Origin of the sequence: Nocardioides sp. (assembly GCF_030150155.1) — a bacterium.
Taxonomy (GTDB): Bacteria; Actinomycetota; Actinomycetes; order Propionibacteriales; family Nocardioidaceae; genus Nocardioides.
Window position 1 is genome coordinate 1 of the sequence record NZ_JASLGR010000049.1, and the last position, 56,276, is coordinate 56,276.

At 70.4% G+C, this 56,276-nt stretch carries 52 protein-coding genes; 33 read left to right on the forward strand and 19 right to left on the reverse strand.

Annotated elements, in window-relative coordinates; genetic code table 11:
- On the forward strand, positions 1 to 576 hold a 576-nt coding region (locus tag Q1V88_RS15785; RefSeq protein ID WP_300682250.1), incomplete at its 5' end, for an HNH endonuclease signature motif containing protein.
- 44 nt (positions 577 to 620) lie between these two features.
- On the opposite strand, the gene Q1V88_RS15790 is transcribed toward Q1V88_RS15785, so the two are convergent.
- Positions 621 to 851 (reverse strand): DUF3099 domain-containing protein, encoded by a 231-nt coding sequence (locus tag Q1V88_RS15790; protein WP_300682251.1) that lies wholly within the window; start codon positions 849 to 851, stop codon positions 621 to 623.
- 75 nt (positions 852 to 926) lie between these two features.
- Here Q1V88_RS15790 and Q1V88_RS15795 point away from each other — a divergent pair, with 75 nt between their 5' ends.
- The 4 genes from Q1V88_RS15795 to Q1V88_RS15810 are packed head-to-tail and all read left to right on the forward strand — an operon-like array spanning position 927 to position 4,661.
- Entirely contained in the window at positions 927 to 2,141 is a 1,215-nt protein-coding gene (locus tag Q1V88_RS15795) for an MFS transporter (RefSeq protein ID WP_300682252.1), read from the forward strand.
- A gap of 41 nt (positions 2,142 to 2,182) precedes the next feature.
- Positions 2,183 to 3,217, forward strand: a complete 1,035-nt coding sequence (gene trpS / locus Q1V88_RS15800; RefSeq protein WP_300682253.1) for a tryptophan--tRNA ligase — start codon at positions 2,183 to 2,185, stop codon at positions 3,215 to 3,217.
- 10 nt (positions 3,218 to 3,227) lie between these two features.
- Entirely contained in the window at positions 3,228 to 3,743 is a 516-nt protein-coding gene (locus tag Q1V88_RS15805) for a 2'-5' RNA ligase family protein (RefSeq protein WP_300682254.1), read from the forward strand.
- 3 nt (positions 3,744 to 3,746) lie between these two features.
- On the forward strand, positions 3,747 to 4,661 hold the full coding sequence (locus tag Q1V88_RS15810; RefSeq protein ID WP_300682255.1) for a YihY/virulence factor BrkB family protein: 915 nt from the start codon (positions 3,747 to 3,749) through the stop codon (positions 4,659 to 4,661).
- Here Q1V88_RS15810 and Q1V88_RS15815 read toward each other — a convergent pair.
- Genes Q1V88_RS15815 through Q1V88_RS15830 form a run of 4 tightly spaced genes read right to left on the reverse strand, consistent with a single transcriptional unit; the run spans position 4,636 to position 8,621 of the window.
- Positions 4,636 to 5,742: an FAD-dependent oxidoreductase gene (locus Q1V88_RS15815; RefSeq protein ID WP_300682256.1), complete on the reverse strand. Its 1,107-nt coding sequence runs from the start codon at positions 5,740 to 5,742 to the stop codon at positions 4,636 to 4,638. The genes Q1V88_RS15810 and Q1V88_RS15815 overlap by 26 nt on opposite strands.
- A gap of 13 nt (positions 5,743 to 5,755) precedes the next feature.
- Positions 5,756 to 6,775 (reverse strand): ABC transporter substrate-binding protein, encoded by a 1,020-nt coding sequence (locus Q1V88_RS15820; protein WP_300682257.1) that lies wholly within the window; start codon positions 6,773 to 6,775, stop codon positions 5,756 to 5,758.
- A 56-nt stretch (positions 6,776 to 6,831) separates the two neighbouring features.
- On the reverse strand, positions 6,832 to 7,614 hold the full coding sequence (locus Q1V88_RS15825) for an amino acid ABC transporter ATP-binding protein (RefSeq protein ID WP_300682258.1): 783 nt from the start codon (positions 7,612 to 7,614) through the stop codon (positions 6,832 to 6,834).
- Positions 7,611 to 8,621, reverse strand: coding sequence for an amino acid ABC transporter permease (locus Q1V88_RS15830; protein WP_300682259.1), 1,011 nt, complete (start codon positions 8,619 to 8,621; stop codon positions 7,611 to 7,613). The genes Q1V88_RS15825 and Q1V88_RS15830 overlap by 4 nt, the downstream gene beginning before the upstream one ends.
- Positions 8,622 to 8,752: 131 nt before the next feature.
- On the opposite strand from Q1V88_RS15830, the gene Q1V88_RS15835 reads away from it, so the two are divergent.
- Genes Q1V88_RS15835 through Q1V88_RS15850 form a run of 4 tightly spaced genes read left to right on the forward strand, consistent with a single transcriptional unit; the run spans position 8,753 to position 13,291 of the window.
- Entirely contained in the window at positions 8,753 to 9,490 is a 738-nt protein-coding gene (locus Q1V88_RS15835) for a GNAT family N-acetyltransferase (RefSeq protein ID WP_300682260.1), read from the forward strand.
- Positions 9,487 to 10,701, forward strand: coding sequence for an LLM class flavin-dependent oxidoreductase (locus Q1V88_RS15840; RefSeq protein ID WP_300682261.1), 1,215 nt, complete (start codon positions 9,487 to 9,489; stop codon positions 10,699 to 10,701). The genes Q1V88_RS15835 and Q1V88_RS15840 overlap by 4 nt, the downstream gene beginning before the upstream one ends.
- Positions 10,698 to 12,092, forward strand: coding sequence for an NtaA/DmoA family FMN-dependent monooxygenase (locus tag Q1V88_RS15845; RefSeq protein WP_300682262.1), 1,395 nt, complete (start codon positions 10,698 to 10,700; stop codon positions 12,090 to 12,092). Before Q1V88_RS15840 ends, Q1V88_RS15845 begins: the two co-directional genes overlap by 4 nt.
- Positions 12,092 to 13,291: an LLM class flavin-dependent oxidoreductase gene (locus Q1V88_RS15850; protein WP_300682263.1), complete on the forward strand. Its 1,200-nt coding sequence runs from the start codon at positions 12,092 to 12,094 to the stop codon at positions 13,289 to 13,291. The genes Q1V88_RS15845 and Q1V88_RS15850 overlap by 1 nt, the downstream gene beginning before the upstream one ends.
- Here the strand turns inward: Q1V88_RS15850 and Q1V88_RS15855 are convergent.
- The 5 genes from Q1V88_RS15855 to Q1V88_RS15875 form a co-directional block, all read right to left on the reverse strand.
- Positions 13,183 to 13,956, reverse strand: a complete 774-nt coding sequence (locus Q1V88_RS15855) for a sulfurtransferase (protein WP_300682264.1) — start codon at positions 13,954 to 13,956, stop codon at positions 13,183 to 13,185. The two genes, Q1V88_RS15850 and Q1V88_RS15855, sit on opposite strands and share 109 nt — an antisense overlap.
- 88 nt (positions 13,957 to 14,044) lie before the next feature.
- Positions 14,045 to 14,788 (reverse strand): succinate dehydrogenase/fumarate reductase iron-sulfur subunit, encoded by a 744-nt coding sequence (locus Q1V88_RS15860; protein WP_300682265.1) that lies wholly within the window; start codon positions 14,786 to 14,788, stop codon positions 14,045 to 14,047.
- Positions 14,785 to 16,827 (reverse strand): fumarate reductase/succinate dehydrogenase flavoprotein subunit, encoded by a 2,043-nt coding sequence (locus Q1V88_RS15865; protein WP_300682301.1) that lies wholly within the window; start codon positions 16,825 to 16,827, stop codon positions 14,785 to 14,787. The genes Q1V88_RS15860 and Q1V88_RS15865 overlap by 4 nt, the downstream gene beginning before the upstream one ends.
- Positions 16,828 to 16,852: 25 nt before the next feature.
- On the reverse strand, positions 16,853 to 17,566 hold the full coding sequence (locus tag Q1V88_RS15870) for a succinate dehydrogenase cytochrome b subunit (protein WP_300682266.1): 714 nt from the start codon (positions 17,564 to 17,566) through the stop codon (positions 16,853 to 16,855).
- Between the two features lie 115 nt (positions 17,567 to 17,681).
- A complete protein-coding gene (locus tag Q1V88_RS15875) occupies positions 17,682 to 18,779 on the reverse strand; it encodes a PASTA domain-containing protein (protein WP_300682267.1) in 1,098 nt (365 codons plus the stop codon).
- Positions 18,780 to 18,957: 178 nt separating this feature from the next.
- On the opposite strand from Q1V88_RS15875, the gene Q1V88_RS15880 reads away from it, so the two are divergent.
- The 5 genes from Q1V88_RS15880 to Q1V88_RS15900 all read left to right on the forward strand — a co-directional run bounded on the left by Q1V88_RS15880 (position 18,958) and on the right by Q1V88_RS15900 (position 26,169).
- Positions 18,958 to 20,718, forward strand: coding sequence for a methylmalonyl-CoA mutase family protein (locus Q1V88_RS15880; protein WP_300682268.1), 1,761 nt, complete (start codon positions 18,958 to 18,960; stop codon positions 20,716 to 20,718).
- Complete coding sequence (gene scpA, locus Q1V88_RS15885) at positions 20,715 to 22,868, forward strand: methylmalonyl-CoA mutase (protein WP_300682269.1); 2,154 nt, start codon at positions 20,715 to 20,717, stop codon at positions 22,866 to 22,868. The genes Q1V88_RS15880 and scpA overlap by 4 nt, the downstream gene beginning before the upstream one ends.
- A gap of 101 nt (positions 22,869 to 22,969) precedes the next feature.
- Positions 22,970 to 24,205, forward strand: a complete 1,236-nt coding sequence (locus Q1V88_RS15890; protein ID WP_300682270.1) for a transcriptional regulator — start codon at positions 22,970 to 22,972, stop codon at positions 24,203 to 24,205.
- Between the two features lie 54 nt (positions 24,206 to 24,259).
- Complete coding sequence (adh, locus tag Q1V88_RS15895) at positions 24,260 to 25,783, forward strand: aldehyde dehydrogenase (RefSeq protein WP_300682271.1); 1,524 nt, start codon at positions 24,260 to 24,262, stop codon at positions 25,781 to 25,783.
- A complete protein-coding gene (locus Q1V88_RS15900; protein WP_300682272.1) occupies positions 25,783 to 26,169 on the forward strand; it encodes a DUF779 domain-containing protein in 387 nt (128 codons plus the stop codon). The genes adh and Q1V88_RS15900 overlap by 1 nt, the downstream gene beginning before the upstream one ends.
- Positions 26,170 to 26,182: 13 nt before the next feature.
- Here Q1V88_RS15900 and Q1V88_RS15905 read toward each other — a convergent pair whose 3' ends face one another.
- Together Q1V88_RS15905 and Q1V88_RS15910 are read right to left on the reverse strand one after the other, a co-directional pair.
- On the reverse strand, positions 26,183 to 27,397 hold the full coding sequence (locus Q1V88_RS15905; protein WP_300682273.1) for a hypothetical protein: 1,215 nt from the start codon (positions 27,395 to 27,397) through the stop codon (positions 26,183 to 26,185).
- Between the two features lie 54 nt (positions 27,398 to 27,451).
- Positions 27,452 to 28,096, reverse strand: a complete 645-nt coding sequence (locus tag Q1V88_RS15910; protein ID WP_300682274.1) for a TetR/AcrR family transcriptional regulator — start codon at positions 28,094 to 28,096, stop codon at positions 27,452 to 27,454.
- Between the two features lie 112 nt (positions 28,097 to 28,208).
- Between Q1V88_RS15910 and Q1V88_RS15915 the strand changes: the two genes are divergently transcribed.
- From Q1V88_RS15915 to Q1V88_RS15960, 10 genes are all read left to right on the forward strand, one after another.
- On the forward strand, positions 28,209 to 29,738 hold the full coding sequence (locus Q1V88_RS15915; protein WP_300682275.1) for an MFS transporter: 1,530 nt from the start codon (positions 28,209 to 28,211) through the stop codon (positions 29,736 to 29,738).
- A gap of 59 nt (positions 29,739 to 29,797) precedes the next feature.
- The gene (meaB, locus tag Q1V88_RS15920) at positions 29,798 to 30,790 is read left to right on the forward strand and encodes a methylmalonyl Co-A mutase-associated GTPase MeaB (RefSeq protein ID WP_300682276.1); all 993 of its coding nucleotides are present in this window, start codon (positions 29,798 to 29,800) and stop codon (positions 30,788 to 30,790) included.
- 152 nt (positions 30,791 to 30,942) lie between these two features.
- Positions 30,943 to 32,019: a BMP family ABC transporter substrate-binding protein gene (locus tag Q1V88_RS15925; protein WP_300682277.1), complete on the forward strand. Its 1,077-nt coding sequence runs from the start codon at positions 30,943 to 30,945 to the stop codon at positions 32,017 to 32,019.
- Between the two features lie 127 nt (positions 32,020 to 32,146).
- A complete protein-coding gene (locus Q1V88_RS15930) occupies positions 32,147 to 33,616 on the forward strand; it encodes an ABC transporter ATP-binding protein (RefSeq protein WP_300682278.1) in 1,470 nt (489 codons plus the stop codon).
- A gap of 4 nt (positions 33,617 to 33,620) precedes the next feature.
- Complete coding sequence (locus tag Q1V88_RS15935) at positions 33,621 to 34,706, forward strand: ABC transporter permease (protein ID WP_300682279.1); 1,086 nt, start codon at positions 33,621 to 33,623, stop codon at positions 34,704 to 34,706.
- A complete protein-coding gene (locus tag Q1V88_RS15940) occupies positions 34,703 to 35,941 on the forward strand; it encodes an ABC transporter permease (protein ID WP_300682280.1) in 1,239 nt (412 codons plus the stop codon). Before Q1V88_RS15935 ends, Q1V88_RS15940 begins: the two co-directional genes overlap by 4 nt.
- Complete coding sequence (locus Q1V88_RS15945) at positions 35,941 to 36,336, forward strand: cytidine deaminase (protein ID WP_300682281.1); 396 nt, start codon at positions 35,941 to 35,943, stop codon at positions 36,334 to 36,336. Before Q1V88_RS15940 ends, Q1V88_RS15945 begins: the two co-directional genes overlap by 1 nt.
- Positions 36,308 to 37,456, forward strand: coding sequence for a cytochrome P450 (locus tag Q1V88_RS15950; RefSeq protein WP_300682282.1), 1,149 nt, complete (start codon positions 36,308 to 36,310; stop codon positions 37,454 to 37,456). The genes Q1V88_RS15945 and Q1V88_RS15950 overlap by 29 nt, the downstream gene beginning before the upstream one ends.
- On the forward strand, positions 37,453 to 38,745 hold the full coding sequence (locus Q1V88_RS15955; protein WP_300682283.1) for a thymidine phosphorylase: 1,293 nt from the start codon (positions 37,453 to 37,455) through the stop codon (positions 38,743 to 38,745). The genes Q1V88_RS15950 and Q1V88_RS15955 overlap by 4 nt, the downstream gene beginning before the upstream one ends.
- Complete coding sequence (locus tag Q1V88_RS15960) at positions 38,745 to 39,836, forward strand: adenosine deaminase (RefSeq protein WP_300682284.1); 1,092 nt, start codon at positions 38,745 to 38,747, stop codon at positions 39,834 to 39,836. Before Q1V88_RS15955 ends, Q1V88_RS15960 begins: the two co-directional genes overlap by 1 nt.
- A gap of 3 nt (positions 39,837 to 39,839) precedes the next feature.
- Here the strand turns inward: Q1V88_RS15960 and Q1V88_RS15965 are convergent, their stop codons facing one another.
- Both Q1V88_RS15965 and deoC read right to left on the reverse strand, forming a co-directional pair.
- Positions 39,840 to 40,433 carry an ATP-binding protein gene (locus tag Q1V88_RS15965; protein ID WP_300682285.1) on the reverse strand — a complete coding sequence of 198 codons (594 nt, stop codon included), beginning with the start codon at positions 40,431 to 40,433 and terminating at the stop codon, positions 39,840 to 39,842.
- Positions 40,433 to 41,110 (reverse strand): deoxyribose-phosphate aldolase, encoded by a 678-nt coding sequence (gene deoC, locus Q1V88_RS15970; protein WP_300682286.1) that lies wholly within the window; start codon positions 41,108 to 41,110, stop codon positions 40,433 to 40,435. Before deoC ends, Q1V88_RS15965 begins: the two co-directional genes overlap by 1 nt.
- A gap of 80 nt (positions 41,111 to 41,190) precedes the next feature.
- Between deoC and Q1V88_RS15975 the strand changes: the two genes are divergently transcribed.
- Positions 41,191 to 41,727: a hypothetical protein gene (locus tag Q1V88_RS15975; RefSeq protein WP_300682287.1), complete on the forward strand. Its 537-nt coding sequence runs from the start codon at positions 41,191 to 41,193 to the stop codon at positions 41,725 to 41,727.
- A 41-nt stretch (positions 41,728 to 41,768) separates the two neighbouring features.
- Here the strand turns inward: Q1V88_RS15975 and Q1V88_RS15980 are convergent, their stop codons facing one another.
- The 3 genes from Q1V88_RS15980 to Q1V88_RS15990 are packed head-to-tail and all read right to left on the reverse strand — an operon-like array spanning position 41,769 to position 44,800.
- The gene (locus tag Q1V88_RS15980) at positions 41,769 to 43,439 is read right to left on the reverse strand and encodes a phospho-sugar mutase (protein ID WP_300682288.1); all 1,671 of its coding nucleotides are present in this window, start codon (positions 43,437 to 43,439) and stop codon (positions 41,769 to 41,771) included.
- On the reverse strand, positions 43,375 to 44,091 hold the full coding sequence (locus Q1V88_RS15985; RefSeq protein WP_300682289.1) for a lysoplasmalogenase: 717 nt from the start codon (positions 44,089 to 44,091) through the stop codon (positions 43,375 to 43,377). The genes Q1V88_RS15980 and Q1V88_RS15985 overlap by 65 nt, the downstream gene beginning before the upstream one ends.
- A 40-nt stretch (positions 44,092 to 44,131) precedes the next feature.
- Positions 44,132 to 44,800, reverse strand: coding sequence for a heme oxygenase (biliverdin-producing) (locus Q1V88_RS15990; RefSeq protein ID WP_300682290.1), 669 nt, complete (start codon positions 44,798 to 44,800; stop codon positions 44,132 to 44,134).
- 148 nt (positions 44,801 to 44,948) lie between these two features.
- Between Q1V88_RS15990 and Q1V88_RS15995 the strand changes: the two genes are divergently transcribed.
- The 6 genes from Q1V88_RS15995 to Q1V88_RS16020 are packed head-to-tail and all read left to right on the forward strand — an operon-like array spanning position 44,949 to position 52,075.
- On the forward strand, positions 44,949 to 46,079 hold the full coding sequence (locus tag Q1V88_RS15995; RefSeq protein ID WP_300682291.1) for an ABC transporter substrate-binding protein: 1,131 nt from the start codon (positions 44,949 to 44,951) through the stop codon (positions 46,077 to 46,079).
- The gene (locus Q1V88_RS16000) at positions 46,076 to 47,152 is read left to right on the forward strand and encodes an iron ABC transporter permease (protein ID WP_300682292.1); all 1,077 of its coding nucleotides are present in this window, start codon (positions 46,076 to 46,078) and stop codon (positions 47,150 to 47,152) included. Before Q1V88_RS15995 ends, Q1V88_RS16000 begins: the two co-directional genes overlap by 4 nt.
- The gene (locus Q1V88_RS16005; protein ID WP_300682293.1) at positions 47,152 to 47,961 is read left to right on the forward strand and encodes a heme ABC transporter ATP-binding protein; all 810 of its coding nucleotides are present in this window, start codon (positions 47,152 to 47,154) and stop codon (positions 47,959 to 47,961) included. The genes Q1V88_RS16000 and Q1V88_RS16005 overlap by 1 nt, the downstream gene beginning before the upstream one ends.
- Positions 47,943 to 49,094, forward strand: coding sequence for a hypothetical protein (locus Q1V88_RS16010; RefSeq protein ID WP_300682294.1), 1,152 nt, complete (start codon positions 47,943 to 47,945; stop codon positions 49,092 to 49,094). Before Q1V88_RS16005 ends, Q1V88_RS16010 begins: the two co-directional genes overlap by 19 nt.
- Complete coding sequence (locus Q1V88_RS16015) at positions 49,084 to 50,484, forward strand: hypothetical protein (protein WP_300682295.1); 1,401 nt, start codon at positions 49,084 to 49,086, stop codon at positions 50,482 to 50,484. Before Q1V88_RS16010 ends, Q1V88_RS16015 begins: the two co-directional genes overlap by 11 nt.
- 25 nt (positions 50,485 to 50,509) lie before the next feature.
- Positions 50,510 to 52,075 (forward strand): HtaA domain-containing protein, encoded by a 1,566-nt coding sequence (locus Q1V88_RS16020; RefSeq protein WP_300682296.1) that lies wholly within the window; start codon positions 50,510 to 50,512, stop codon positions 52,073 to 52,075.
- A gap of 100 nt (positions 52,076 to 52,175) precedes the next feature.
- Here Q1V88_RS16020 and Q1V88_RS16025 read toward each other — a convergent pair whose 3' ends face one another.
- Positions 52,176 to 52,742 (reverse strand): TetR/AcrR family transcriptional regulator, encoded by a 567-nt coding sequence (locus tag Q1V88_RS16025; RefSeq protein ID WP_300682297.1) that lies wholly within the window; start codon positions 52,740 to 52,742, stop codon positions 52,176 to 52,178.
- Positions 52,743 to 52,761: 19 nt separating this feature from the next.
- Positions 52,762 to 53,577 carry a purine-nucleoside phosphorylase gene (locus Q1V88_RS16030; RefSeq protein ID WP_300682298.1) on the reverse strand — a complete coding sequence of 272 codons (816 nt, stop codon included), beginning with the start codon at positions 53,575 to 53,577 and terminating at the stop codon, positions 52,762 to 52,764.
- Between the two features lie 148 nt (positions 53,578 to 53,725).
- Here Q1V88_RS16030 and Q1V88_RS16035 point away from each other — a divergent pair, with 148 nt between their 5' ends.
- Both Q1V88_RS16035 and lpdA read left to right on the forward strand, forming a co-directional pair.
- Entirely contained in the window at positions 53,726 to 54,670 is a 945-nt protein-coding gene (locus Q1V88_RS16035) for a nitroreductase family protein (protein ID WP_300682299.1), read from the forward strand.
- Positions 54,671 to 54,719: 49 nt separating this feature from the next.
- The gene (lpdA, locus tag Q1V88_RS16040; RefSeq protein WP_300682300.1) at positions 54,720 to 56,117 is read left to right on the forward strand and encodes a dihydrolipoyl dehydrogenase; all 1,398 of its coding nucleotides are present in this window, start codon (positions 54,720 to 54,722) and stop codon (positions 56,115 to 56,117) included.
- Positions 56,118 to 56,276: the final 159 nt, after the last annotated feature.

Below are 56,276 nucleotides of genomic sequence, written 5' to 3' on the forward strand. Positions count from 1 at the left end.
CCTGAGTCCGGAGAGGCCACCATCTCACCACGGCCGTGGTGGGCGATGCCGGCCCCACACAAACTGGGTCATGCGTTCGTGGAGTTGCTTTCGCGGATCCCGATGGACCGGCTACCGGTCCACGGCACCACTGCGGCGACCTTGTTCATCACCGTCTCCCTGGACCACCTGCGGTCCGGGCTGGGTGCTGCGATCGTGCAGGCCCCCGCGGGCGAAGACCTGATCAGTGCCACCGAGGCACGGCGTCTGGCGTGCACCCACGACCTGATCCCCGCAGTCCTCGGGACACATGGGGAGGTCCTTGACCTGGGTCGTCGCACCCGGCTCTTCAGTCCCGCCCAGGTGCGGGCACTACGGCTACGACATACGTCCTGTCAGGGCCAGGGCTGCACCAGGCCCGCGTCCTACTGCGAAGCCCACCACGACACCGGCTGGATGACCGGCGGGCCTACCGACCTGGCCAACGCCCTCCTGCTCTGCAGCCGGTGTCACCACCACGCCCACGACCCCACCACGACCTACGAGGTCACCGCCGACGGCACCGTCACGTTCGCTCCACGGGAGAGTCCACCGTGACCCAGTGCCGGGGCAGCGGCGGCCCAGCGACGGGGCAGCCAGCCTCAGCGGTGGTCGCCGGAGTTCGCTGCGATGGCCGCGATCGGCGGGATCACCGCGGCGATCAGGGACATCGTCACCGCCGCCGGGGTGGACCACAGTCGGACCAGGGTCCAGGCGACCAGGATCAACAGCAGGCAGACTCCCATCAGCGCGAAGTACAGGCGTTCCCGTTGCTGGAGCTGCTCGCCGTGCGAGCGCGGAACCTGAGTGATCGTGACGTGGTGGCGTGGCATGGTCCTCACCCCTCCTGGGTCTCATTCCAGTGTAGGTCGGAATACTCCTGCCCCCTGCCGACGTTGCCGCACCACGTGACCCAGAGCGCTGCCGCACCCCTCCGCAACCCTGTGTGGGCCATCCTGGCCCTGGCCGTGGGTGGCTTCGCGATCGGGACCACCGAGTTCGCGACGATGGGCGTCCTGCCCGAGATCGCCGACGGCGTCGGCGTGAGCGTGCCCTCGGCGGGGCATCTCATCACGGCGTACGCGCTCGGGGTCGTGGTCGGCGTGCCGATCCTCTCCTTCTTCGCAGCGGCGCTGCCGCGCAAGGAGCTCCTGCTTAGCTTCATGGGCCTGTACGCCGTCTTCAACCTGATCAGCGCGCTGGTGTCGTCCTTCGGGCTGCTGACCCTGGCGCGGTTCCTCGACGGGCTGCCGCACGGCGCCTACTTCGGGGTCGCCTCGCTGGTCGCGGCCAACCTGGTCACCGAGCAGAACCGTGGTCGGGCCGTCGCCGGCGTGATGATGGGGCTCTCGGTGGCGAACGTGATCGGCGTGCCGGCGGCCACCTGGCTCGGGCAGAGTGCCGGCTGGCGTGCGGCGTACCTGACCTGTGCGGCCCTCGCCGTCCTCACCGTCGTCCTGGTGTTCGTCGCCGTACCGCACCAGCCCGGTGACCCGAGTGCGACCGGGCGCTCGGAGGCACGTGAGTTCTTCGGCAGCCTGCAGGTCTGGCTCACGATGGCCGCCGGTGCGATCGGGTTCGGCGGGATGTTCTGCGTGTACTCCTACATCTCCAAGACCGTCACCAACGTCGGCGGCCTGGACAAGGGCGCGGTCCCGTTCTTCACCCTCGCCTTCGGTCTCGGCATGGTGGTCGGGACCTGGGCTGCCGGCGAGCTCGCGCAGTGGTCGGTCTACCGCTCCCTGATCCTGTCCGGCATCGGCGGCGGCCTCGCGCTGCTCGCGTTCTGGGCACTCGCCCCGCACGGCTGGGCGCTGTGGCCGATCGCCTTCTGCGTCTCGGCGATCTCCTCGGTCCTGGTGGTCAACCTCCAGCTGCGGCTGATGGACGTCGCGGGCAACGCCGTCACCCTCGGCGCGGCGATGAACCACGCCGCCCTCAACATCGCCAACGCCCTCGGTGCGTTCCTCGGTGGCGTCGTGATCGACCACGGCTACAGCTACCGGGCGCCCGCCGTGGTCGGCTCGATGCTGTCGGTGCTGGGGGTCGTGATCCTGGTGTGGAGCGCCATGATCCACCGCCGTACGGCGATCACGCCGACCTTCGCGGGGGAGCACGTCTGACCCGGTTGGTGCCAAGCGCGTCGTACGGCGACAATGGAGGCATGCCTGACGCAACCTCCACGACGCCCGCGGCGCGCCCGCGGGTGCTCTCCGGCATCCAGCCCACCTCCGACTCGTATCACCTGGGCAACTACCTCGGTGCCGTGCGGAACTGGGAGGCGCTCCAGGCCGACTACGAGCCGTTCTTCTTCATCGCCAACCAGCACGCGATCACGGTCGAGCAGGACCCGAAGGTGCTCGCCAAGCGCACCATGATCTCCGCCGCCCAGCTGCTGGCCGCCGGTGTCGATCCCGAGCGCAGCTCGATCTTCATCCAGTCCCACGTCCCCGAGCACGCGCAGCTCTCCTGGGTCCTCGAGTGCCTCACCGGCTTCGGCGAGGCCCGCCGGATGACGCAGTTCAAGGACAAGTCCCTCAAGCAGGGCGAGGGCTCGACCTCCGTCGGCCTGTTCACCTACCCGGTGCTGATGGCGGCCGACATCCTGATCTACCGCCCGGCCTACGTCCCGGTCGGCGAGGACCAGCGCCAGCACCTGGAGCTGACCCGCGACCTCGGCCAGCGGTTCAACAGCCGTTACAAGAAGACCTTCCGCATCCCCGAGCCGTACATCGTCAAGGAGACCGCGAAGATCTACGACCTGCAGGACCCGACCGCGAAGATGTCGAAGTCGGCCTCCTCGCCCAACGGCCTGATCGACATGCTCGGCGACCCGTTGGTCTCGGCGAAGAAGATCAGGTCCGCCGTCACCGACTCCGAGGCCGAGGTCCGCTTCGACGAGGAGAACAAGCCGGGGGTGTCGAACCTGCTGCGGATCTACTCCGCGCTGACCGACATCAGCATCGACAAGCTCGTCGACGACTACGCCGGCAAGGGGTACGGCGACTTCAAGAAGGACCTCGCCGACGTCGTGGTCGACTTCGTCACCCCGTTCCGGGAGCGGACCTTCGAGCTGCTCGAGGACCAGACCGAGCTCAAGGCGGTCCTCGCCGCCGGTGCCGAGAAGGCCCGCGCGGTGGCGAGCAAGACCCTCGCCGACGTCTACGACCAGGTGGGCTTCGTCCCGCCGTTCAACTGAGGCCGCACCTGTGGTGCAGACCATCGGCGTCGTCGTTCCGGTCCCGGAACCCTGGGGGAGTGCCCTCCAGGAGTTCCGGGAGCGGATCGGCGACCCGATGGCCGACCTGATCCCGCCCCACGTCACGCTGCTGCCGCCGGTGGGGCTGTCCACCACGATGATCTCCGGCGTCGTCGACCACCTCACCGCCGCCGCGGCACAGGTGCAGCCGTTCGAGATCCGGCTGCGCGGCACCGGCACGTTCAGGCCGATTAACCCGGTGGTCTACGTTGCCCTCACCGAGGGCTCCGAGCAGTGCGACGCCCTGGAGCAGCAGGTGTGCAGCGGCCCGCTCGGCATCGACCTGGCCTGGCCCTACCACCCGCACGTCACGGTGGCCCACCAGCTGCCCGAGGAGAGGCTCGACCAGGCCGAGGCCGAGTTCGCCGACTTCGACGCGACCTTTAGCGTCGAGGACTTCACGCTCTATATCCTCGATCCCGACGGTCGGTGGCATCCGACCCATACCTTCTCGCTCGGAGGATGAGGGATGGCTCTCGCAGTGGTCGAACGCGCAAAGGCGACATTCGAGGACGTGCGAGAGCGGAGCAGAGCACTCGATCTGGTGCTGCGTGTCCAGGAGCACTACTCGCGCACCGGCGCCTCCCAGCAGGCCGGCGCGACGACGTACTTCGGCTTCTTGTCGTTCTTCCCGATCCTCGCGCTCGCCGTCTTCGCGATCAGCGTGATCGAACAGGTCTGGCCCGAGGCCGAGCACGGCCTCACCTCGGCGCTCAACCAGGTCATCCCGGGCCTGATCGGCACCGGTGACGGACAGATCTCGCTGTCGGACCTGGAGCGGTTCAGCGGCTGGGCCGGGGTCGTCGGCGTCCTCGGTGTCGCGTACGCCGGCACCGGCTGGGTCGACGCGCTGCGCACGGCGCTGTACACCGTCTTCGAGATCCCCGAGGACGACAAGCCCGGCTTCCTCAAGGCCAAGGGGCTTGACCTGCTGGCGATGGTCGTGATCGGGGTGGTGCTGCTGGTCTCGGTGGTCGGAGCCCAGACCCTGACCTCGTTCTCCGCCGACGTCGCCGACTGGCTGGGCCTCGGCTCCAGCGTCGCGCTCACGATCCTGGCGCACGTGGCCTCCTGGGCGGTCAGCGTGCTGCTGTTCTTCGTGATCTTCAGGCTGGTCGGCAACCCCGGGCTGCCGCACCGCTCGCTGTGGGAAGCCTCCGCGCTGGCAGCGTTCGGCTTCGAGGTGCTGAAGATCATCTCCTTCCTGGTGCTCGGCTCGGTGCGCGGCTCCCCGGCGTTCCAGGCCTTCGGGGTGGCGCTGGTGCTGCTGGTGTGGATCAACTACTTCAGCAGGGTCACGTTCTATGCGGCGTCGTACGCCTGCGAGGTCCGGCCCCGGGTCACCGAACCGACCGAACCTACCGAACCGACGGAACCGAGCTGAACCGGAACCGCTCCGGTGCCGAGGCCAGTCCCAGCGCCACCTGAGCGGCCAGCTCACCGACCGCGGGGGCGTGCTTGAAGCCGTGCCCCGAGCAGGCGCTGGCCAGCACCACCGGGCCCTCGGCGTCGATCACGAAGTCGCTCGACGGCGTGGTGGAGTACAGGCAGGTCGACGCGGTGACGGTGTGGGTGTCGACCCCGGGCAGCCAGGTCCGGGCGTAGTCGACCAGCGCCTCCACCCGGGCCGGGTCGACGCTGCGGTCACGGTGGTCGGGATCGACCACCGGCCCGATCCCGTGGTGACCGATCTTGACCCCCTCCGGCGCTCCCAGCCCGTAGACCCCGGTCCCGGTCGGCAGGGCGGCTCCCTCGTGGTGGATGAAGCTGGGCCAGGCCAGGGGTGTGGCGGCGGCCAGGTGGATCGGCTGTTCCTGCGTCACCCGCACCGGCGGCGCTGCGGGGAACAGGTCGCCGAACAGCGTCGGAAGCCACCCGCCCGCCGCGACCACCACCCGGTCGGCGGTGATCGTGGTCAGCCCGCTCAACGTCACCAGGACGTGGTCCAGTGACGGTGAGATCCGCTCCACCCGGGTGTGGGTGCGGATCTCCACCCCGAGCGTCGCGGAGGCGGCGTACAGCGCCTGCACGGCGGCATCGGCGTCGACCCGGCCCGCATCGGGATGGACGAGTACCGAGGTGTCGAACCGCAGGCCCGGCCAGCGCCGCGCCGCCTCGGACGGACTCAGCCGCTCGCTGCGGTGACCTGCGGCGCTCAACGTGGCCTCCAGTGCGGAGGTCACCTCGACCGGACCGTGATCGACGCCGCCTGTGAGCGTGAGTACGTCGGCACCCGCGGCCGACTCCAGGGATCGCCACAGCTCCAGCGCCCGTGAGGCCAGCGCGACGTAGTCGGCCTCGGGGTAGGCCAGCCTGAAGATCCGTGAGGAGCCGTGCGAGGAGCCGCGGTCGTGGCCGGGAGCGAACTGCTCCACGAGCACGACCTCGGCACCGAGTCGGGCCAGCTGCCAGGCGGTGGCGGCGCCGACGACGCCGCCACCGACCACGACGACCTTCGAAGTCATCGACCCGACCCGTTCAGGAGTTGTCCAGCGGCAGCCCCGGCGGGTTGATCTGTGAGGACGTCACCGCCTCGTTGGAGATCCCGTAGGTCTTCAGCCAGGTGGCGTACTGGCCGTTCTTGATCAGGTAGTCGATCGCCTTCGCGACCGGCTCGGCCAGGCCAGAGCCCTTCTTCACCGTCGCCGCGATCAGGCCCTGGAGGGTGGAGCCGGCACCGGAGTACGTGCCCGCGATCCGGAATCGGTCCTTGGTCTGAGCGACCTGGTAGGCGTTGGTCGGGTTCGGGCCGAAGTAGGCGTCGATCTGCCCCGACTCCAGTGCCGCCCAGGTCGAGGTGGTGTCGGCGAAGTACTTGATCGTGATCGGCTTCTTACCCTCGGCCTTCAGCTTGTTGCTGAACTCGATCAGGATCTTCTCCTGGTTGGTGCCCGCCGAGACGGCGATCGTCAACCCGGCCAGGGGGGCCGGGTCGCCGCTGAAGGTGAGCGCGCTCTTCGCCGCCACGATGAAACTCAGGTTGTCCTGCCGGTAGGAGGCGAAGTCGTACTTCTCCTTGCGCTTCTCGGTGTCGGTGATGTTCGAGAAGCCGACGTCGGTCCGGCCCGAGTCGATCCCGACGAAGAGGTTGTCCCAGGTGGCGTTGACCACCTCCGGCTTGAGGCCGAGCACGGCTGCGACCAGACGGCCCAGGTCGGGCTCAGCACCGGTCAGGGTGGAGTCGTCGGTGCCGACGTAGGCCAGCGGCGGGAAGCCGGTGGGCAGCGCCCCGATCCCGATGGTCAGCGTGCCGGCCTGGGTGACCGCGGCCGGCAGCGTGGCGCGGATCTGTGCCACCTCCGGCACCGCCAGCGTGGTCGAGGGGTAGGAGTCGCCCGCCTTCGCAGCGATCGTCACCTGGGTGGTGCCGTCAGTGGCCTTCGTGGCGGCGGCCGCCGAAGAGGAGGCGTCGGAGCCGCAGGCGGTCAGCGAGACGGCCACGGCTGCCACCGAGGTGAGCGCTGCGAGCGTGCGGACGAGGGGACGGTGGAGGGACATCGGGTTCCTTCGGGTGGGAGGGGAGGGGGTGGTGCGGGCCGTGCCGACGTACGACGTCAGCGGACCCTTCCGAGAAATTCGCGGGTGCGAGGGTGGCTGGGTGCGTCGATCACGGCCGCGGGCGGCCCCTGTTCGACGATTACGCCGCCGTCGATGAAGACGACGTGATCGGCGACCTCGCGGGCGAAGCCGATCTCGTGGGAGACGATCACCAACGTGGCGCCGTCGGCGGCCAGGCGGTGGATCACGGCCAGCACCTCGCCGACGAGCTCGGGGTCCAGTGCCGAGGTGGGCTCGTCGAAGAGCAGGACCTCGGGCTCCAGTGCCAGGGCCCTGGCGATCGCCACGCGCTGCTGCTGTCCGCCGGAGAGCTGGCGCGGGAAGGCGTCGCCGCGCTCGCCGAGACCGACCCGGCCGAGTAGCTCGACGGCGCGGGCCCGGGCCTCGCGCCGGGGGAGCCGGCGATGGGCCAGCAGCGGCTCGGCGACGTTGTCGGCCGCGGTCAGGTGGGCGAAGAGGTTGAAGCTCTGGGCGACGAACCCGATCCGGGTGCGCTGGCGGCGGATCGCCCGCGGCGCCAGCTCGTGCAGCCGGCCGCGGCGCTCCTCGACCCCGATCAGCTCGCCGCCGACGGCGACGTAGCCGGTGTCCAGGGGCTCGAGGTGGTTGATAGCCCGGAGCAGGGTGGACTTGCCCGAGCCGGACGGCCCGAGGATCACCGTCACCGATCCGGCCGGCAGGGCCAGGTCGATCCCGGAGAGGACCTGCTGGCCGGCGAAGGCCTTGCGGGCCGCGCGGACCTCCACGGCGGCCACGACGGCCACGGCGGGGGCGCTCATCGGGTCACCTCGGCGAGTCGGACCCGGGCGCCGCTGAGGCTGCGTCGCAGACGCTGCCACGGTGTCGGCGGCAGCGTGCGGACGGCACCGCGGGCGTAGTACCGCTCGATGTAGTACTGCGCGACGGACAGCACCGTCGCGATCACCAGGTACCAGGCCGAGCCGGCCAGCAGGATCGGCACGATGTCGTTGGGGGTGCGGCTCTCCAGGATGTAGACGGCGGTGAACATGTCGGCCAGACCGACGTAGTAGACCAGCGAGCTCATCTTCACCAGCCCGATCAGCTGGTTGACGTAGCCCGGCACGATCGAGCGCAGCGCCTGAGGCAGCACGATCCGCAGCAGCCGGCGACGCGGGGAGAGGCCGAGCGCGGTGGCCGCCTCGATCTGGCCGGCGTCCACGGACAGGATGCCGCCGCGGATCAGCTCGGCGGCGTAGGCGGCCTCGTTCATCGCCAGCGCCACCACGCCCGCGACCAGGGCGGGCAGCAGCAGCGGCGTCTGGGTGCTGAACAGGGCCGGCAGCAGCGGCAGCTTCAGGGCCAGGGTGGGGAAGAACTGGGAGGCGTTGAAGACGATGATCAGGAGCACCGTCAGCGGCAGCGACCTGAAGAACCAGATGTAGAACCAGGCGGCGGCGTTGACCAGCCCCGAGCCCGACAGCCGGGCCAGGGCCAGGACCACCCCGAGGACGAACCCGAGGACGCCGGCGTACAGCGTCACCAGCAGGGTCAGGCGGAGGCCCTGGAGCACCACCGGACGGGTGAAGTACCCCCAGAAGAGCTCCCACTGGTAGTTCGGGTTCCGCGCGATCCCGGTCACCAGCGAGACCAGCAGCAGGGCGACGACGGCGCTGATCGTCCAGCGCACCCAGTGTCGGCGGGGGACGGCGCGCTCGCTGAGCACGGCGGGGGCGGCGGTCGTGGTGATGGAGGTGGTGGGCGCCGGCGATGCCGTAGCGGCGAGGGTCGGGCTCGGGTCGAGCGCGGGTTCGGATGTGACACTCACGCGAGGCTCCTCAGGGTGGGGTGGTCGTGCTGTCACGGCCCATCATGCAGAAAGTCGAGTAATTTTATTTAGTTTGTCCGGAATGTGGACTTCCGTCTCATTCGGGACGGCCGAGGGGTCATGGTGGGGGAGTGCCCGATGACTCACTCCTCGACAACCCGGCCTGGCATGCCCTGACCGGACCCCACCAGCGGTTCGCTCAGAGTCGTGGTGCGGCCCGCCGCTACCAGCCCGAGGTCTCCTTCGCCTCGGCCCTCGCCGCGCCCTGGGATCCGACCGATCCCGGGTGGTCCGACCTCGCCGACCTCGCCGGTCCAGGGCAGGTGGTCACCCTCACCGGCGCCCAGATCACGCCCCCGCGTGGATGGGACGTGATCGAGACCGGCCAGGGATACCAGATGGTCGACATCGCCGTCGATGCCGCGCCCGACCCCGAGGCGGTGGCGCTCGGCGCCGCCGACGTGCCGGCGATCCTCGACCTGATCGCCCGGACCAAGCCCGGGCCGTTCCTGCCCCGCACGATCGAGCTCGGCGGCTACCTCGGCCTCCGTCGCGACGGTGAGCTGATCGCGATCGCAGGGGAGCGGATGCACCCCGCGGGCTGGACCGAGATCAGTGCCGTCGCCACCGACGAGCGCTACCGCGGCCAGGGCCTGGCCGGGCGACTGGTCCGCGCCGTCGCCCACGCCATCCGCGAGCGCGGGGACCATCCGCTGCTGCACGCCGCGCAGACCAACATCAACGCCGTCCGGCTCTACGAGGCGCTCGGCTTCAAGACCCGGATCCACACCACCTTCGCCCTCCTCCGCACCCCCACCAGCCAGACCGGCCCGACCAGCCAGACCGACCAGAACGGAACCGACCGATGAGCGCACCCCTCCACCTCGCCGTCGCCCTCGACGGGGCCGGCTGGCATCCCGGCGCCTGGGCCGAGACAGGAGTGCGCCCCGGCGCGCTCTTCACCCCCGGCTACTGGGCCGACCTGGTCGCCCGGGCCGAGTCGGGTCTGCTCGACCTGGTCACGATCGAGGACGGCCTCCGGCTCCAGTCGGAGGCGTCCCTCGACGACGATCCCCGCACCGACCGGATCCGCGGCCGCCTCGACGCCGTCCAGATCGCCGCCCGGGTGGCACCGCTCACCCAGCGGATCGGACTGCTCCCCACCGCCGTGGTCACCCACACCGAGCCGTTCCACCTGTCCAAGGCGATCGCGACCCTCGACTACGTGAGTCGCGGTCGTGCCGGCGTACGCGTGCAGGTCGACGCCAGCGCGGTCTCGGCCCGCCACCTCGGCCGGCGCGAGCAGCCCGCGATCTCGCTGCGGGACTACGCCGCCGGCGACCCCGCCGCCGCAGCCGTCGTCGCCGACCTGTTCACCGAGGCCGGTGACTACGTCGAGGTGCTGCGTCGGCTGTGGGACTCGTGGGAGGACGACGCCGAGATCCGCGACGTCGCCACCGGACGGTTCGTCGACGTCGACCGGCTGCACTACATCGACTTCGAGGGCAGCCGGTTCTCGGTGCGCGGCCCCTCGATCACGCCGCGTCCGCCGCAGGGACAGCCGATCGTGGCGGCGCTGGCCCACGCGCAGATCCCGTTCACCCTGGTCGCCGACCACACCGACCTGGGCTTCCTCACCCCGCACAGCAACGCGGAGGCGGCCGAGCTGGTCACCCGGCTGCGGGCGCTGCGGCTGGCCGGCCCTGCCGCCGCCGAACCGCTCCACCTCTGGGCCGACCTGGTCGTCGTACTCGGCGAGACCGACGCCCACGCGCGTAGCCGCCTGGCCCGCCTCGACGACCTGGCTGGAGCTCCGTTCCGCTCCGACGCCGAGCTCTTCGTCGGTACGCCGACCGGGCTCGCCGACCTGCTGGCCGACTGGCACAGCACCGGGCTGACCGGCTTCCGACTCCGGCCGGCGGTCCTGCCCGACGACCTCGACCGGATCGTCACCGACCTGACGCCCGAGCTGCGTCGCCGCGGCCTGGTCCGCACCGCCTACGAGGCCGACACCCTGCGCGGGCACCTTGGCCTCACCCGCCCCGCCAACCGCTACGCACCCGTAGGAGCCCACCGATGAGCACCACCCCGTCGAGCAAGCCGCTCAAGCAGGTCCACCTGGCCGCCCACTTCCCGGGAGTCAACAACACCACGGTGTGGAGCGACCCGGCCGCGGGCAGCCACATCGACTTCGCCTCCTTCCAGCATCTGGCCCAGACCGCCGAGCGTGGGAAGTTCGACTTCTTCTTCCTCGCCGAAGGCCTCCGGCTGCGGGAGCAGGGTGGCTCGATCTACGACCTCGACGTCGTCGGGCGCCCCGACAACCTGACGGTGCTGGGCGCGCTGGCCGCTGTCACGACCCACCTGGGCCTGGCCGGCACGATCAACTCGACCTTCAACGAGCCCTACGAGGTAGCCCGCCAGTTCTCCTCCCTCGACCATCTCTCCGAGGGCCGGGCGGCGTGGAACGTGGTGACCAGCTGGGACACCTTCACCGGGGAGAACTTCCGCCGGGGCGGCTACCTGCCGCAGTCGCAGCGCTACGAGCGGGCGATCACGTTCCTGGAGGCGGCGCAGACGCTGTGGGACTCCTGGCGCGAGGATGACCTGGCCGCCGACGCGTCGACCGGTCAGTTCCTCACCCGCCCCGACGCCGGACGGTTCCGGATCCAGAACCGGCAGTTCGACATCGAGGGGCACTTCAACGTGCCGCGCTCCCCTCAGGGGCGCCCGGTGATCCTCCAGGCCGGCGACTCCGAGGAGGGCCGCGAGTTCGCCGCCGCCCAGGCCGACGCGATCTTCAGCCGCCACTCCCAGTACGACGACGGGCGCCGGTTCTACGCCGACGTCAAGGGCCGTCTGGCTCGCTACGGGCGCAGCCACGACGAGCTGCTGATCCTGCCGGCGGCGACCTTCGTGCTCGGCGACACCGACGCCGAGGCCGCCTACCTGGCCCACGAGGTCCGCCTCGCCCAGGTCTCCCCGGCGACCGCGATCGCCTTCCTGGAGCAACTGTGGAACACCGACCTGGCTGGCCATGACCCCGACGGACCGCTGCCTTCGTTCGACCCGGTCGACACCGAGGTCGAGGGGCTGCACGCCCAGGGCCGCGCCAGTGCCCGGTTCCACAGTGAGCGGGTCGCCACCGCCCGCGACTGGCGTGCTCGGGCCGAGGCCGAGGGGCTGACCACCCGGGAACTGATCATCGAAGTCACCGGTCGGCAGTCTTTCATCGGGTCGGCGGCGACGATTGCCCGCAAGATCAGCACCTTCGTCCAGGACGACGCTGCCGACGGCTTCGTGCTGGTCCCGCACCTGACTCCCGGCGGGCTCGACGCGTTCGTCGACCAGGTGGTGCCGCTGCTCCAGGAGGCCGGCGTGCATCGCACCGAGTACGAGGGCCCCACCCTGCGTCACCACCTCGGCCTGGCCCACCCCGACCGTCCCGCGGCCCGGAAGGTGAGTGCGTGATGAGCGCCGCGACCCCGGTCACGCTCAGCGTCCTCGACCTGATCCCGATCACCTCCGGCTCCTCGGCCACCGAAGCACTACGGCGTTCCATCGACCTCGCCCAGCAGGCCGAGGCCTGGGGCTACCAGCGGTACTGGTTCGCCGAGCACCACCTCAACCCTGGCGTCGCCGGGACGAGTCCGGCGATCGCCCTGGCCGCCACCGCTGCGGCCACCCGGCGGATCCGGCTCGGCTCCGGGGCGGTCCAGCTCGGCTACCGCAGCACTCTGGCCACCGTCGAGGAGTTCGGCCTGCTCGACGCCCTGCATCCGGGCCGGTTCGACCTCGGCCTGGGGCGCTCCGCAGTCGGTGGCGCCCCAGGCGGTCCGCCGCGGACCTCCGAGCGGGTGGTCGAGGGCCGCACCGCCAACGGCCTGCTGGTCCCGCCCCCGTTCAGCGTCGCCGGGCTGCTGGACTCGCCCCGGTTCGCCGCGCAGCGCCGCCTGCTGGCACCGAGCCCCGAGCAGCGCTCCTACGGTGAGGTGGTCGACGAGATCCTGAGCTTCCTCGACGGGACGTGGAAGTCTCCCGAGGGTGTCGACCTGCACGTCGTGCCCGGCGAGGGTGCCGCCGTACAGCCGTGGGTGTTCGGCAGCACCGGCGGCGAGTCCGCGCGGGTGGCGGGGGAGCGGGGCCTGCGCTTCGCGGCGAACTACCACGTCGCACCGGCCGGGGTGATCGACGCCGTCGACGCCTACCGGGCGGCGTTCAGGCCTTCGGCCGACGTGCCCGAGCCGTACGTCGCCGTCAGCGCCGACGTCGTGGTGGCACCCGACGAGGAGACCGCCCGGGAGCTGGCAGGCGGCTACGCGCTCTGGGTGCGCTCGATCAGGTCCGGGGAGGGAGCGATCGCCTTCCCGACGCCCGACGAGGCCCGGCAGTGGGAGTGGAACGACGCCGACCGGGCACTGGTCGCCGACCGGCTGGCGACCCAGTTCGTCGGCTCACCGGCCCAGGTCGCCGACCGGATCGAGCAGCTCGTCGAGGCGACCGGCGCCGACGAGGTCGCGCTGACCACGATCACCCACGACCACGCCGACCGGCTGCGGTCCTACGAGCTGATCGCCGCTGAGTGGGCCCGACGGGTCGGTGCGGTGGACGGCTCGAGCGTGGGCGTCAGCGCCTCGCGACCGTCGAAGACGAAGCAGTCGCCGGTGTAGTGCTCCCCGCCGACCTCCTCGAAGTACTTCAGGATGCCGCCCTCGAGCTGGTGCACACGGGCCAGCCCGGCCTCGGCCATGAAGATCGCGGCCTTCTCGCACCGGATCCCTCCGGTGCAGAAGCTCACCACGGTCTTGTCGGCGAGCTGGTCGCGGTGGGAGAGCACCGCGTCGGGGAACTCGGTGAACTTCTCGATCCGGAAGTCCAGGGCGCCGGTGAAGGTGCCGTAGTCGACCTCGAACGCGTTGCGGGTATCGAGCATGACCACCTCGCGACCCTCGTCGTCGTGCCCGTCGCTGAGCCAGCGCTGCAGGGTCGCCGCCGAGACCGACGAGGCCCTGCCGTCGGCGGGACGGATCGTGGGGTGGTCCATCCTGATGATCTCGTTCTTGAGCTTGATCAGCATCTTGCCGAACGGCTGTTCGGCCGACCACGACTCCTTGGCCTCCAGGGCCGCGAACCGCTCCTCGGTGCGCAGCAGCTCCAGCAGTCCGCGTACGCCGCTCGGCGTACCGGCAAGGAAGAGGTTGATGCCCTCCGACGCGAGCAGGATCGTGCCTTTGAGCTCGGCCTCCACGCAGCGCGCCATCAGGGTCTCGCGCAGGGTCTCGCGGTCATCGAGCGGGGTGAAGAGATAGGCGGAGACGTTCAGCACCGATGACACGGCGCTCAGTCTAGATCGCGCCCGGTGTGGTGTACGGCGAAGGGCCGCCCTCCCGGAGGAGAGCGGCCCTGTCGCTGGTGCTACAGGCTCAGTGGCCCTGCTTGATCGAGTCGCGCAGGTCCTTGTTGAGCTGCGAGATGACGTCGAGCGGGATGCCCTTGGGGCAGGCCGCAGCGCACTCGCCGATGTTGGTGCAGCCACCGAAGCCCTCGTGGTCGTGCTGGGCGACCATCGAGGCGACGCGGGAGTACCGCTCCGGCTGGCCCTGCGGAAGCTCGCCCAGGTGGGTGATCTTCGCGCCGAGGAAGAGCGAGGCCGAGCCGTTCGGGCAGGCGGCGACGCAGGCACCACAGCCGATGCAGGTCGCGACGTTGAAGGCCCGCTGGGCCTTGTCACGCGCGGCCGGCACGGAGTTGGCCTCGGGGGCCGAACCCGTGTTGGCGGAGATGAAGCCGCCGTTGGAGATGATCCGGTCGAACGCGCCGCGGTCGACGATCAGGTCCTTGATGATCGGGAACGAGCCCGAGCGCCAGGGCTCGATCGTGATCGTGTCGTTGTCCTTGAACGACCGCATGTGCAGCTGGCAGGTCGTGGTGACCTCGGGGCCGTGCGCCTGACCGTTGATCATCAGGGAGCACATGCCGCAGATGCCCTCGCGACAGTCGGAGTCGAACGCGATCGGCTCCTCGCCGGAGTGGATGAGCTGCTCGTTGAGCAGGTCGAGCATCTCCAGGAACGACATGTCGGTGGACACGCCGTCGAGCGAGTAGGTGTGCAGGGCGCCCGCCTCGGCAGGCCCGGCCTGACGCCAGATCTTGAGGGTGAACTTCACTTGTAGGACCTCTGCTTCATTTCGATGGCGGTGTAGATCAAGTCTTCCTTGTGCAGGACCGGCTTCCCGCCCTCGAGCGAGTCACCGCCCCACTCCCAGGCAGCGACGTAGGCGAACTCGTCGTCGTGACGCAGCGCCTCGCCGTCCTCGGTCTGGGACTCGGCACGGAAGTGACCACCGCACGACTCGCGACGGTTGAGCGCGTCGATGCACATCAGCTCACCGAGCTCGATGAAGTCGGCCACGCGGCCGGCCTTCTCCAGGTCCTGGTTGAGGTCCTCGGCCTTGCCGAGCACCTTCACGTTGGTCCAGAACTCCTTCTTGAGGTCACGGATCTTCGCGATGGCGGTCTTGAGACCCTCCGCCGTGCGCTCCATGCCGCAGTACTCCCACATGATGTGGCCGAGCTCCTTGTGGAAGGACTCCACCGAGCGCTCGCCGTTGATCGACATGAAGGTGTCGATCTGGGCCTGGACGGCAGCCTTGGCCTCGACCACGGCCGGGTGGTCCTCGGAGACCTTCTCGAACGGGCCGTCGGCGAGGTAGTCGCGGATGGTGTTCGGGAGGACGAAGTAGCCGTCGGACAGGCCCTGCATCAGCGCGGAGGCACCGAGACGGTTGGCACCGTGGTCGGAGAAGTTCGCCTCGCCGGCGCAGTACAGGCCGGGGATGTTGGTGGAGAGCTCGTAGTCGACCCAGAGGCCACCCATGACGTAGTGCACGGCCGGGTAGATCCGCATCGGGCCCGCGTAGGGGTCCTCGCCGGTGATCCGGGCGTACATGTCGAGGAGGTTGTCGTACTTCTCCTCGATCGCGTCGCGGCCCAGACGCTTGATCGCGTCGGTGAGGTCGAGGTAGACACCACGGCGCACCTTGATGTGGGTGCCGTCCTGCTGGACTTCGTCGACCTCGGGACCGACACCGCGGCCCTCATCGCACATGTACTTCGCAGCACGCGAGGCGATGTCACGGGGGACCAGGTTTCCGAAGGACGGATAGATCCGCTCCAGGAAGTAGTCGCGGTCAGTCTCGGGGATGTCCTGCGGCTTCTTGGTGACGTCGGCGGCGTTCTTGGGAACCCACATCCGGCCGTCGTTACGCAGGGACTCGCTCATCAGGGTCAGCTTCGACTGGTGAGCACCGGTGACCGGGATGCAGGTCGGGTGGATCTGCGTGTAGCAGGGGTTGGCCATGTAGGCGCCCTTGCGGTGCGCACGCCAGGCGGCGGTGACGTTCGAGCCCATCGCGTTGGTCGACAGGTAGAAGACGTTGCCGTAGCCACCCGTGGCCAGGACGACGACGTCGGCCAGGTGGGTCTCGACAGCGCCGGAGACCATGTCACGGGTGATGATGCCGCGGGCACGACCGTCGACGATGATCACGTCGAGCATCTCGTGGCGGTTGTACGGCGTCACGGTGCCGGCAGCAACCTGGCGCTCCAGGGCCTGGTAGGCACCGAGCAGCAGCTGCTGGCCCGTCTGGCCACGGGCGTAGAACGTCCGGGAGACCTGGACGCCACCGAAGGAGCGGTTGTCGAGCAGGCCGCCGTACTCGCGGGCGAACGGAACGCCCTGAGCGACGCACTGGTCGATGATGTTCGCACTGACCTCGGCCAGGCGGTAGACGTTCGACTCGCGGGCACGGTAGTCGCCGCCCTTCACCGTGTCGTAGAAGAGACGGTAGATCGAGTCGCCGTCCTCCTTGTAGTTCTTCGCCGCGTTGATGCCGCCCTGGGCGGCGATCGAGTGCGCCCGGCGCGGGGAGTCCTGGTAGAAGAAGGACTTCACGTTGTAGCCGGCCTCGCCGAGGGTGGCGGCGGCAGCGCCGCCGGCCAGGCCGGTGCCGACGATGATGATGTCGAGCTTGCGACGGTTCGCCGGGTTGACCAGGCGGTTTTCGAACTTGCGGTTCGTCCAGCGGGTCGCGATCGGACCGGTCGGCGCCTTGGCGTCGACGAGCTTCTCGCCGAGCTCGTAGTAGCCCGCTGCGTCGTCGGAGGTCTGAACCGGGGCCGCGTTGGTCGGCTGGGGGTTGAGCAGATCGATGGATGCCACGAATTCGTCCTTAGAGCGCGATCACGCCGAAGAGCGTGAAGAGGGGGACCAACGAGAAGCCGCCGGCGATCACGATGGCCACGACCCAGCCGAAGCTGCGGGCCCGCGCGCGGGAGGCGACGGTGTTGGTCAGGCCGAGGGTCTGGCAGGCGCTGAACGTGCCGTGGTGGAGGTGGAAGCCCAGAGCGAGCATGGCGATCAGGTAGATCACCGTCATCCACCACGCGGAGCCCGCGAAGGCACCCACCAGGTTGTTGTACGGATCGTTGACGCCGCTGGTGCCCTCCTCGATGTTCACCTTCAAGATGGTGAAGTGGAGGAGGTGCCAGATCACGAAGAGCAGCAGCGTCACGCCGCCCCAGCGCATGGTGCGCGAGGAGAGCGAGGACGCCACGTTCTTCTTCACGGCGTACTTGACCGGGCGCGCCTTGACCGCGCGCTTGGCGAGCGTCGCCGCGGAGGCCACGTGGACCACCAGGGAGACGATCAGCACGACGCGCAGGATCCAGAGGAAGCCGGCGTAGGGGAGCATCGGGGTCCCGAGGGTCCGCAGGTGCTCGGCGTACTCGTTGTAGGCATCGTGGCCCGCGAAGGCCTTCAGGTTGCCGTACATGTGCACGAGGACGAACAGGATGAAGACGATGCCGCTGGCGGCCATGGCCAGTTTCAGCGCGATCGTCGAGTGCGTCGCGCGCACTCCCTTGACGAGTTCGGTGGTTGCCACGTCTGGCTACGATACCTGCGGCGACGTGCGTGGTGTCATCGGGGGCGCTGTGAGTTTCCTCCGAAGGCCGCCCGGTCGCTGTGGATCAGCGACCGGACGGACTCCGGGCTGAGTCTCAGCGGCGGCCGAGGACGAGGGCGATCCGGGTGCCCTGCCGGGCGATCACCCCAGGCTGCACCTTCTGCTTGACCACCTTGTTGCGCAGCTTGGCCTTCGCAGTGGTCCGCTGGATCCGGCCGACACGGCAGTGCGCCGCGGCGAGGGCGCTCTTGGCATCGGCGAGCGTGCGACCGCGGAGGCTGGGCACGATGCAGTACGTCGTCTGCGCGGGCTTCGTGGTCACGGGCGCTGCCGGGGTGGCCGGGGTCGTGGGCGTCGTGCTCGCCGGCGCGGTGTCGGCACAGGTCGCGTCGGTGAACGCGCCGTTGGTGGTGTTCGCCACCAGCTCCACGCCGCAGCCGCGGTGGGCGATGCCCTGCTGGAGGGCGAGGCCGGTGGTGTTGTGCGCGATCCGGGAGGTGGAGGCCCAGAGCTCGGCGCGGGCCGTGACGGCGAGGCCGACCGGGTTGTCGGTGATCGACGAGCCCGACAGCGTCGCCGTGACCGAGCCGGCCGGCGTGCTGGTGGCGGTGTCGGCGTCGGCGGGGGCCAGGGAGATACCGGCGGTGCAGGATCCGCTGATGTCGAGGTCGCTCATCGCCAGGGCGAGCGAGGACGTCGTCGGTACGTCGACGCCGGTGCCGAAGCCATTGAGGGTGAGGTCGTCGAGGCGGACGGTGCCGGCGCTGAGGATCCTGATGCCGGCCTCCGTGGCGCAGGTGCCCGGATCGTTGAACGAGATCAGGTCGAGGCCGCGCAGGGTGACCTTCGCGGTCGCGGGGGCGTTGATGGTGATGGCTGAGCCCTGGCCGACCGCCAGGATGCTGGCGATGGAGGAGTCGGCGTTGATGGTGATCGACTTGGTGATGGTCACGGCGCCGAAGCCACCCGGGTCGAGGACGCTGATCACGCCGCCCTCGGCGGTCTTGCCGATCGCGCCGGCGAAGGTCTTGCACGGGGCGGTGCGCGAGCACGGGTTGGCGTCGTCGCCGACGCCGGAGACCCAGGTCCGGGAGGCGCCGGTGGCGGCATGGGCGGGGGCCATCATCACGGGGATGAGGGCGAGGCCGGCGATGCCGGCGACGAGGCGGGGGAGGGCGCGAAGGTACGTCACCGGCCGGACGTTAATGGCACCGCGCGTCATTTTCTGCCGTTTCCCGTTGACACCGTCGGACGGTTGTTCCCGACCAGCGGGAACGATACTGCTCTGGATCGTTCCAACGCGACTTTCCAACGTCGCGTAGTTCACACTCTGTGGCGTGCGCCACTCCGCACTCCTAAAGTCCGTCCTTATGACCGAGGCCACTGCAACGTCGCAGCCCGTCCCCTTGACCCGCCCTGAGGACGCACACACTCAGGCGGAGTGGGAGGCAGCGGCGGCCGCTGTCCTCCGCAAGGCGCGACGGCTCAGCGACGATGATCCCGATGACCGTGTGTGGCAGAAGCTGGGGCGCACGACGCTCGACGATGTCGCGATAGCCCCGCTGGGCCTGCCCGGCGGACCCGTGGTCGCCGTACGACCGACCCGGCCGGGCGCCTGGGACATCCGGAGCCTGATCGCTCCGGGTGCGGGCGCCGGCGGTGCCACGGTCGCGCGCGAGGAGGCCCTGGCCGACCTCGACGCCGGCGCCACCAGCGTCTGGCTCGCCGCCGACGGCACCACCGACGTGGCCGCCTCCCTCGACGGCGTCCTGCTCGACCTCGCGCCGGTGGTGCTCGACGCCCCGACCGCGACCGCTGCGGTGGCTGAGGCGTTCCTGGCACTGCCCGGGGTGAAGCACGCCGACTCCAACCTGGGCATCGACCCGCTCGGCGCGATGCTGCGCGAGATCCCGCTGGCCGTCGACGAGGCCGTGGCCGAGCTGACCGGCCTGGCTCGCAAGGCCTGGGGTGCCGACGTCCGCGCGATCGTGGTCGACGCCACGGCTGCTCACGACCTGGGCGCGAGCGACGCCCAGGAGCTGGGCTGGGCGATCGCAGTGGGCACCGCCTACCTGCGCTGGCTCACCGCCGCGGCCGGTGGCGCCTTCAGCGTCGACGAGGCCGCCGCCCTGATCGACTTCCGCTTCGCCGCGACCGACGAGCAGTTCCCCACGATCGCGAAGCTGCGTGCCGCGCGCACCCTGTGGGCCAGCGTGCTGACCCACTCCGGCGCGACCTCGGTCGAGACCCGGATCCACGCCGTCACCAGCCGGCCGATGCAGTCCAAGTACGACCCGTACGTGAACATGCTGCGCGCCACCGTCGCCGCGTTCGCCGCCGGTGTCGCCGGTGCCGACGCCGTCACGGTGCTGCCCTTCGACTCGGCCAACGGCCGGCCCGAGGCCTTCGGCCGCCGGATCGCCCGCAACGTCAACCACCTGCTGATCGACGAGTCCCACGTCGCCGCGGTGGCCGACCCGGCCGGTGGCTCCTACGCCGTCGAGCAGCTCACCAACGACCTCGCCCTGGCCGGCTGGTCGGAGTTCCAGGTCCTGGAGGGGGAGTGGGAGAGCGGTCACGACTTCTCCGGCTTCCGTGCCCGGATCGACGCCGTGGTGGCCAAGCGCAGCGCCGAGATCGCCCGGCGCAAGCGGCCGCTGACCGGCCTGACCGAGTTCCCCAACCTCGCCGAGACCCTGCCCGAGCGGGCCGCTGACCCGCTCAACGACCGGGTGCGTCGCTACGGTGCCGACTTCGAGGCGCTGCGTGACGCCCCGATCACGACGCCGGTCTACCTCGCCACTCTCGGCACCGTCGCCCAGCACACCGCGCGTGCCACCTTCGCCTCCAACCTGCTCGCCGCCGGCGGCATCGACGTCGTGGTGGCGGGCGCCACCGCCGGTGTCGACGACCTGGTGGCGTCGTACGCCGGCCAGCCGGTCGTCATGCTGGCGGGATCGGATGAGGCGTACGCGACCTGGGGTGCCGAGGCGGCCACCGCCCTGCGCGCCGCCGGTGCGCGCCATGTCATCATCGCCGGGAAGCCTGCTGACTTCGCCGACGCCAGTGCCGCGATGGGGGTCGACGCACTCGACTTCCTCGTGCAGACCCGGAAGGAGCTCGGCGCATGATTCCGCCGAATTTCTCACAGATCCCGCTGAGTCTCGATGAGCTCAGCGAGCCGACCCTGCCGGTCGGCAGTGGCTGGGTCAGCCCCGAGGGGATCGAGATCGCGCCGGCGTACACCGCCGCCGACCTTGCCGGTCTCGACGGGCTCGACACCTACCCGGGCCTGAGCCCGTTCCTGCGTGGCCCGTACCCCACGATGTACACCTCGCAGCCGTGGACGATCCGGCAGTACGCCGGCTTCTCCACCGCCGAGGAGTCCAACGCCTTCTACCGTCGCAACCTCGCGGCGGGGCAGAAGGGCCTCAGTGTCGCCTTCGACCTGGCCACCCACCGTGGCTACGATTCCGACCACCCGCGCGTGCGCGGCGACGTCGGCATGGCCGGTGTCGCGATCGACTCGATCTACGACACCCGCACCCTCTTCGACGGCATCCCGCTGGACCAGATGTCGGTCTCGATGACGATGAACGGTGCCGTCCTGCCGGTGCTCGCGCTCTACATCGTCGCGGCCGAGGAGCAGGGCGTGAAGCCCGAGCAGCTCGCCGGCACGATCCAGAACGACGTGCTCAAGGAGTTCATGGTCCGCAACACCTACATCTACCCGCCGGCCGGGTCGATGCGGATCATCGGCGACATCTTCGCCTACACCGCGCAGAACATGCCGCGGTTCAACTCGATCTCGATCTCCGGCTACCACATGCAGGAGGCCGGGGCGACCGCCGACCTGGAGCTGGCCTACACCCTGGCCGACGGTGTCGAGTACATCCGCACCGGTCTTGACGCCGGCCTCGGGATCGACGCGTTCGCGCCGCGACTGTCCTTCTTCTGGGCGATCGGGATGAACTTCTTCATGGAGGTCGCCAAGATGCGCGCGGCCCGGGCGCTGTGGTCGCGCCTGGTCGCCGACTTCGAGCCGAAGTCGGCCAAGTCGCTCTCGCTGCGGACCCACTCCCAGACCTCGGGCTGGTCGCTGACCGCGCAGGACGTCTTCAACAACGTCGGGCGGACCGCGATCGAGGCGATGGCGGCGACCCAGGGCCACACCCAGTCGCTGCACACCAACGCCCTGGACGAGGCGATCGCGCTGCCGACCGACTTCTCGGCCCGGATCGCGCGCAACACCCAGCTGCTGCTCCAGCAGGAGTCGGGCACGACCGGGATCATCGACCCGTGGGCCGGCTCGTACTACGTGGAGAAGCTGACCCACGACCTCGCCACCCGCGCCTGGGCGCACATCGCCGAGGCCGAGGCCGCCGGCGGCATGGCCAAGGCGATCGAGCAGGGCATCCCGAAGATGCGGATCGAGGAGGCGGCCGCCCGCACCCAGGCCCGGATCGACTCCGGCGCCCAGAAGGTGATCGGCGTCAACACGTTCCGACTCGCCTCCGAGGACCCGCTCGAGGTGCTCAAGGTCGACAACAACGAGGTCTACCGCTCCCAGATCGCCAAGCTGGAGCGCCTGCGCGCCGAGCGCAACGACGCCGACGTGGCCGCCGCCCTCGACGCGCTCACCGCCGCTGCGGGCGACCCGGCCAAGGGCAACCTGCTCGCACTGGCCGTCGACGCCGCCCGCGCCAAGGCCACCGTCGGTGAGATCTCCGACGCCGTGGAGAAGGCCTATGGCCGTCACCAGGCCGTGATCCGTACGATCTCCGGCGTGTACCGCGACGAGGCAGCAACGTCCGAGGCGGGCACCTCGGCGGTGTCCGAGGTGCTGGCTGCGACCGAGGAGTTCGAGGAGGCCGAAGGCCGTCGTCCCCGGATCCTGGTCGCCAAGATGGGCCAGGACGGCCACGACCGAGGCCAGAAGGTGATCGTGTCGGCCTTCGCGGACCTCGGCTTCGACGTCGACGTAGGCCCGCTGTTCTCCACCCCCGAGGAGGTCGCCCAGCAGGCCGTCGACGCCGACGTCCACATCGTGGGAGTCTCCTCGCTCGCGGCCGGACACCTGACGCTGCTGCCTGCGCTCAAGGAGGCGCTGGCGGCTCAGGGCCGGCCGGACATCATGGTCGTCATCGGTGGGGTCATCCCGCCCGACGACGTCGCCACCCTCAAGGAGATGGGTGCCGCGGAGGTCTTCCTGCCCGGCACCGTCATCGCCACCGCGGCGGTCGGTCTGCTCAAGGACCTCCGGGCGCAGCTCGACCACTGACCTGGGCACCGCCTTCGCGGTCGTACGACGATCCCCGCACCGGACCGGTGCGGGGATCGTCGTCCATAGGCAGTGTGACGGTCCTCACGTAGGCTCGTGTCATGCGGTTGCCGCAGTCGCGTAGCGATCTCACTCAGGCCCACGAGCGCTTCCTGGCCACCGGGGTGGCCGATGCTGCGGTGCGCCCGGTGGTGGCCGAGTCCTGGCGTCGCAGCCTGCGTGGTGGCCTCGACCCTGAGGCGGCCCGGCCACCCGTCGACCTGGTCGACGAGGCCCTGGAGCAGTGGCGCAGCGCCCATCCGCTGGCCGGTGCGATGCCGGTGATCCGACGGCTGCTGGTCGAGGAGGCGGGCGACTTCCTGGTCGCGATCAGCGACGCCGCCGGCCGCCTGATGTGGGTCGAGGGGCCCGGCCAGCTCAAGGCCCGGATGGAGGCGATCCACTTCGTCGAGGGTGCGGTCTGGAGCGAGGCCGCGGCCGGCACGAATGCCCCGGGCACAGCCCTGGCCCTCGACGCCCCGGTCCAGATCGTGGCCGCCGAGCACCTGGCGCGGCCCGTGACGCCGTGGAGCTGTGCTGCGGCACCGATCCACGATCCTGAGACCGGCGCGATGCTCGGCGCCCTCGACGTCACCGGTGGTGACGACGTGGCCTCCCCGCAGGCACTGTCGATCGTGCGGGCCACGGTCGCGGCCGTGGAGCGCGAGCTCCAGCTGCAGCGGCTACTGCGTCGTGAGACGGCGCCTCGTGCCGAGGTCGTCGTCCGCACCTTGGGGATGGCGAGCGCGGTGATCGAGAGTGCTGTCGGCGCCACCCGGCTGAGCGCTCGGCACAGTGAGCTGGTGGTGTTGCTCGCCGCCCACGCTGACGGCCTGACCGGCGAGACGCTCGCGGTCCAGCTGCGCGACGACGACCTGGCCCCGGTGACGTTGCGGGCTGAGCTCTCGCGGCTGCGGTCCCTGCTGGCAGTGCATGGTCTGGAGCTGGCCGGACGGCCCTACCGGATCGACCGCCGACTGCGCCTCGACGTCGACGAGGTGCGTGACCTGATCCGGGTCGGGGACCTCGGCGGCGTGGTGGATCGCTACCGCGGCGACCTGCTGCCCGGCTCGGAGGCGCCGGGCGTGCGGGACCTGCGTGAACGGGTCCGCGCCCAGGTCCGCGCGGCGCTGATCGCCGGACGCAACCCCGACGCGTTGCTCCGCTTCGCCGACACCGACCACGGTCGTGACGACTGGGAGGTCTGGCAGGCGGCGTTCGACCTGATCGGGGAGTCCTCGCCGCGCTACGGCCGGGTGCGCGACCACCTCGCCGCCCTGGATCGCGACCTGCGCTGAGGGCCGGAAGCGTTGCAACGTTCCTGCAACGCACGCGTGACTAGCGTCACAGTCATGACTACCTACGCGCAGCCCGGAGCCGAGGGCAGCATCGTCACCTACAAGTCCCGCTACGAGAACTGGATCGGCAACGAGTGGGTGCCGCCGGTGAAGGGGCAGTACTTCGAGAACCCCTCGCCGGTCAACGGCAAGGTCTTCTGCGAGGTCGCCCGCTCGACCGCCGAGGACATCGAGCTCGCCCTGGACGCCGCCCATGCGGCGGCCCCGGCCTGGGGGAAGACCTCGGTCGCCGAGCGCGCCAACATCCTCAACAAGATCGCCGACCGGATCGAGGCCAACCTCGAGATGCTGGCGGTGGGGGAGACCTGGGACAACGGCAAGCCGGTGCGTGAGACCAAGGCCGCCGACCTGCCGCTGGCCGTCGACCACTTCCGCTACTTCGCCGGCGCGATCCGGGCCCAGGAGGGCCACCTGTCCCAGATCGACGACGACACCGTGGCCTACCACTTCCACGAGCCGCTCGGCGTCGTCGGCCAGATCATCCCGTGGAACTTCCCGCTGCTGATGGCGACCTGGAAGCTCGCCCCCGCGCTCGCGGCCGGCAACGCCGTCGTGCTCAAGCCCGCCGAGCAGACCCCGGCCTCCATCATGTTGCTCGTCGAGCTGATCGGAGACCTGCTGCCGGCCGGCGTACTCAACGTCGTCAACGGCTTCGGGGTGGAGGCGGGCAAGCCGCTGGCCTCCTCGCCTCGGATCCGCAAGATCGCCTTCACCGGGGAGACCACCACCGGTCGGCTGATCATGCAGTACGCCAGCCAGAACCTGATCCCGGTCACCCTGGAGCTCGGCGGCAAGAGCCCCAACATCTTCTTCGACGACGTGCTCGCCGCCGACGACGCCTTCTCCGACAAGGCGCTGGAGGGGTTCGCGATGTTCGCCCTCAACCAGGGTGAGGTCTGCACCTGCCCGAGCCGGGCACTGATCCAGCGCTCGATCTACGACCCGTTCCTGTCGGCGGCCACCGACCGGGTGAAGAAGATCGTGCAGGGCAACCCGCTCGACGACGACACCATGATCGGGGCCCAGGCCAGCAATGACCAGCTGGAGAAGATCCTGTCCTACATCCAGATCGGCACCGAGGAGGGCGCCCGGATCCTCGCCGGCGGCGAGCGGGTCGACCTCGGCGGGGACCTGTCGGGTGGCTACTACGTCGCACCGACGATCTTCGAGGGGCACAACAAGATGCGGATCTTCCAGGAGGAGATCTTCGGTCCCGTGGTCTCGGTGACCGGCTTCGACGACTTCGACGACGCCATGTCGCTGGCCAACGACACCCTGTACGGCCTCGGTGCCGGGGTCTGGTCGCGCAACACCAACACCGCCTACCGGGCGGGCCGCGAGATCCAGGCCGGCCGGGTCTGGACGAACTGCTACCACGCCTATCCGGCGCACGCGGCGTTCGGCGGCTACAAGTCCTCGGGCATCGGCCGGGAGAACCACGCGATGATGCTGGACCACTACCAGCAGACCAAGAACCTGCTGGTCTCCTACAACCCGAACGCCCAGGGCTTCTTCTGATGCAACGGGTGGACCTCACCCCTGCGGCCGCCGATGTCGTACGGCGGCTGCAGGGCGTCCACGGTCCGGTGATGTTCCACCAGTCCGGCGGCTGCTGTGACGGGTCGGCGCCGATGTGCTTCCCGGCCGGTGAGTTCCTGACCGGGGAGGCCGACGTGCTGATCGGCACCCTCGACGTCGACGACGGGCAGCCGCCGGTGGAGGTCTGGATGTCGCGCGAGCAGTTCGGCTACTGGTCCCACACCCACCTCACCATCGACGTGGTGCCGGGCCGCGGTGCGGGCTTCTCCTTGGAGGCACCCGACGGGATCCGGTTCCTGCTGCGCTCGCGGCTGCTCACCGATGCTGAGGTAGCGGCCGATCAGGCGGATCCGGAGCGCGCGTAGGTCGGAGGTGGGCTCAGGCCGGCGGCGTGGTGGGGCTCGTGCGCCTGCGGGCCTGGCGGTGCGCGTAGCGCTCTGCGCGTTCGAGCCACGCGGGGTCGGTGTAGGTGCCGGGGGTGCCGAGGATCATCGCGCCGAAGTCGATGCGGGCTTGGGCGATGGTGTCGGGGTCCGGTGCGTCCTCGGCGTACCAGGGGTCGAGGTCGGGGGCCTCGACGAGGTGCTTGCCGGGGGCCACCGTGGTGATGTTCCAGTTGCTCAGGTCGTGGGCGTTGGCGAGGTGATGGTCGGTGAGGAGCTGGATGCCGGCGGCGTCGGGGACCTGGGTGGTGTCGAGGTCGCGTCGGCTGGCGTAGTAGCCGTTATGCGTGTGGTGGTAGGGCGGGAGGGAGAGCCAGAACTTCAGGGCGTCGTTGGCTGTCCAGGCGGTCGCGGTACGTCGGATGGTGGCGAAGTCGAGGTGCGGGGCGTGGGCGATGAGTGCTTGACGCAGTGCGTGCTGTCGTTTGCTGGTGGGCAGGTTGGCGTCGAAGTCGGTGAGGCAGAGGCGTCCGGTGGGGTCGAAGGCAACGCGCCGGAAGCGGTTCCCGTCGGTGGCGGAGGTGACACGGCGCTGGGTGGGGTGGTGGGCGAGGAAGCGGGGGAGGTCTGCGGGGTCGAGCGTGCGGTAGCGGATGGGGGCAAAGAACCAGACGGGGTTGGTGCGGTCGTCTTGGACCCACGTGCTGACCCAGTCGGTGAGGAACGTTCGCGCCTCGGGGTCGTTGTCCCAGACCGGTGAGACGTGGAGGCCGCGCGGCTCGATCTTGCTCAACGGTGTCCAGCCGTTGAAGGCGAGGATCGCTGTCGGGAAGGTGTCGACGCCGGGAGTGCCGGGTGGGCTCTTGGGGTAGACCGGTGGCCCGATGGTGGCCGCGACGTCGGCATCGTGGAGGCAGCGGATCGCGAGGGTGAGGAGGGCTTCGAGGGAGGCCCAACGCGTTGCCTGCGTGCCCCGGGAGCGGTCGTCGCCGATGTAGATCAGCCAGGTGACGTCGATCGGACTGGTCTCGAGACGACTGTTGTGGAGGTGCACGGGGGTGGAGGTCGGCTGGAAAGCCTCCCATGCCAGTGCGATCGCCTCCGCGGCGGCGTCGACCTCGGTCGGATCGGCGGGGCGGACGGTGAACTCGATGGACGAGTCTCCCATCTGGGCGTCACGGCGGACTTCGTCCCACAGAACGGTGCTCACAGGCAGCATCATGCCCCGGCCTGACGTGGGGTGCGGACGTATCTGCAGGAGCGGCTAGGAGCGTGCGTAGATCAGCCGGGTGATCGCCTCGGCGAGCTCGGCCAGGCCCGCCTCCAGGGCGTCGGGGTCGGCGTCGCGGAGGTGGGCCAGGCGGGTGTTGCGCAGGATGTCGACCATCCAGGCCAGGGTGGCGGGGCCGATCGTGTCGGGAGCCGCGCCGGAGGCCTGGTCGCGGGCGATCTTGGCCTCCAGGCCCGCGGAGAAGCGGGCCTTGACCCGCTCGACGAAGTCGCTGAGCGGGGGATAGGCGTCGACGTAGGCCGAGTTGAGGGTGCAGGCCAGGATCGCGCCGTTGGCCTGCCACAGGGCGGCGGCGCCGGCCAGCTCCTCGCGCAGCGTCTCCGGGCTCGGGCCGTCGGTGGCCAGCCAGACGTGGGTCTGGGCGAAGTCGTCGCTGACCTCCTCCATCAAGCGGGCCAGGACCGCCTGCTTGGTGGGGAAGTAGAAGTAGAACGCGGTGCGGGAGATGCCGGCCGCGGTGGTGATGTCGTCGACGGTGATCGTCGCCATCGACTTCTCGGTCAGCAGCCGGCGTACGACGGCCAGGATCTGGTCCTCACGCTGATCGCCCTTGCTCCGCCCGGCACGGCGGCGAGAGGTCTCCTCGTCGAGGTGCGGGAGAGGGTCGGTCGCGGGCATGACCCCAGCCTAGGTGAGCCCCATCACGATCGCACGCTCGCGACCGACACGTAATTGACGCACCGTCGAAAATGTTCGACAGAGCGTTGATACATCCGTAGGCTCTGCACTTATGTCGTCGTCCCCTGTCTCCACCGGGCCCGCCCAGGTGCCCACCTCCTCCTCTCGGGCGGTCTCACCCACCCTCGTCCTGATCACCATGGCCACCGGCGTGCTGCTGCTGGCGATGGTGCAGACCCTGGTCATCCCGGTGCTGCCCCAGATCGGCGTCGACCTCGGCGTCTCCTCGACCACGGCCGGCTGGGTCACCACCGCGACGATGCTGACCGCCTCGGCGATCACCCCGCTCTTCGGCCGTATCGGCGACGTCTACGGCCACAAGCCGGTGATCGTGATCGCGCTCGTGCTCACCCTGATCGGCAGCGTCCTGGCCGCCGTCACGCACTCGATCGCGCCGCTGATCATCGCCCGCGTCCTCCAGGGCGCCAGCTTCGGCCTCTTCCCGCTCGCGATCAGCGTGCTGCGCCAGGAGATGCCGCGCGAGCGCCTCACCGGTGCGATGGCGGTCGCGGCCTCCTCGCTCGGCTTCGGCTCCGGACTGGCGCTGGTCGCCACCGGTCTGCTCACCAAGGGTGACGCCGACTACCGCCGGATCTTCTGGCTGCTGGTCGTGCTGACCGCCCTGGTCCTGATCCTCGCCGTGGTCAGCCTGCCCCGTCGCGCCGGCCTCGGCGGCCGGGTCGACTACGTCGGTGCCTTCGTCCTCGCCGTCGGTCTGGTCGCCCTGCTGCTGCCGATCTCCCAGGGCCACGAGTGGGGCTGGGGCTCGGGTCGTGTGATCGGCCTCTTCGTCGCCGCCGTCGTCGTCCTGGTCGGCTTCGTCGCACTCCAGGCGCGCACCGCCGAGCCGCTGGTCGCCACCTCGCTGCTCACCCGCCGTCCGGTGCTGGCCACCAACCTGGCGAGCCTCTTCGTCGGCTTCGCGATGTTCACCGTCTTCGTGGGCGCGACGTACCTGGTCGAGACCCCCAAGGAGCTGGCCGGCTTCGGGTTCAGCGCCAGCGTGCTGCGCACCAGCGTCGAGTTCATGCTGCCCGGCGCCATCGTCTCGGTGCTGATGGGCCCGCTCGCGGGCCGGCTGGTCGGTCGGATCGGTCCGCGCTGGGTGCTCGTCAACGCCAGCGCCGTCGGCGCGGTCGGCATGCTCGGTCTGATCCTGCTGCACGACACCGCGGCGCAGGTGATCTGCACCCTGATCGTCGGCAATGCGGCCATCGCCGCGGCGTACGCCTCGATGCCGGCGCTCCTGGTGAGCAATGTCGAGGCGCATGAGACGGGCGTTGCGAACTCGGTCAACTCGATCATGCGGACCGTCGGCGGCTCGATCGGTTCGGCCGTCATCGTCACCATCCTGGCTAGCGACGTGGTGCACCACGCCACCCCGGCGGGCACCGTCACGCTGCCGGCCGAGAGTGCGTACGTCGTCGCCTTCGTGCTCGGCCTGGTCGCCTTCATCGCCGCCGGCCTGATGGCGGCCTTCGGGATCGGCTCGGGCGGGCGCGCCCTGACCGCCGAGGAGGTCCGCGAGGACGAGGCGCTCGGCGCCGCCGGTGAGTTCGCTTCGGTCTCCTCGGACCTGTGACGTCTCGCCGGTGACACACCTCTGACCCCGTCACTCCCGGGATGGTTAGGGTGACCTGTGTGGCTGACAACCAGGTGCCCGGACTGATCGCGGGAGTGACGGAGGGCAGGCGTGCCGCGGTCGCGCGCGCGATCACGCTGGTCGAGTCGACCAAGCCCGCCCACCGCGCACTGGCCCGTGAGCTGCTCACCGATCTGGGTGGTCCCGCCACCCCGGCGGTCAGGGTCGGCATCTCCGGTGTCCCGGGTGTCGGCAAGTCCACCTTCATCGAGGCGCTCGGCACCCGGCTGACCGACGCCGGGCACCGGGTCGGGGTGTTGGCGGTCGACCCGTCCTCGGTCCGCACCGGCGGCTCGGTGCTGGGGGACAAGACCCGGATGAGCCGGCTCTCGGTCGACCCGAACGCCTTCATCAGGCCCTCGCCGAGCGCGGGCACCCTGGGGGGCGTCGCCCGGGCCACCGCCCAGGCGATGTCGGTCCTGGAAGCCGCCGGGTACGACGTGATCCTGGTCGAGACCGTCGGCGTGGGGCAGTCCGAGGTGACCGTCGCCGGGATGGTCGACACCTTCCTGTTCCTCACCATCGCCCGCACCGGCGACCAGCTCCAGGGGATCAAGAAGGGCATCCTGGAGATCGCCGACGTGATCGCGGTGAACAAGGCCGACCCCGGTGACGTCGCCCGCCAGACCGAGGCGAAGGCCGCGGCCCGCGAGCTCGCCGGCGCGCTGCGGATGGTGCGCGGTCACGACGAGTGGGCACCGCCGGTGGTCACGGCCAGCGGCCTGGCCGACGACGGCGTCGACGGGGTCTGGGAGCAGGTCCTGGCCCACCGTGCCCAGCTCGGCGACGCGGGGCTGCGCGACAAGCGCGCCCACCAGCAGCTCGACTTCACCTGGGCCCTGGTCCGCGACGAGCTCGAGCAGCGTCTGCGGCACCATCGCCAGGTCCGTGCCATCCGCGACGAGATCAGTGCGGAGCTGCTCGCCGGCGAGCTGACCGCCACGGTGGCGGCCGACCGGCTGCTCGAGGCGTTCGACGGCGACCAGGCCTGAAACCTGTGTTTCGGAATCGGTCCTGTGGGGCCGACTTCGTAACAACTTGGTGTCGTGCGCTACCCCCGGGTATGCGAGGCTCTCAGTTGCTTCTAAAGTTGCCCGATGCGGGCCCCCGTCCCGAGGGGGCGCAGTACAACCAAGGAGGCGTCTTGCGCCGCACTACCAAGTTTGCAGCCGTCCTGTCGGTCGGCGCCCTGTCGCTGGCCGCGCTGACGGCCTGTGGCAGCAGCAGCGATGGCTCGACTGCGAAGGACAACACGTCCTCGACGACGAAGAAGTCCGACATCAAGGTCGGTCTGGCCTACGACATCGGTGGCCGTGGCGACCAGTCGTTCAACGACATGGCCGCTGCCGGTCTCGACAAGGCCAAGAAGGAGTTCGGCCTGACGACCTCGGAGTCCGAGGCCTCGGCTGACGAGTCCGACTCGGCCAAGGAGGACCGCCTGGTCCAGATGGCGGAGCAGGGCTACAACCCGATCATCGCCGTCGGCTTCGCCTACGACGCTGCGGTCGCCAAGATCGCTCCGCAGTACCCCGACACCAGCTTCGCGATCATCGACGACGTCCCGGCCGGTGCCGACGGCAAGCCGATCGCCAACGTGGTGCCGCTGGTCTTCGCCGAGGAGCAGGGCTCCTTCCTGGTCGGTGCCGCCGCTGCGCTGAAGTCCAAGTCCGGCACGATCGGCTTCGTCGGTGGCGTCAACACGCCGCTGATCCAGAAGTTCGAGGCCGGTTACGACGCGGGCGCCAAGGCGGTCAACCCGAAGATCGTGATCAAGTCCACCTACCTCTCGCAGCCGCCGGACTTCAGCGGCTTCGGTGACCCGGCCAAGGGCAAGACGGCTGCGGCCGGCGAGTTCGACGCCGGTGCGGACGTCGTGTTCCACGCTGCTGGTGGTTCGGGCACCGGCGTGTTCGAGGCCGCCAAGGCTGCCAAGGGTCTCGCCATCGGCGTCGACTCCGACCAGTACCTGACCGCTGCTGCGGACCTCAAGCCGTTCATCCTGACCTCGATGCTCAAGCACGTCGACGTCGCGGTGTACGACTTCCTCAAGGCCGCCGTCGACGGCAAGCCGCTGACGGGCACGCAGACCTTCGACCTGAAGGACGGCGGCGTCGCCTACTCCACCAGCGGTGGCAAGGTCGACGACATCAAGGCCCAGCTGGACGAGTACGCCAAGAAGATCATCGACGGCACCATCACGGTGCCCTCGACGCTGAAGTAACACCCGCGCGCAGGCCCGGGGGGAGCGCTACGTTCCTCCCGGGCCTGAGTGTTTCATCGAGGAGGGGTCGGTCATCACAACAGAACTGGCAGTCCGGTTGACGGACATCGGGAAGCGTTTCCCGGGCGTGATCGCGAACGATCACGTCAATGTCGAGGTGCGCCGTGGCACCGTTCACGCCCTGGTCGGGGAGAACGGAGCGGGCAAGTCGACCCTGATGAAGATTCTGTACGGCGTACAGAAGCCGGATTCGGGCACGATCGAGATCAACGGCACCGAGGTGAGCTTCTCCTCGCCCGCTGACGCGATCGCCGCCGGTATCGGCATGGTCTTCCAGCACTTCATGCTGGCGGACAACCTCACCGTTCTCGAGAACGTGGTGCTCGGTGCCGAGAAGCTCTACGGCTCGGGGGAGAAGGCCAGGGCGCGCATCCGGGAGCTCGCCACGACGTACGGCTTCGACCTCGACCCCGACCGCCTGGTCGAGCACCTCGGGGTCGGCGACCGCCAGCGGGTGGAGATCCTCAAGGTGCTCTACCGCGGCGCCAAGACCATCATCCTCGACGAGCCCACCGCCGTGCTGGTGCCGCACGAGGTCGACGAGCTCTTCTCGAACCTGCGCGACCTCAAGGCCGACGGCCTGACCGTGCTGTTCATCTCGCACAAGCTCGACGAGGTGCTCAGCGTCGCCGACGACGTCACCGTCATCCGGCGCGGCACCACCGTCGCCACCGCCGACCCCAAGGCGATCACGGCACGTCAGCTCGCCGAGCTGATGGTCGGCTCCGAGCTGCCCTCGCCGAGCACCGAGACCTCCACCGTCACCGACGTCGTCGAGCTCTCCGTGCGGGACCTGTCGATGCCCGACCCGCAGGGCGGCCGCGACCTGCTCACCGACATCTCCTTCGACATCCACCGTGGCGAGATCGTCGGCATCGCCGGCGTCGAGGGCAACGGCCAGGCCGAGCTCGTCGAGGCGATCATGGGGATGCGCAAGGGCACCGGCGTGGTCACGCTGGCCGGCGCCGACATCACGCACTGGTCCACCGCGCGCCGCCGCGAGACCGGGATCGGGTACATCCCCGAGGACCGCCACCGCCACGGCCTGCTGCTGGACGCCCCGCTCTGGGAGAACCGGATCCTCGGTCACCAGACCCGCAAGCCCAACGTCAAGGGACCGTTTATCGACCGCTCGGGCGCCCGCAAGGACACCCAGCGGATCGTCGAGCAGTACGACGTCCGGACGCCGGGCATCGACACCACCGCCCGTGCCCTGTCCGGCGGCAACCAGCAGAAGCTGATCGTCGGTCGCGAGATGAGCGGCGACCCGTCGCTGCTGATCGCCTCGCACCCGACCCGTGGTGTCGACGTCGGCGCGCAGGCGGCGATCTGGGACCACATCAAGACCGCTCGCCGCAGCGGCCTCGCGGTGCTGCTGATCTCCGCCGACCTCGACGAGCTGATCGGCCTCTCGGACACCATCCACGTGATGCTCCGCGGCCGCCTGGTCGGCACCGTCGACCCGCAGACAGTGACTCCCACCGAACTCGGCTCCGCCATGACCGGCGCCACCGAACCCTCAGCGTCGGGAAAGTGAACGCATGAAATTCGATCTTCGTAGGGTGGGCCTGACCCTGGCCGCCCCGGTTCTCGCGATCGTCTTCGCGATGATCGTGACGAGCCTGATCCTGCTGGTCGCGGGTGACCCGGTCGGCAAGGTCTGGTCCACGATCTTCAGCAGTCCTCGTCCGCGCAACGAGGTCAACATGATCAACTCCGCGACGATGCTGTACCTCTCGGCACTCGCCGCAGCGGTCGGGTTCCGGATGAACCTGTTCAACATCGGCGTCGACGGCCAGTACCGGATCGCCGCCTTCGTGGCCGCCTGGGTGGCCGGCGAGGCCTGGTTCCCGGGCAAGCTCAACGTGCTCTTCACCCTCGTCGTCGCCGTCGCGGTCGGTGCCCTGTGGGCCGGCATCGCCGGTCTGCTGCGCGTGACCCGCGGCGTCAGCGAGGTGATCGCGACGATCATGCTCAACTCGATCGCCACCGCGCTGGTCGCGTGGGGGCTGCGCAAGGTCGCCGTCACCGAGGGCAACAACATCCACACCAAGACGATCCCCGGATCGAGCCAGCTCGAGGGGTTCAACCTGATCTCGGGTGCGCCGAACACGGTCTACACGCTCGTGATCCTCGCGATCGTCGCGGGTGTCTTCTACTGGCTGCTGTTGTCCCGGACCGTCTTCGGCTTCAGCCTGCGGGCCACCGGCCAGTCCGAGTCCGCGGCCGTGGCCAGCGGTGTCAACGTGAAGAAGATGATCGTCGTCTCGATGCTGATCAGCGGCGGCATCGCCGGCCTGATCGGGATGCCGATGCTCTTCGGTGACCAGCACAACTACGGCCTGACCTTCCAGTCGGGCCTCGGCTTCGCCGGCATCGCGGTGGCGCTGCTCGGACGGAACAACCCGATCGGGATCGCCTTCGCGGCGTTCCTCTTCGCCTTCCTCAACGAGCAGTCCAACAAGCTCCAGCTGATGGCGGGCGTCTCCAACGACCTCGTCAGCATCATCCAGGGCGTCATCGTGCTCTCCGTCGTGATCGCCTACGAGGTGGTCCGTCGGGTGAACAACGCCGCAGAGCAGCGCGCCGTCGCACGCTCGCTCGAGCTCAAGGGAGCGGCAGCATGAACGTCAAGCAGATGAAGACCAGCAAGCTCGCCCACTCCTGGGTGCTGCTCGTCGTCCTGGCCGTCGCGGCCGTCTTCCTGGTCTCCCTGGTCCGGGTCATCGCCGGTGCCGACGACCTCGACTCCTCGGGCACCTTCCGCGCCGCGATCCGTGCCGCGATGCCGATCGCTCTGGTCGGTCTCGGTGGTCTGTGGTCCGAGCGCGCGGGCGTGGTCAACATCGGCCTCGAGGGCATGATGATCATGGGCACCTTCGCCGCCGGCTGGGCGGGCTACCAGTGGGGGATGTGGGCCGGCGTCGTCGCCGCCCTCGCCTTCGGTGCCATCTCCGGCCTGCTGCACGCGGTCGCCACCGTGACCTTCGGCGTCGACCACATCGTCTCCGGGGTGGCGATCAACGTGATCGCGCTCGGGGCCTCGCAGTACCTCGCCGGTCGTGCCTTCACCGGCAAGCAGGGTGGCGGTCCGACGCAGTCGCCGCGGGTCTCCTCGATCGACACGATCACGATCCCCGGCATCTCCGATGCGGCGCTCAAGATCGAGAAGCACCACTGGTTCATCATCTCCGACCTGGCCGGCCTGGTCGGCGGCGTGACGACCCAGCTCTCGCTGCTCACCGTGCTCGGCGTGGTGCTCTTCGTCGCCACCGCCTGGGTGCTGTGGCGCACCACCTTCGGCCTGCGGATCCGCTCCGTCGGTGAGGCGCCCGCCGCGGCGGAGTCCCTCGGTGTCAACGTCTACCTCTACAAGTACGCCGGCGTGATCATCTCCGGTGCGCTCGCGGGTCTGGCCGGGGCCTTCCTGGTCGACGACGCGACCGTCTACCGCGAGGGCCAGACGGGTGGGCGAGGCTACATCGGTCTGGCCGCCATGATCTTCGGCAACTGGCGACCGGGCGGTCTGGCACTGGGCTCGGGCCTGTTCGGCTTCACCGACGCGCTCCGGCTGCGCTCGGGTGGCCAGTCGGTGCACGCGCTCCTGCTGCTCGTCGCGATCGTGCTGATCGTGGCCGCCTTCTGGATCTTCTGGAAGAAGCGCTCCACGGGCCAGTCGGTCGGCATGATCGTCTTCGGTCTCCTGATGCTCGGCGTCTACCTGCTGATCAACGAGGTTCCCGGCGACTTCACCGGCATGACGCCTTACGTGACTACCCTGGTGGTGCTGTGCTTCGCCGGTGGACGTCTGCGAATGCCGGCGGCCGACGGTGTCGTCTATCGCAAGGGAAGCGCTGGCTGATGAGTCTGACCCAGAGCGAGTGGGAGGCGCTGCGCGTCACGGCCACCGAGGCCGCGACCCACGCGTACGCGCCCTACTCGAACTACCGGGTGGGGGTGGCCGGCATCGCCGATGACGGCCGCCTCCTGACCGGCTGCAATGTCGAGAACGCCGGTTACGGCGTCGCCCTGTGCGCCGAGTGCGGGCTGGTCAGCCAGCTGCACATCACCGGCGGAGGGCTGCTCACCCACGTGGTCTGCGTCAACGGCGCAGGCGAGGTGATCATGCCCTGTGGTCGGTGCCGCCAGCTCCTGTGGGAGAACGGCGGCGCCGCCCTCGAGCTCTGGACGGTGTCCGGAGTGAAGACGATGAAGGAAGTACTCCCCGATGCATTCGGCCCCCACAACCTCGCTTGATCTGACCAACGCTGAGTTCGTCGCCAACCCGTACCCGTTCTTCACCGCCGAGCGTGCCCGGCACGAGGCGGCCTGGAACGACGCCGGTGTGCTGCTGACCTTCTCCCACGAGGCCACCTCCGCGGTGCTGCGGGACCGTCGGCTGCAGCGGCTGTGGCAGGACAAGCAGCCCGCCTCCTACCTGGAGCCGTTCAACGTCCTGCACCGCAACCAGATGATGGAGAACGAGGGCAAGGTCCACACCCGCCTGCGTCGCCCCGTCGCCGCCGCGTTCAACCGCGGCCACGTCGAGCGCCTCAAGCCGCGTGTCCAGGAGCTGGCCGCTCAGCTGCTCGACGAGGTCGACCCCGACGGGTTCGACGTGATCGGACAGTACGCCGAGCCGCTGCCGGTGCTCGTGATCGCCGAGCTGCTCGGGGTGCCGACGTCGTACGCCGACGATCTGCGCGACTGGTCGCAGGCGATCGTCAAGATGTACGAGCCGTCGGTGTCCACCGAGCGGGTCGATGCTGCCGTCGCAGCGGGTCAGGCCTTCGCCGACCTGGTCCGCGACTTCGTCGGTCACCGTCGGGCCAAGCCGGCCGACGACCTGATCTCCGACCTGGTCGCCACCGACCTGTCCGAGGACGAGGTCGTCGCCTCGGTCGTGCTGCTGCTCAACGCCGGCCACGAGGCCTCGGTCAACGTATTCAGCAACGGCCTGGTCTCCCTGCTCGAGGCAGGGGAGAAGCCGGCTGCCGACGTCGCGCTCACCATCGAGGAGATGCTGCGCTACGACTCCGCGCTTCAGCTCTTCGAGCGCACCGCCGTGGAGCCGGTCGAGATCGCCGGCACCACCGTCGAGCCCGGGCAGAAGGTCTGGGCCCTGCTGGGTGCGGCCAACCGCGACCCGCAGGCGTTCGAGGACGTGGACCGGTTCATCCCCGACCGCGACCCGAACCCGCACCTGGCGTTCAGCGCCGGGATCCACTTCTGCCTCGGCGCGCCGCTGGCCCGGATGGAGCTGACCGAGTCCGTCGGTCTGCTCTTCGACCGGTTCCCGTCGCTGCACCTGGTCAAGTCCGAACCGCGCGACACGTTCGTGCTGAAGGGATACGAGACTGTGGAGGTGGCCCGATGAGCGAGCACGACGCGATCGAGGTGATCGTCGCCAAGCGTGGCGGCGGCGAGCTGAGCGACAGCCAGATCGACTGGGTGATCCGCAACTACACCGACGGTGTCGTCGCCGACGAGCAGATGTCCTCGCTGGCGATGGCGATCCTGCTCAACGGCATGAACCGTCGTGAGATCGCCCGCTGGACCAACGCGATGATCGCCACCGGGGAGCGGATGTCGTTCGACGCCCTGTCCCGGCGTACGGCGGACAAGCACTCCACCGGTGGGGTGGGCGACAAGATCACGCTGCCGCTGGCGCCCCTGGTGGCGGCCTGCGGTGTCGCCGTACCGCAGCTCTCGGGCCGCGGCCTGGGCCACACCGGCGGCACCTTGGACAAGCTCGAGGCGATCCCAGGCTGGCGCGCGATGCTCTCCAACGAGGAGCTCTTCGCCCAGCTGGAGTCGATCGGCGCCGTGATCTGCGCTGCCGGAGACGGTCTCGCCCCGGCCGACAAGAAGCTCTACGCGCTGCGCGACGTGACAGGCACCGTCGAGGCGATCCCACTGATCGCCAGCTCGATCATGAGCAAGAAGATCGCCGAGGGCACCGGCTCGCTGGTGCTCGACGTCAAGGTCGGCACCGGCGCGTTCATGAAGTCGCTGGAGGACGCCCGCGAGCTGGCTCGCACGATGGTCGACCTCGGTACCGACGCCGGGGTGAACACGGTCGCGCTGCTGACCGACATGTCGACCCCGCTCGGTCTCACCGCGGGCAACGGCCTGGAGGTCGCCGAGTCGGTCGAGGTGCTCGCCGGTGGCGGCCCCGCCGACGTCGTCGAGCTCACCCTGGCCCTGGCCCGCGAGATGCTCGCCGGAGCCGGCGTCACCGACGTCGACCCTGCCGACAAGCTGGCCGACGGCTCCGCGATGGACGTCTGGAAGGCGATGATCCGGGCCCAGGACGGCGACCCGGACGCCGTCCTCCCGGTCGCCCGCGAGCAGCACGTCATCACCGCGCCGACCTCCGGCGTGCTGACCCGGCTCGACGCGATGGCGGTCGGCCTGGCCGCCTGGCGCCTGGGCGCGGGTCGGGCCCGCAAGGAGGACCCGGTCTCGGCCGGTGCCGGTGTGGTGTGGCACGCCCGTCCCGGTGACACCGTCACCGCCGGCACGCCGCTGTTCACCCTGCACGCCGACGAGCCGGCCCGGTTCGAGCGTGCCCTGGCCTCCCTCGAGGGCGGCTTCGACATCACCCCGACCGACCAGGCCGCCGGGTGGACCCCGTCGCCGTTGCTGATCGACAGGATCTCCTGATGACCACCGAGCCCACCGCTCCCGCCCTGACCCTGGAGCAGATCGTGGCCCTGCCGAAGGTCGTCCTGCACGAGCACCTCGACGGTGGCCTGCGCCCCGCCACGGTGATCGAGCTGGCCGCCGAGATCGGCCACGAGCTGCCCTCGACCGACGTCGACGAGCTGGCCACCTGGTTCGCCGAGTCGGCCGACTCCGGCTCCCTGGAGCGCTACCTGGAGACGTTCGTCCACACTGTCGCCGTGATGCAGCGCCCCGAGCACCTCGCTCGGGTCGCCCGCGAGGCGGTCGAGGACCTGGCCGCCGACGGCGTGGTCTACGCCGAGCTGCGCTACGCCCCCGAGCTCAACACCGCCGGTGGCCTCTCCATCGAACAGGTCGTCGCGGCCGTCCAGTCCGGGATCGAGGAGGCCACCTCCCGGCTGCCGATCGTGGTGCGCCAGCTGCTGTGCTCGATGCGCCAGACCGACCGTGCGAACGAGGCCGCCGAGGCGGTCGTCGACTTCATGGACTACGGCGTCGTCGGGTTCGACTTCGCCGGGCCGGAGAAGGGCTTCCCGGCCTCGGCACACGCGGACGCGATCGACGTCGTGCGTCGTGCCTGTGGCCGACTCACCATCCACGCCGGCGAGGCCGACGGCCTCGACTCCATCCGTGACGCACTCCTGATGGGCGCCGAGCGGCTGGGCCACGGTGTCCGGATCGTCGACGACATCACCCCCGTCGAGGACGGTGAGCCGGGCGAGTACGAGCTCGGTCCGCTGGCGTCGTACGTCCGTGATCGGCAGATCCCGCTCGAGGTCGCGCCCACGTCGAACCTGCAGACCGGGGTCGCGGCGACCATCGCCGAGCACCCGTTCGGTCTGCTGGCCGCCGAGGGCTTCAACGTGACGATCAACAGCGACAACCGCCTGATGAGCCACACCTCGGCCTCCGAGGAGACGTTCAAGCTGGTCGAGGCGTTCGGATACGACCTCGACGACCTCGAGATCTTCACGCTCAACGCGATCTACGCGGCGTTCCTGCCGCTGCCGGACCGGATGGCGCTGATCGAGGAGGTCATCGTCCCGGGCTACGCCGCAGCCCGGGACTGACGCTCACCGCTGCAGGGAGGTGATGGCGTCGAAGCCCTGCTTCGGCGTCACCACCGTGCAGCCCTTGGCCTCGGCGTCGGCGACCACACGGCCCTGGGCGCGCATCAGCGCCCAGCCGCGCTTGACCAGCACCGTCGGGGCCTTGCGCCGCTCGCGCAGGTCGCGGGCCAGGCGTCGCCAGAAGGTGACCACCGGGGACTGCGTGACGCAGTAGGCCCCGGCCAGGATGCCGGCGGCCCGGCACGCCTCGACGATGTCGGCGGCGAAGATGCCCTCGGCGACGAACAGGTCGGCGCCGTGCAGGTCGAGCTCGCGGTGCCCGGTCCGGGCGCTGGTCGGGATGTCATAGACCGGTACGTCGGCCCTGCCGTCGTGACACAGCGCCGTCAGGGTCGCCACGGCGTCCCCGGGCAGCCACGAGTCCGGGTGGTCCCAGTCGACGATGCCGTGGTTCGGACCGTGCACGATCCGGGGCAGGGACGCGTCGTCGGCGTCCTTGTAGAAGTCGTCGAGCCGGAGGATCGGCATCCCCAGACGGCTCGCCAAACGGGACTTGCCGGCCCCTGAGGGGCCGGCAAGGATGATCGCGCGTGCCATCAGTAGCCGGACGTGGACCCGCCCGCAAGAAGCGCGCGAGAGCCCGAGACACCCAGGCGGGTGGCGCCGGCGGCGATCATCGCCTGCGCCTGCTCCAGGGTGCGCACGCCGCCCGAGGCCTTCACCTGGAGGGTCGGCACGGTGGCGTGCATCAGCTCGACGGCGTGCACGGTGGCACCGCCGGCGGGGTGGAAGCCGGTGGAGGTCTTGACGAAGTCGGCACCGGCGGCCTCGGCGGCCCGGCACACGCCGACGATCTCGTCGTCGGTCAGGGCAGCGGACTCGATGATCACCTTGAGCACCGTCGGCGCCGGCGCGGCGGCGCGGACGGCGGCGATGTCGGCCTGGACGGCGTCGAACGCCTTCTCCTTGGCAGCACCGACGTCGATCACCATGTCGATCTCGTCGGCACCGTTGCGGACCGACTCGGCGGCCTCGGCGGCCTTGACCGCCGAGGTGTGCTTGCCGCTCGGGAAGCCACAGACGACGGCGACCTTGAGGCCGTCGGGGACGGTGACCGGAAGCATGCTGGGGGAGAGGCAGACGGAGTAGGTGCCCAGCTCGGCGGCCTCGGCGATCACCGCGGCGACGTCGGCATGGGTGGCCTCCGGCTTGAGCAGCGTGTGGTCGATGTAGCGGGCGACCTCAGCGGGGGTCAGAGCAGAAGAGTCGGTCACTACCCCAGGGTAACGGCGTGCCGGGGCGAACACCGAGCCGAGCCGCGCCTCCTGGGGCCGCTCGCCTAGGCTGGACCCTTGTGAGCGAGGCAGCACAGCAGACCCAGTGGTTCTCCGCGACCAGCGGACGGGTCAGCGGCATCACCGGACTGATCGCCGCGGTGGTCGTCGTCGTGGTGGCCGCGATGAGCGGATCGGCGGGCTGGATCGTCGGCGGACTGCTGATCGGCCTGGCCGTGTGGGTGGTGCTGCTCCGTCCGCGGGTCGGCCTGCGCGGTCGCACCCTGCTGCTGCGCGGGATGCTCTCCACGATCGAGCTGCCGCTGTCGCTGGTGACCACGATCAAGATCCGCCAGGTCTTCCTGGCCTGGGTCGAGGAGGACCGCTACGTCAACGCCTCCCTGGGGCGGCCGCTGCGTGAGGTCCGCACCCGTCGGGGCGAGGAGCCACCGGCGAACCCGTACCTGGAGCACATCGAGGAGCTGATCCGCGCCCACCGGGCCGATGCGGTGCGGTGGGGCGACGACAGTGACGGCGTACGTCGACACTGGGCGGTGCGCGAGCTGAGCGCGGCCGCCGTGCTGGCGGTCGCGCTCCTCGTCACCGCGCTGGTCTGAGCCTGGATCGGCTCCGAGCCTGGATCGGCGACCGGGCCGGGTCACAGACCCAGCGCGGCACCGATCTCGGACTTGAGGGCGGCCAGGTCGGTGGCGGCCTGGGCGCGGGCCTCGGTGACCTCGCCGGTGACCGGCACCACGACCTCCAGGTAGCACTTGAGCTTCGGCTCGGTGCCGGAGGGACGCACGATGATCCGGGCGCCGCCCTCGAGGTAGTAGCGCAGTCCCTCGGTCGGCGGCAGCTCGGCGCTCCCGGCGGCGAGGTCCTCGGCGCTGGTCACGGCACGGCCGGCCAGGGTGGTCGGCGGCGTGGCGCGCAGCCGGGCCATCGCGTCCGAGATCAGGGTCAGGTCGCTGACCCGCACCGAGAGCTGGTCGGTGGCGTGCAGGCCGTGCTCGCGGGCGATCTCGTCGAGGCGGGCCGCGAACGACGAGCCGGCGGCCTTGAGCCGGGCGGCGAGGTCGGCCAGCAGCACCGCTGCGGAGATGCCGTCCTTGTCCTTGACCCGGATCGGGTCGACGCAGTAGCCCAGCGCCTCCTCGTAGCCGAACGCGAGCTCGGGCAGGCGGCCGATCCACTTGAACCCGGTCAGGGTCTCGATGAAGGGGCGTCCGGCGGCGCGGGCCATCGTGCCCAGCAGCGAGGAGGAGACGATCGAGTTGGCGTAGGTGCCGCTCACGCCACGGCTGAGCAGGTCGTGGCCCAGCAGCGCGCCGACCTCGTCGCCGCGCAGCATCCGCCAGGCTCCGGTGGCCGGGTCGGGGATGCCGGCCGCGCACCGGTCGGCGTCGGGGTCGTTGGCGATGATGATGTCGGCGCCGCGCTCGGTGGCCAGCGCCAGCGCCAGGTCCATCGCGCCCGGCTCCTCGGGGTTGGGGAACGCGACGGTGGGGAAGTCGGGGTCGGGCTGGGCCTGCTCGGAGACCACCGCGACGCCGGTGAACCCGGCACGTTCGAAGACTGCCTGCATCGTCTCCCGGCCGACGCCGTGCATCGGGGTGTAGACCACGTTCAGGTCGCGCTCGGTGCTGGGCGGGACCGCGGCGGCGGCTGCGATGTAGTCGTGCCAGACCTGCTCGTCGATCAGGGTGCCGCCGTCCCCACGCGGCACGTCGGCCAGGGCGCCGACGGCGGCGATCCGGGAGGCGATCTCGGCGTCGGCGGGCGGCACGATCTGGGAGCCGTCGCCGAGGTAGACCTTGTAGCCGTTGTCCTGCGGCGGGTTGTGGCTGGCGGTCACCATCACACCGGCGCTGGCGCCGAGGGCGAGGATGGAGGCGGCCAGCACCGGGGTCGGCATCGCTCGGGGCAGGGTCAGCGCCGCGATCCCGGCGCCGGTCATCACCGCGGCGGTGTCGCGGGCGAAGACGTCGGAGTTGTGCCGGGCGTCGTAGCCGATCACGACCGGGCCGGTGGCGCCGGTGTCGCGTAGGTAGGCGGCCAGTCCGGCCGCCGCACGGAGCACGACGACCCGGTTCATCCGGTTCGGTCCGGCACCGAGCGCCCCGCGCAGCCCAGCGGTGCCGAACTCCAGGGTGCCGCTGAACCGGTCGGCGAGGTCGGCGGCCGCCTCGGAGTCGGGGCCCTCGGCCTCGACCGTGGCCAGCAGCGCCTCGAGCTCGGCCCGGGTGGCCGGGTCCGGGTCCTCAGCCAGCCAGGCGCGCGCGGCGTCCATCACGGTCTGAGTGTTCCCGGTGCTGCTCTGCGTCATACCCCGAACCTATCCCCACGATGCCGAGAACGAGGAACAGCTGCGCGAGGCAGTAGGTCGACATCACCCACAGGTCGTGGCCCGGCTGGGTCCAGACGTCGAAGGCGTCCAGGGCGATCAGGGCGTCGGAGGCCATGAAGATCGCGCCGCCGATCCAGGTCAGCCGGTTCAGGCCGGTCGCCAGGATCCCCATCGCGGCCAGCGAGCAGCCGTAGACCACGACCGCGGGGGCCAGCACCCCGGCCGCCGGGACGCACAGCCCCAGCAGGACGACGAAGGCGACGGCGTACGGCGTCAGCAGCGGGCGCCGACGGTGCACGATGCTGGTGGAGATCCGGGGCTTGAACGCCGCGATGTAGCAGCACTGCGCGACCAGGAACGAGCCGATCATCGCCCCGAACGCCGGGTCGCCGGACAGGAACCGGGGGATGGTGTCGCCGAGCCAGGAGAAGACCAGGGCCCAGGTCGTCAGCCGGAGCAGTCGGGCGTCGCCGGTGCGCGGGTAGAGCCGGACCAGGGCGTAGCCGAGGGCGGGCATCAGGGTGACCTGGAGGACGTCGGCTGCCGTGCGTGCCTCGGTGGCGAGGCAGAGCAGGTGGAGGGCCGTCAGGACGGCGTACGGAAGCAGCGCGCGCACCCGGGGGTCGATCATCGACCCACCCTAGGGTGCGCGCGCTGCGGGTGGCACCGAATCAGCGGCGGAATTCCTCGATCTGGGTGCTGAGCTCGGCGAAGAGCGCCTGGTTGAGACCGAACGCGACCCGGACCTCGGCCACGACCCGCTCGACGTCGGCCTCGCTCAGACCCAGGCCGTCGAGGCGGGCGCGGTAGGCGTCCTTGTAGAGCTTGGGCTTCTCGATCGCGGTGAAGTCGTAGAACGCGATCCCGGCGCCGTCGAGCTCGAAGGCCCGGTCCAGGATGCGGCCGATCGCCTGGCCGCCGGAGAGGTCGCCGAGGTAGCGGGTGTAGTGGTGCGCGGCGAAGAGCCCGCCCCAGGCCGCGGCCTCGCGGATCCGGGCGACGTAGGCCGCCGCGGCGGGGGAGTCGACCTCGTGCGCCGCGCCCGGTGCCCAGTGCTCCAGGTCGGCGTCGATGCTGGCCAGGCGCTCCAGGATCGGGTCGTGCACGGCGCCGACGATCGGGTCGCCCGCGGCGGCCAGGTCGGCGGCCACCGACTCCAGTGCGGCGTACACCGGGCGCAGGCGCTGGAGGTACGCGGCGTAGCCGGCCTCGTTGATCCGGCCGCCCAGGAGCTCCTCCATGAAGGTCGAGCCCTCGGCCGCCTCGTGGTCGGCCTGGGAGCCGACCCGCATGGCAGTCGACAGAGCGGGAGTGGGGTGGTCGAGCTGCTGGACGGACATGGCGTGCTCCTGGCGGGACGGTTGCTGACGGGTTGTCGAGAAGATGTTGACACATTGTCAGCCGTCAGGCAATCATGAGGTTAGGATAACCTGATTAACCTTAGCCTTGCCTAAGTGATTCACATCTCGGCCTGATCGAAGGAATGCCATGCCCGTGGCCCCCACGCTGTCCCCAGCGCTCCGACGCGTCCGCCTCGCCCTGGTGGGGGTGGTGGCCGCAGCGGTGACGCTCGCGGGCTGCGGTGCCGGGGCCGGGAGCCAGCACGGCGCCGCCGACTCCGACTCCGTCGCGCTGGCCGACGCCACCCTGCTGGCGAACCCGAAGGACTACCAGGGCGCCGTCCACGCCGGCCTGGGGGAGCAGCGGATCGACCCGATCGCGACCGCCCCGACGCCGACGCTGCCGGTCACCGTCACCGACGCCCAGGGCACCAAGGTCACCGTCAAGGACACCAGCCGGATCCTCGCGCTCGACCTCTACGGCACCCTGGCCCAGACCGTCTTCAACCTCGGGCTGGGCGACTCCGTGGTCGGCCGCGACCTGTCGACCCAGTTCGCCGAGGCCGCGAAGCTGCCGCTGGTCACCGGGCAGGGCCACGACCTGGTCGCCGAGAAGATCCTCGAGCTCAACCCGAGCGTGATCCTCACCGACACCTCGCTCGGGCCGTGGGACGTGATCCTGCAGATGCGCGACGCCGGCATCCCCGTGGTCGTGCTCGACTCCCACCGCAGCCTGGACAACGTCTCCTCCCTCACCCAGACCGTCGCCAAGGCCCTCGGCGTCCCCGCCGAGGGCGCCAAGCTGGCCGCCCGGACGGCGGCCGAGGTGAAGGCCACCACCGCCGAGATCGCCGCGATCGCGCCGACGGCGGTCCAGGACAAGCTCCGCACCGTCTTCCTCTACGTCCGCGGCCAGTCCGGGGTCTACTACATGTTCGGCGAGGGCTCGGGCGCCGACAGCCTGATCACCGCCCTGGGCGGGTACGACGTCGCCGGTGAGATCAAGTGGAGCGGGATGAAGCCCGTCACCGACGAGGGTCTGGTCTCGGCCCAGCCCGAGCTGATCCTGATGATGTCCAACGGACTCGACTCCGTCGGCGGCGTCGACGGCCTGCTGGAGCGGCTCCCGGCGATCGCCCAGACCCCGGCGGGCAAGAACCGCCGGATCGTCGACATGAGCGACTCCTCGATCCTCGGCTACGGCCCGCGCACCGCCGAGGTGCTCAACTCCCTCGCCGTCGCGATCTACGCCCCCGAGTCGGTCAAGGCCGTCTCGTGAGCGCCGTGACCAGCGCCGACCGGGTGTTGCCACGAGCCCGGGTCGGCCGGGCCGCCGTGCTCTTCACCGTGCTCGGCGCCGCCCTGCTCGTGATGGTGATCGTCTCGGCCGGGCGCGGCCAGCTCGGCGTCCCCGCCGACGAGGTGCTCGGCTCGGTGCTGCACCGGATCGGTCTGGACTGGGGGCCGATGCCGAGCCACCCGCAGGGCGACGCCACGCTGTGGAACGTCCGCTTCCCGCGGATCGTGCTCGCCGTCGTCGTCGGTGCCGCGCTGTCGACCGCCGGTGCGCTGATGCAGGGCGTCTTCGGCAACCCGCTGGCCGAGCCCGGCGTGGTCGGCGTCTCCACCGGGGCCGCGTTCGCCGCGGCGGTGGTGATCGTCTTCCAGATCTCCTTCCTCGGCTCGTGGACCGTCGCGATCTTCGCCTTCGTCGGTGGCCTGGTGACCACGCTGCTGGTCTACGTGCTCTCCCGCGCCGACGGCCGCACCGAGGTCGTCACCCTGGTCCTGACCGGCATCGCGGTCAACGCCGTGGCCAGCGCCGGGCTGGCTCTGATGCTCTTCCTGGCCGACACCCAGGCCCGCGAGGAGATCATCTTCTGGCAGCTCGGCAGCCTCAACGGCACCCGCTGGGTGTACGTCGGCGTGGTGGTGCCCTTCGTCGTCGCGGGCCTGATCGGCTCCCTCGCGCTCGCGCGCCGGCTCGACGTACTCGCCCTCGGGGACCGGGCCGCCCGGCACGTCGGCATCGACGTCGAGCGGCTCCGCCTGATCGCGATCGTGCTGGTCGCGGTGCTCACCGCCGCCGCCGTCTCCTTCGCCGGGATCATCGGCTTCGTCGGCCTGGTGGTGCCGCACCTGATCCGGATGCTGGTCGGCCCCGGTCACCGGGTGCTGGTCCCCGCCAGCGCGCTCGGCGGCGCCCTGCTGCTGGTCTGCGCCGACCTCGCCGCCCGTACCGCCGTGGACTACGCCGAGCTGCCGATCGGCATGCTCACCGCCCTGGTCGGCGGACCGTTCTTCTTCTGGCTGCTGCGCCGCACCCGCAGCTCGGCAGGCGGGTGGGCCTGATGCTGCGGATCGACAACGCCACCGTCCGGCTCGGCGGCCGGCCGATCCTGGACCGGGTCAGCCTGGCGATCGAGCCCGGCGAGCTGGTCGCCCTGGTCGGACCCAACGGTGCCGGCAAGTCCACCCTGCTCGGCGTGATGGCCGGCGACCTCGTCCCCGACGACGGTCAGGTCACCCTCGACGGGATCGACCTGGGCGCCTGGAAGCAGCTCGAGCTGGCCCGGCGCCGCGCCGTACTGCCGCAGGAGCACCGGCTCGCCTTCGGGTTCACCGCCGAGGAGGTCGTCCGGATGGGGCGCGCCCCGTGGGCCCGGACCCAGCGCGAGGACGACGACGACACCGTGGTGGCGGCCGCCCTGGCCGCCGCCGACGTCACCCACCTCGCCGCGCGCACCTTCCCGACCCTGTCGGGTGGGGAGAAGGGGCGGACCTCGTTCGCCCGGATCCTGGCTCAGGAGACCCCGATCGTGCTGCTCGACGAGCCCACCGCCGCCCTGGACCTGCGCCACCAGGACCAGGTGCTCGCCGAGGCCCGCCGGCTCGCGACCCAGGGCAGTGCCGTCGTCGCCGTGGTCCACGACCTCACCGTCGCCGCCGCCTACGCCGACCGGATCTGCGTCCTGGCCGGCGGCGCGCTGGTCGCCGACGGCAGCCCCGCCGAGGTGCTCGACCCCGACCTGATCGGCCGGGTCTACGACCACCCCGTCGACGTCCTGGACCACCAGGGCCGGCTGGTGGTGGTGCCCCGGCGCCTGCACGTCCTGCCCGACCCCGAGAGTGAGGAGCCGACATGGCCCGCCGCACGCTGAAGGCGGCGCTCGCCGGAGCGCTCGCAGGAGCGACCCTGGTCCTGCCCGGCCTCGGCCTCGGCCCTGCCCAGGCCGCGCCCCGGGTGACGATCGCCAACGCCGACGGGCAGGCCGTCGCCGACCCGACGTACGCCACCACGGTGCGGGTCAAGGGCCGTGGCTTCCAGTCGATCAAGGGCGGCTTCGGTGGGCTGTACGTCGCCTTCGGCACCGTCAAGGGCACCTGGAAGCCGAGCAAGGGCGGCAAGACCGGTCACGACTACTTCTACGTGCCCGACTCCGAGGCCAAGGACAACCAGGGCTTCCTGAAGTTCGTCTCCTACCCCGGCGCCGACACCTCCAGCGCCGCCAACGGTGGCGTGGTCAGCGCCGACGGCACCTGGTCGACGACCCTGCTGATCCCCGGCGTCACCTTCCAGGCCCTGGACCGCAACGGCACGACCACCACGATCGACTGCCGCAAGGTCACCTGCGGGGTGCTCACCTTCGGCGCCCACGGTGTGGCCAACGCCGCCAACGAGTCGTTCACCCCGATCCGCTTCGCCAGTCTCACCGCGGCGTCGAGCACCCCCTCGGCCACCGCCTCGTCCTCGTCCTCCGCCGGTACGTCGTCACCGGCGCTCACCGCGATCCCGGACCCGACCGCCACCGCGGCCCCGGGCTCCGGGACCACCGCGACCGGCACCGCAGGCACCGGCACGGCGACGTCGGCCGCGCTGACCGTCGACCGTGCCACCGCGGTCGCGGGCCGGGTGCTCACCTTCACCGGCTCCGGGCTGCGCCCCGGCGAGCAGGTCGCGCTCAGCCTCGACGACGGTGTCGCCGCGGTCGGACCGCTCTCGGCCGGGGCCAGCGGCGAGGTGGCCGGTGTGCTCCAGCTCCCGCTCGATCTGGAGGCCGGCACCCACGTGCTGAAGCTGACGGCGGCGGTCTCGGGTGCCACCCCGACCGTCTCCTTCCCGATCTCTGCAGCCTCGGCCCCGGTCGCCGCGGCGACGTCGCCGAGCCACCGGGCGGCGTACGTCTTCGCTGCGATCGGCCTGCTGGTGCTCGCCGGTGCTGGTCTGTTCGTCGCGCTGCGCGGTCGTGGGCCGCGTCGCCGGAGCGTGGCAGGTGCCCCCGATGCGGCGTGAGGTCCGGGTCCTCCTGGTCGTCGTCACTGCGCTGCTGGGCGGACTGGGCCTGATCGCGACGGCTGTGCCCGGCGCGCGGGCGAGTGCGGGGGAGGCGGCCTCGGCGAGTGCGACTGCCACCGCCACGGCAACCACCACGACGCCCGCGGGGACTGCGACGGCGACCGCCACGGGGTCGGCCTCCACCACTGCGACGCCCACCGCGACCGCGACGGCCACCGCCACCGGGTCGACCACCACCCTCGACGACGTCCAGCTGCGCTGGGGCGTCAACGACGAGACCAACAACATCGCCTACTTCGGTGCCAACTTCCTCTCGGCCGGCAAGCTCCCCAACAAGGGCGCCAACCACGCGGTGACGCCGTCGGAGTGGAGCCAGCGCTCGGGCGACGTCAGCATCGAGAAGTGGTCGGCCGGCGCGAAGGCCTACCGGGCCGCGACCTGGGCTGGGCTCACCACCGACACCAGCGGTGCCGCGATCACCAGCGCCACCTCGGGGCGATTCAGCGGGCACCAGGTGGTGCTGAGCGGCGGCACCGGCACCATCGACGCGGCGGCGGGCGAGGCCGAGATCCGCTGGACCGGCTCGTTCACCGTGGCGTTCTACTCCGGCTACAGCTTCTTCTACGTCACCGATCCGGTGCTGCGGGTCAGGGCAGGGCACGGTGTGCTCACCGCGACCCTGGGCGGCTTCGGATCCAGCCAGGCCAACACCAGTGTCTGGGCGCCGCTGCCCGACACCGTCGCCACCCTGGCCGACCTCGGCCAGGTCGACCTGACGGTGGAGCGCGGCTTCACCGTGACCCCCGCCTACCGCGGCGTCGCCGTCACCTTGCCGGCCGGCACCGCGGCGCAGGACCGCACCGGCGCGACCTGGGGCTCCTTCCCGCAGTCCTTCGTCGACTTCCAGGCCCAGACCGGGCTGAGCTCGTTCTGGTACTCCAGCGGTGTCGCGCTCGACGCCAACAAGGTCGCCGCCCCGCTCACCGTCAGCCTGCGCGCCGACGACCCGGTCGTGGTCGCTCCGACCCAGACCAGCACCCCCGCCGCGACCGTGACCAACCCGGTCAAGACCGCGCCGGCCGCCCCGGTGACGGTGACCGCCACCGCGACCACCGCGGTGCTCGCCCCACCGGCGGCCACCGCCCCCGCGCAGCCCGGCGGTGCCACGCCCGTCACCTCGGCCGCCGGGGCCACCCTCACCCAGGCCCGCCCGGTGGAGACGGTGCTCGCGCTGCGCGCTGCCACCGCCGAGCCCGCTCCGGCCCCGGCCTGGCCCTGGCTGATCGGAGGCGCCGCGCTGCTCGCTGCGGCCCTCCTCCTCGTCCGCACCTTCGGTTTCTCGGGCCGCTGGTTCACCCTGCGTCGTACGACGCACCAGGGCGCCTAGGCGCCGACATCGAGAAAGGAACACCATGTCCACCATCACCTCGCGTCGACGCGTCGCAGGGCTCGCCGCCGGAGCGCTGAGCGTCGGCGTCCTCGCCTGCGTGGCCGCGCCGGCCCAGGCCGACCCGGCTCCCACCGGCACCACCCTGCAGTGGGGCGTGTCGCAGTACCTCACCGAGCACCTCCTGGGCCAGGAGTTCACCGACGGCGCCACCGCCACCGGCGGCGTCGTCACGTTCACCGGCGGCACCGGCCGGACCGACACCGGCACCCACGAGACCACCGTGCAGTACCACGGCTCAGCCCACTACGGCTTCGTCAACGGCGGCGCCGAGCTGTACTCGGTGACCTTCACCGACCCCGCCGTCGTGGTCGACGACGAGGGCAACGGCGAGATCGTCGCCGATGTCGACTGGACCGCCCCGGGCACGACCGGGGGCGTCGACGACGTCGTCGTCACCACCTTCGACGCGCCGACCACCGCCTGGTCCTACAGCCTGGCCGCCACCCCGAAGTGGGCCGGCGTCGCCCCTGCCGACACCTACGGCTCCGGCAAGCCGGTCAACGGCGAGAGCTGGGCGACCGGCTTCGTCACCGCGCTGCCTGCCGCGGTCCGGGCCACGTTCTACTCCAGCGGCACGACCCCGACCTCGGATGCGAAGAAGTTCCCGGCCGCCTTCACCGCCGCGATCCCGAGCCCGCGGCTGGCCACCACCGTCACCACCGGTGCCGAGACCGTCTCCGTCGGCGTCGAGGGCTCCGGCTTCACCGCCGTCACCAACCCCGGTGACGCCGGTGTCTACGTCGGCCTGGCGCCGGCCGGTCGGATGCCCGACGTGAGCTCGCAGAACGCGATGGGCAACTTCCTCACCGCTGCCTACGTCGGTGGCTCCTTCCCGGGTGCAACGCCGATCACCGACGGTGCCTTCGCCACCTCGCTCAGCGTCGCCACCGACAAGCTCAACCCGGCGACGGCGTACTCGCTCTACACCTGGCAGGCGCACTCGCACTCCACCACCACCCAGGACACCGAGACCCCGGTCACGATCGACTGGACCGGTCTGGTCAAGGCCGGTACGCCGTCGGTGAGCGGCACCGCGAAGGTCGGCTCGACCCTGACCGCGAAGGCCGGCACCTGGACCCCGTCCGCCGTCGTGCCGACGTACCAGTGGTTGGCCAACGGCAAGGCGATCGCCGGTGCCACCGGCACCAGCCTGGCGCTGAGCCCGGCCCTCGCCGGTCAGCGGATCAGCGTCACCGTCGCCACCGCCGTGGTCGGCTCGACGCCGGTCAGCGCCACCAGCGGCGCCGTCTCGGTCGCGCCGGGCACGTTCGCCGTCGCCAAGGCCAAGATCACCGGCAAGGCGAAGGTCGGCAAGAAGCTGACCGCCGTGGTGAAGGTCCCCGCCGGTGCGAAGGCGACCTACCAGTGGAAGGCCAACGGCAAGGCGATCAAGGGCGCGAAGTCCAAGGCGCTCAAGCTGAAGAAGGCCCAGAAGGGCAAGAAGGTCACCGTCACCGTGACCGTCACGAAGGCCGGCTACACCTCGGTCGTCACCACCAGCGCGAAGACCGCCAAGGTGAAGCGCTGATCCTGGCGCTGTCAATGACGCGCGGTGAAGGACACGCCGTGAATGACACAGTGCCCGGTCCGAGTTGCGTTCGGACCGGGCACTGGCACGGAGATGCTACTCAGTCCTGCACGCCGACGGCGCGCAGCACGAACTCCTCGATCGCCGCGGGCGGCAGCTGACGCTGGCCCAGGCAGACGTGGATCAGCGACATCGTCGCGGTGACGTCGTCGATCGCGAAGGCCCCGGCCGCGGTCCCTGCGGTCAGGATGGCGCGCAGCACCTCCTCGATCGCGACGACGTGCTCGCGGATTTCCGAGCGCGACGACTCCGGCAGCACGCCGTAGAGCTGCGGGCCCAGCCCCATGTGGAAGCCGTCCCCGAGGTCGAGGTGGTTGCGGACGTAGATCCGTAGCTGCTCGACCGGGTCCTGGCTCGACTCCAGACGGTGGTGGAGGCGGGTCAGGTACTGCTCGGTCTCGTGGGTCGCGAAGGCGATCACCACGGCGTCCTTGTCATGGAAGTGGTGGTAGATCGCGGTCCGGCCCAAGCCGGCGCGCTCGGCCAGGCGCGCCATGCTGATCGAGTCGTAGCTCTGCTCGGCCATCAGGTCCGAGAACGCCGCGAAGACCCGCTCGTGCACCAGGCGACGGTGCTCGGGCAGGTTCTCGGCTTCGATCCGGGGCATCGGGGGTGGTCTCGGCGGCTCAGAGCTTGGGCACGAGCTGGCTGAGCAGCCCACCCATCCGGGTCGCGGCGGCCGCGCCGGCCTCGAGCACCTCGGCATGGCTCAGCGGCGCCTCGGAGATGCCGGCGGCGAGGTTGGTCACCAGGCTGATGCCCAGCACCTCCATGCCGGCCTCGCGGGCGGCGATCGCCTCCAGCGTGGTGCTCATCCCGACCAGGTCGCCGCCGATGATGCCGGCCATCCTGACCTCGGCCGGGGTCTCGTAGTGCGGCCCGGGGAACTGGACGTAGACGCCCTGGTCCAGCGTCGGGTCCAGGTCGGTCGCGATGGCGCGCATCCGCGAGGAGTACAGGTCGGTCAGGTCCACGAAGTTCGCGCCGTGGATGGGGGAGCGGCCGGTCAGGTTGATGTGGTCCTTGATCAGCACCGGGGTGCCGGGCGACCAGGCCGGGTTGAGCCCACCGCAGCCGTTGGTGATCACGATCTTGGTGGCACCGGCGGCGGCCGCCGTACGGATCGGGTGGACGACGGCGTCGACGCCCTTGCCCTCGTAGTAGTGGGTGCGGGCCAGGAACGCCAGCACGTGCAGGTCGCCCTCGGGGCCCGCGATCTTGATCGAGCGGATCTTGCCCGAGTGGCCCGCGACGGCGGCACCGCTGAAGCCGGGCAGCTCGGCGCGCTCGAACTCGCTGACCAGCTCACCGGACTCGGCGAGCATGTCGGCGGCGGGCAGCCAGCCCGACCCCAGGACCAGTGCCACGTCGTGGCGGGGAACGCCGGTGATCTCGGCGAGGCGTACGGCGGCAGCGGTCGCGTCTGCGTAAGGATCGGTCACCTACCGAACCGTACCCTGACCGCCGAGCGACAGGCTCATCACAGCAGGGCACAGGTTGGTGTGTCACGGTGAGGGGTTGGCGGAAAAAACCCGGCGAAACTGTCGAGAGATTCTGCGGGGCGCCCTGCCGCGGCTTTACGCTCTGCGGATGTGGTTCCGACGGGCGAAGGCTCAGCAGTACGAAGAGACCGCGCTCGAGAAGCTGGTAGCGGAGTTCGCGCTCGACGCCGAGAGGTTCCACCAGCACTCCATCCCTGACGGCGGAGCCGAGCGCTACTCGCAGATGTCGGGGATGCAGCTCGACGCCTCGGCGACCCGGCTCTACCACCGCGTGGAGAAGGGCTTCTCGCTGCCGACCCCGCGCCGGCCCTTCGGCGCTCGGGCGATCCCGGGCCTCAACCGGGTGCTCGCCAGCGAGCACGCCGACCTCGACGCCCTCTACGCCCGCGAGGCCCGCCTGATCCTGGAGGCGCTGGCGCAGTGGAACGACCACGGCGACCTCAATGACCAGGTCGCGCCGCCGGGGGAGTCGCTGCCGACCAACCCACTCGACCCCGAGACCTTGGCCACCTTCATCACCTCGCGCCACAGCGTGCGCGACTTCGACCAGCGCCCGGTCGACCGTGCCCTGATCTCCGAGGCGGTCCGGCTGGGCGGCTACGCGCCCAGCGTGTGCAACCGGCAGGGCTGGCGGGCGTACTGGTTCGACGACCGCGAGGACATCGCCCGGATCCTGGCCGACCACCGCGGCTCGGCGGGCTTCGCCGACCGGGTGCCGGGCCTCTTCGTGATCACCTACGACCTGCGTGCCTTCGAGGAGACCCGCGAGCGCAACCAGGGCTGGATCGACGCCGGCCTGTTCTCCATGACCCTGCTGCTGGCCCTGCACGGCCTCGGCCTGGGAGCGGTGCCGCTGAACTGGTCGCGGCGCAACAGCGCCAGCCGCCGGATCCGGCGCAACGCGGCCCTGCCCGAGCACGAGAACGTCGTCATGCTGATCGCCGCCGGGCACCCGGCACCGGGCTACCGGGTGGCACGCTCGGCGCGTCGCCCGGTGAGTGAGATTCTGCGCTTCGGAATGCCGTCGGCGTGATGCGCTGGCCGGTGCGGGGCTCGTGGGGGAGCGCGACTACCCTGGGAGTGTGACCCACTTCGATGTTCTCGTCCTCGGCGCTGGCCCCGGTGGCTACGTCGCCGCCATCCGCGCCGCCCAGCTCGGCAAGACCGTTGCCGTGGTGGAAGACAAGTACTGGGGCGGTGTGTGCCTCAACGTCGGCTGCATCCCCTCCAAGGCGCTGCTCAAGAACGCCGAGCTCTCCCACATCCTGACCGCCGAGAAGGACAAGTTCGGCATCGTGGGTGACGCTCACCTGGAGTTCAGCACCACCCACGCCCGCTCGCGCGCCGTCAGCGCCGGCATCGTCAAGGGCGTCCACTTCCTGATGAAGAAGAACAAGATCACCGAGATCGACGGCTGGGGCACCCTGACGTCGGCCACGACGATCGACGTCAAGGGCCACGACGGCGCCGTGACGCCGTACACGTTCGACAACCTGATCATCGCCACCGGCGCCACCGTGCGCCTGGTCCCGGGCGTCTCGATCTCGCAGAACGTCGTCACCTACGAGGAGCAGATCCTCACCGACCAGCTCCCGTCCTCGATCATCATTGGTGGCTCGGGCGCGATCGGCGTCGAGTTCGCCTACGTGCTGAAGAACTTCGGTGTGGACGTCACCATCGTCGAGTACGCCGACCGGATGGTCCCGTCCGAGGACGCGGACATCTCCAAGGAGCTGCTCAAGCACTACAAGAAGCTGGGCGTCAAGATCCTGCTCTCGACCGCGGTCAAGAGCGTCACCGACACCGGCTCCGGCGTGAGCGTCACCGTGGCTCCGGCCGCCGGTGGTGCCGAGGAGACCCTGGTCGCCGACAAGTTCCTCGCCGCCTTCGGCTTCGCCCCGCGCCTGACCGGCTACGGCCTCGAGGCCGCCGGCGTGGCCACCACCGACCGTGGCGCGATCGCCGTCGACGAGCTTGGCCGCACCAACGTCCCGAACGTCTACGCCATCGGCGACGTCACCGGCAAGATGATGCTCGCCCACGTGGCCGAGGCCCAGGGCATCGTGGTCTCGGAGACCATCGCCGGTGCCGAGACGATGCCGGTCGAGATCGACTTCATCCCGCGCGCGACCTACTGCCAGCCGCAGATCGGCTCCTTCGGCTACAGCGAGGCGCAGGCCAAGGAGAAGGGCTACGACGTCAAGACGGCGACCTTCCCCTTCACCGCGAACGGCAAGGCGATGGGGCTCGGCGAGGCCGTCGGCTTCGTCAAGGTCGTCGCCGACGCCGAGCACAACGAGATCATCGGCGCCCACATGATCGGCCCCGGCGTGACCGAGCTGCTGCCCGTGCTCACCCTCGCGCAGAAGTGGGACCTCACCGCCGACGAGGTGGGCCGCAACGTGTTCGCCCACCCGACGCTGTCCGAGGCGGTCAAGGAGGCGATCCACGGGATCGCCGGCCACATGATCAACCTGTAGTCACCCCGCAGCGCCGGCCCAGGGCCCGTCTCCGTCGAGGAGGCGGGCCCTGGTGCGTCGGTGGTTGTGTCGGACCCTGGTGTTGGAATACTCGTATGGCTCTCGGGATTGCTGCTTCGTCGCTCGACCGGCTGCGTGCCGGGGTGCTCTTGCGTGCGG

Coding starts and splice junctions, on each gene's coding strand:
- Q1V88_RS15985 (WP_300682289.1), bottom strand. CDS start 44,091: ATGATCGACCCCCGGGTGCGCGCGCTGCTTCCGTACGCCGTCCTGACG.
- Q1V88_RS15945 (WP_300682281.1), top strand. CDS start 35,941: ATGAGTCTGACCCAGAGCGAGTGGGAGGCGCTGCGCGTCACGGCCACC.
- Q1V88_RS15955 (WP_300682283.1), top strand. CDS start 37,453: ATGAGCGAGCACGACGCGATCGAGGTGATCGTCGCCAAGCGTGGCGGC.
- Q1V88_RS15995 (WP_300682291.1), top strand. CDS start 44,949: ATGCCCGTGGCCCCCACGCTGTCCCCAGCGCTCCGACGCGTCCGCCTC.
- Q1V88_RS15940 (WP_300682280.1), top strand. CDS start 34,703: ATGAACGTCAAGCAGATGAAGACCAGCAAGCTCGCCCACTCCTGGGTG.
- Q1V88_RS15840 (WP_300682261.1), top strand. CDS start 9,487: ATGAGCGCACCCCTCCACCTCGCCGTCGCCCTCGACGGGGCCGGCTGG.
- Q1V88_RS15965 (WP_300682285.1), bottom strand. CDS start 40,433: ATGGCACGCGCGATCATCCTTGCCGGCCCCTCAGGGGCCGGCAAGTCC.
- Q1V88_RS15790 (WP_300682251.1), bottom strand. CDS start 851: ATGCCACGCCACCACGTCACGATCACTCAGGTTCCGCGCTCGCACGGC.
- Q1V88_RS15880 (WP_300682268.1), top strand. CDS start 18,958: ATGACCGAGGCCACTGCAACGTCGCAGCCCGTCCCCTTGACCCGCCCT.
- Q1V88_RS15845 (WP_300682262.1), top strand. CDS start 10,698: ATGAGCACCACCCCGTCGAGCAAGCCGCTCAAGCAGGTCCACCTGGCC.
- Q1V88_RS16010 (WP_300682294.1), top strand. CDS start 47,943: ATGGCCCGCCGCACGCTGAAGGCGGCGCTCGCCGGAGCGCTCGCAGGA.
- Q1V88_RS16015 (WP_300682295.1), top strand. CDS start 49,084: ATGCGGCGTGAGGTCCGGGTCCTCCTGGTCGTCGTCACTGCGCTGCTG.
- Q1V88_RS15990 (WP_300682290.1), bottom strand. CDS start 44,800: ATGTCCGTCCAGCAGCTCGACCACCCCACTCCCGCTCTGTCGACTGCC.
- Q1V88_RS16020 (WP_300682296.1), top strand. CDS start 50,510: ATGTCCACCATCACCTCGCGTCGACGCGTCGCAGGGCTCGCCGCCGGA.
- trpS (WP_300682253.1), top strand. CDS start 2,183: ATGCCTGACGCAACCTCCACGACGCCCGCGGCGCGCCCGCGGGTGCTC.
- Q1V88_RS15950 (WP_300682282.1), top strand. CDS start 36,308: ATGCATTCGGCCCCCACAACCTCGCTTGATCTGACCAACGCTGAGTTC.
- Q1V88_RS16005 (WP_300682293.1), top strand. CDS start 47,152: ATGCTGCGGATCGACAACGCCACCGTCCGGCTCGGCGGCCGGCCGATC.
- scpA (WP_300682269.1), top strand. CDS start 20,715: ATGATTCCGCCGAATTTCTCACAGATCCCGCTGAGTCTCGATGAGCTC.
- Q1V88_RS15825 (WP_300682258.1), bottom strand. CDS start 7,614: ATGAGCGCCCCCGCCGTGGCCGTCGTGGCCGCCGTGGAGGTCCGCGCG.
- Q1V88_RS15960 (WP_300682284.1), top strand. CDS start 38,745: ATGACCACCGAGCCCACCGCTCCCGCCCTGACCCTGGAGCAGATCGTG.
- Q1V88_RS15815 (WP_300682256.1), bottom strand. CDS start 5,742: ATGACTTCGAAGGTCGTCGTGGTCGGTGGCGGCGTCGTCGGCGCCGCC.
- Q1V88_RS15915 (WP_300682275.1), top strand. CDS start 28,209: ATGTCGTCGTCCCCTGTCTCCACCGGGCCCGCCCAGGTGCCCACCTCC.
- Q1V88_RS15980 (WP_300682288.1), bottom strand. CDS start 43,439: ATGACGCAGAGCAGCACCGGGAACACTCAGACCGTGATGGACGCCGCG.
- Q1V88_RS15810 (WP_300682255.1), top strand. CDS start 3,747: ATGGCTCTCGCAGTGGTCGAACGCGCAAAGGCGACATTCGAGGACGTG.
- Q1V88_RS15850 (WP_300682263.1), top strand. CDS start 12,092: ATGAGCGCCGCGACCCCGGTCACGCTCAGCGTCCTCGACCTGATCCCG.
- Q1V88_RS15910 (WP_300682274.1), bottom strand. CDS start 28,096: ATGCCCGCGACCGACCCTCTCCCGCACCTCGACGAGGAGACCTCTCGC.
- Q1V88_RS16035 (WP_300682299.1), top strand. CDS start 53,726: ATGTGGTTCCGACGGGCGAAGGCTCAGCAGTACGAAGAGACCGCGCTC.
- Q1V88_RS15890 (WP_300682270.1), top strand. CDS start 22,970: ATGCGGTTGCCGCAGTCGCGTAGCGATCTCACTCAGGCCCACGAGCGC.
- Q1V88_RS15820 (WP_300682257.1), bottom strand. CDS start 6,775: ATGTCCCTCCACCGTCCCCTCGTCCGCACGCTCGCAGCGCTCACCTCG.
- Q1V88_RS15935 (WP_300682279.1), top strand. CDS start 33,621: ATGAAATTCGATCTTCGTAGGGTGGGCCTGACCCTGGCCGCCCCGGTT.
- adh (WP_300682271.1), top strand. CDS start 24,260: ATGACTACCTACGCGCAGCCCGGAGCCGAGGGCAGCATCGTCACCTAC.
- Q1V88_RS16025 (WP_300682297.1), bottom strand. CDS start 52,742: ATGCCCCGGATCGAAGCCGAGAACCTGCCCGAGCACCGTCGCCTGGTG.
- Q1V88_RS15900 (WP_300682272.1), top strand. CDS start 25,783: ATGCAACGGGTGGACCTCACCCCTGCGGCCGCCGATGTCGTACGGCGG.